The sequence below is a fragment of the Variovorax sp. 10N412 genome (assembly GCF_056394985.1).
The window spans coordinates 221,451-279,121 of the sequence record NZ_JBFTIO010000004.1; the positions used below are offsets into that span (position 1 = coordinate 221,451).

Annotated in this window: 28 protein-coding genes (2 of these 28 cut by a window edge); 19 read left to right on the forward strand and 9 right to left on the reverse strand. The window is 70.6% G+C overall.

Annotation, left to right across the window (positions count from 1 at the left end):
• The 7 genes from AC1DJH_RS13110 to AC1DJH_RS13140 form a co-directional block, all read left to right on the forward strand.
• Positions 1–641: the 3' portion of a 4'-phosphopantetheinyl transferase family protein gene (locus AC1DJH_RS13110; protein ID WP_478185975.1), read on the forward strand. Its footprint begins 46 nt before the window's first position; only the last 641 of its 687 coding nucleotides appear in the window; the start codon falls outside the window, past its left edge; the stop codon is at positions 639–641.
• Positions 642–707: 66 nt separating this feature from the next.
• A complete protein-coding gene (locus AC1DJH_RS13115; protein ID WP_478185976.1) occupies positions 708–5,993 on the forward strand; it encodes an amino acid adenylation domain-containing protein in 5,286 nt (1,761 codons plus the stop codon).
• Positions 5,993–10,651 carry a type I polyketide synthase gene (locus tag AC1DJH_RS13120; RefSeq protein WP_478185977.1) on the forward strand — a complete coding sequence of 1,553 codons (4,659 nt, stop codon included), beginning with the start codon at positions 5,993–5,995 and terminating at the stop codon, positions 10,649–10,651. Before AC1DJH_RS13115 ends, AC1DJH_RS13120 begins: the two co-directional genes overlap by 1 nt.
• Before the next feature lie 12 nt (positions 10,652–10,663).
• Positions 10,664–17,194 carry an amino acid adenylation domain-containing protein gene (locus tag AC1DJH_RS13125; RefSeq protein ID WP_478185978.1) on the forward strand — a complete coding sequence of 2,177 codons (6,531 nt, stop codon included), beginning with the start codon at positions 10,664–10,666 and terminating at the stop codon, positions 17,192–17,194.
• Positions 17,194–26,250 (forward strand): amino acid adenylation domain-containing protein, encoded by a 9,057-nt coding sequence (locus tag AC1DJH_RS13130; RefSeq protein WP_478185979.1) that lies wholly within the window; start codon positions 17,194–17,196, stop codon positions 26,248–26,250. The genes AC1DJH_RS13125 and AC1DJH_RS13130 overlap by 1 nt, the downstream gene beginning before the upstream one ends.
• A 13-nt stretch (positions 26,251–26,263) precedes the next feature.
• Positions 26,264–29,551: a non-ribosomal peptide synthetase gene (locus AC1DJH_RS13135; RefSeq protein ID WP_478185980.1), complete on the forward strand. Its 3,288-nt coding sequence runs from the start codon at positions 26,264–26,266 to the stop codon at positions 29,549–29,551.
• Positions 29,552–29,615: 64 nt separating this feature from the next.
• Entirely contained in the window at positions 29,616–33,743 is a 4,128-nt protein-coding gene (locus AC1DJH_RS13140; RefSeq protein WP_478185981.1) for an amino acid adenylation domain-containing protein, read from the forward strand.
• Positions 33,744–33,809: 66 nt separating this feature from the next.
• Here AC1DJH_RS13140 and AC1DJH_RS13145 read toward each other — a convergent pair whose 3' ends face one another.
• From AC1DJH_RS13145 to fhuF, 4 genes are all read right to left on the reverse strand, one after another.
• Positions 33,810–36,191 carry a TonB-dependent siderophore receptor gene (locus tag AC1DJH_RS13145; protein WP_478185982.1) on the reverse strand — a complete coding sequence of 794 codons (2,382 nt, stop codon included), beginning with the start codon at positions 36,189–36,191 and terminating at the stop codon, positions 33,810–33,812.
• Between the two features lie 177 nt (positions 36,192–36,368).
• On the reverse strand, positions 36,369–37,670 hold the full coding sequence (locus AC1DJH_RS13150) for a lysine N(6)-hydroxylase/L-ornithine N(5)-oxygenase family protein (RefSeq protein ID WP_478185983.1): 1,302 nt from the start codon (positions 37,668–37,670) through the stop codon (positions 36,369–36,371).
• 91 nt (positions 37,671–37,761) lie between these two features.
• The gene (locus tag AC1DJH_RS13155; RefSeq protein ID WP_478185984.1) at positions 37,762–38,607 is read right to left on the reverse strand and encodes a N(5)-hydroxyornithine transformylase PvdF; all 846 of its coding nucleotides are present in this window, start codon (positions 38,605–38,607) and stop codon (positions 37,762–37,764) included.
• A 49-nt stretch (positions 38,608–38,656) separates the two neighbouring features.
• The gene (gene fhuF / locus AC1DJH_RS13160; protein ID WP_478185985.1) at positions 38,657–39,448 is read right to left on the reverse strand and encodes a siderophore-iron reductase FhuF; all 792 of its coding nucleotides are present in this window, start codon (positions 39,446–39,448) and stop codon (positions 38,657–38,659) included.
• A 239-nt stretch (positions 39,449–39,687) separates the two neighbouring features.
• Between fhuF and AC1DJH_RS13165 the strand changes: the two genes are divergently transcribed.
• The 7 genes from AC1DJH_RS13165 to AC1DJH_RS13195 all read left to right on the forward strand — a co-directional run bounded on the left by AC1DJH_RS13165 (position 39,688) and on the right by AC1DJH_RS13195 (position 47,222).
• The gene (locus tag AC1DJH_RS13165; RefSeq protein ID WP_478185986.1) at positions 39,688–41,379 is read left to right on the forward strand and encodes a cyclic peptide export ABC transporter; all 1,692 of its coding nucleotides are present in this window, start codon (positions 39,688–39,690) and stop codon (positions 41,377–41,379) included.
• Positions 41,376–41,960: a Fur family transcriptional regulator gene (locus AC1DJH_RS13170; protein ID WP_478185987.1), complete on the forward strand. Its 585-nt coding sequence runs from the start codon at positions 41,376–41,378 to the stop codon at positions 41,958–41,960. The genes AC1DJH_RS13165 and AC1DJH_RS13170 overlap by 4 nt, the downstream gene beginning before the upstream one ends.
• Positions 41,961–41,972: 12 nt before the next feature.
• Positions 41,973–43,142: an efflux RND transporter periplasmic adaptor subunit gene (locus AC1DJH_RS13175; RefSeq protein ID WP_472118932.1), complete on the forward strand. Its 1,170-nt coding sequence runs from the start codon at positions 41,973–41,975 to the stop codon at positions 43,140–43,142.
• Entirely contained in the window at positions 43,139–45,151 is a 2,013-nt protein-coding gene (locus tag AC1DJH_RS13180; RefSeq protein WP_478185988.1) for an ABC transporter permease, read from the forward strand. Before AC1DJH_RS13175 ends, AC1DJH_RS13180 begins: the two co-directional genes overlap by 4 nt.
• 23 nt (positions 45,152–45,174) lie before the next feature.
• Entirely contained in the window at positions 45,175–46,590 is a 1,416-nt protein-coding gene (locus tag AC1DJH_RS13185) for an efflux transporter outer membrane subunit (RefSeq protein ID WP_478185989.1), read from the forward strand.
• 171 nt (positions 46,591–46,761) lie between these two features.
• Positions 46,762–46,941 carry a hypothetical protein gene (locus AC1DJH_RS13190; RefSeq protein WP_478185990.1) on the forward strand — a complete coding sequence of 60 codons (180 nt, stop codon included), beginning with the start codon at positions 46,762–46,764 and terminating at the stop codon, positions 46,939–46,941.
• Positions 46,938–47,222, forward strand: coding sequence for a hypothetical protein (locus AC1DJH_RS13195; protein ID WP_478185991.1), 285 nt, complete (start codon positions 46,938–46,940; stop codon positions 47,220–47,222). The genes AC1DJH_RS13190 and AC1DJH_RS13195 overlap by 4 nt, the downstream gene beginning before the upstream one ends.
• 11 nt (positions 47,223–47,233) lie before the next feature.
• Here AC1DJH_RS13195 and AC1DJH_RS13200 read toward each other — a convergent pair whose 3' ends face one another.
• Both AC1DJH_RS13200 and AC1DJH_RS13205 read right to left on the reverse strand, forming a co-directional pair.
• The gene (locus tag AC1DJH_RS13200; protein WP_478186102.1) at positions 47,234–48,280 is read right to left on the reverse strand and encodes a FecR family protein; all 1,047 of its coding nucleotides are present in this window, start codon (positions 48,278–48,280) and stop codon (positions 47,234–47,236) included.
• Positions 48,281–48,285: 5 nt separating this feature from the next.
• Positions 48,286–48,906, reverse strand: a complete 621-nt coding sequence (locus AC1DJH_RS13205) for an RNA polymerase sigma factor (RefSeq protein ID WP_478185992.1) — start codon at positions 48,904–48,906, stop codon at positions 48,286–48,288.
• A 283-nt stretch (positions 48,907–49,189) separates the two neighbouring features.
• On the opposite strand from AC1DJH_RS13205, the gene AC1DJH_RS13210 reads away from it, so the two are divergent.
• On the forward strand, positions 49,190–49,933 hold the full coding sequence (locus tag AC1DJH_RS13210; protein ID WP_478185993.1) for a siderophore-interacting protein: 744 nt from the start codon (positions 49,190–49,192) through the stop codon (positions 49,931–49,933).
• A 25-nt stretch (positions 49,934–49,958) separates the two neighbouring features.
• Here the strand turns inward: AC1DJH_RS13210 and AC1DJH_RS13215 are convergent, their stop codons facing one another.
• A complete protein-coding gene (locus AC1DJH_RS13215) occupies positions 49,959–50,603 on the reverse strand; it encodes a TetR/AcrR family transcriptional regulator C-terminal domain-containing protein (RefSeq protein ID WP_478185994.1) in 645 nt (214 codons plus the stop codon).
• Between the two features lie 271 nt (positions 50,604–50,874).
• On the opposite strand from AC1DJH_RS13215, the gene AC1DJH_RS13220 reads away from it, so the two are divergent.
• A complete protein-coding gene (locus AC1DJH_RS13220; protein ID WP_478186103.1) occupies positions 50,875–52,038 on the forward strand; it encodes a glutamate carboxypeptidase in 1,164 nt (387 codons plus the stop codon).
• Between the two features lie 106 nt (positions 52,039–52,144).
• Here AC1DJH_RS13220 and AC1DJH_RS13225 read toward each other — a convergent pair whose 3' ends face one another.
• Positions 52,145–52,849 (reverse strand): glutathione S-transferase N-terminal domain-containing protein, encoded by a 705-nt coding sequence (locus AC1DJH_RS13225; protein WP_478185995.1) that lies wholly within the window; start codon positions 52,847–52,849, stop codon positions 52,145–52,147.
• A gap of 19 nt (positions 52,850–52,868) precedes the next feature.
• Positions 52,869–53,861 (reverse strand): TIGR03571 family LLM class oxidoreductase, encoded by a 993-nt coding sequence (locus AC1DJH_RS13230; protein ID WP_478185996.1) that lies wholly within the window; start codon positions 53,859–53,861, stop codon positions 52,869–52,871.
• A gap of 172 nt (positions 53,862–54,033) precedes the next feature.
• On the opposite strand from AC1DJH_RS13230, the gene AC1DJH_RS13235 reads away from it, so the two are divergent.
• The 3 genes in view from AC1DJH_RS13235 to AC1DJH_RS13245 are tightly spaced (at most 59 nt apart) and all read left to right on the forward strand, a layout consistent with a single transcriptional unit that may run on beyond the window.
• Complete coding sequence (locus tag AC1DJH_RS13235; RefSeq protein ID WP_478185997.1) at positions 54,034–55,359, forward strand: MFS transporter; 1,326 nt, start codon at positions 54,034–54,036, stop codon at positions 55,357–55,359.
• Positions 55,360–55,418: 59 nt separating this feature from the next.
• Positions 55,419–56,858: an FAD-binding oxidoreductase gene (locus AC1DJH_RS13240; RefSeq protein ID WP_478185998.1), complete on the forward strand. Its 1,440-nt coding sequence runs from the start codon at positions 55,419–55,421 to the stop codon at positions 56,856–56,858.
• Positions 56,859–56,916: 58 nt separating this feature from the next.
• Positions 56,917–57,671 carry the 5' portion of a tannase/feruloyl esterase family alpha/beta hydrolase gene (locus tag AC1DJH_RS13245; protein WP_478185999.1) on the forward strand. 886 nt of this gene lie beyond the right edge of the window, so only the first 755 of its 1,641 coding nucleotides appear in the window; the start codon lies at positions 56,917–56,919; the stop codon falls past the right edge of the window.

A 57,671-nucleotide genomic window follows, 5' to 3' on the forward strand; every position in this document is an offset into this window, starting at 1 on the left:
TGCATCGCCTGGATTTCGACCTGACGCGCGACGACTGCGACGAATGGGCTGTGCTGACGCTGGCCGAGCGCGAACGCGCCTGCCGTTTCGTTCGGCGCGCCGACCGCGTGCGCTTCGCCGCCACCCGCGCCGCCGCCCGCCGGCTGCTGGCGCGCTGCATCGGTTGCGGCGCCGCCGAGGTGCCGCTGTCGCCCGGCGTGCACGGCAAGCCCTTCGTCGATGCGGCCGGCGAGATGCCGCTGTTCAACGTGTCCCATTCGGGCGGCCACGCGCTGATCGTCGTGGCCGACGGGCGCGAGGTGGCCGAGGTGGGCATCGACATCGAGCACTGCCGCGACGACGTCGACACCGAGGCCATTCTCGAAATGGCTTTCACCGCGCAGGAGTCGCGCGAAGTGCGCGACGCGCAAGACCCGCTTCGTGCGCTGTACCTGCGCTGGGTCGGCAAGGAAGCCCTGTTGAAGGCCGTGGGTGTGGGCGTGCCCGAGCACCTGCTGTGCGTGGGCATTCATCCGCAGGCGGACGGTGGCCTGGCCGTCGCGTCTGACGTGCCCGGGTGGGCCGCCTTCAGCGCCATGGCGTTGCCGGCCCCCGACGGCTATGCCGCCGCATTGGCATGGCGTGCCAGGGCACCCGGATGAGCGAAAGCGGCCGGCGCTGCGCCGGTTGCGACGTTTGCTTTTTTCAATGGACATGGAGTGAGCGAGATGGCACGCACGCCGACAACAACACCGAACGACGGGCATCCGGCGTCCGCGAACTTCGTGGCGCACCTGCAGGCGCTGGCGCAGGCCCGGCCTGACGAAGTCTGGCTCACGGTGGCGGGCGAAGCCGACGGCGCCTGCGTGGAGAAGCAGGTGACGTACGCCGCGTTCTCTGCGCGCGTGCGCGCGCTGGCGGCCCGCCTGCAGCAGCAGTTCGCCAAGGGCGAGCGCGCGCTCGTCATGCTCGACAACGACGACCACTACGCCGTGAGCATGCTCGCGTGCTTCCATGCCGGCGTGATCGCGGTGCCCGTGTTTCCGCCCGAATCCATGCGGCCCCAGCACCTGGCGCGCCTGGCAGGCATTGCGCTCGATTCGCAGGCCCGCTGCGTGCTCACCTCCGCGTCGATGCTCGCCTCGATGGCGGACGCTTCGGCGTCGTTCGCGCAGGCGTCGATGGTCGCGGTCGACACGGTGGACATCGCGCTGGCCGCGTCATGGACGCCGTTCTCGCCCGCGAACGACGACCCGGCGTTCCTGCAGTACACCTCGGGCTCGACCTCCGCGCCCAAGGGTGTGATCGTGACGCACGGCAACCTCATGGCCAACCAGCGCGCCATCCGCGACGGCATGGGCATCGGGCCCGGCGACAAGTTCGTCTCGTGGGCGCCGCTGTACCACGACATGGGCCTGATCGGCGGCCTGCTGCAGCCGCTGTACAGCGGCATTGCGCTGGTGCTCGCCTCGCCGCGCTACTTCCTCGAAAGCCCGGTGCGCTGGCTCGAGCTCATCTCGCGCCACCGCGCCACGCTGTCCGGCGGCCCCGACTTCGCCTATCGACTGTGCCTGGAGCGCGTGAAGGGCGCGCGGCTCGCGGGGCTCGACCTGTCGTCGTGGCGCGTGGCCTACACCGGCGCCGAGCCCGTGCGCGCGGACACCGAAGCCGAATTCATCGAACGCTTCGCGCCCGCGGGTTTCGATCCCGGCGCCGTGTACCCCTGCTACGGCCTGGCCGAGGCGACGCTGTTCGTCACCGGCGGGCGGCGCGGCGGCGGGCTGGTCGCGCCTGCTTTCTCCGCCGATGCGCTGGCCAGGGGGCAGGGTGTGGAAAGCACGGACGGCACGCCACTGGTGGGCTGCGGCACGGTGCCCGCCGGGCACGCGGTGCGCATCACCGACCCCGCTTCGCTCGCCGCGCTGGACGACGGCGGTGTCGGCGAAATCTGGGCCGGCGGACCGAGCATCTGCGCCGGCTACTGGGGCAAGCCCGAGGAAACGCAGCAGACCTTCGTCGCGCATGAAGGCCGCCGCTGGCTGCGCACCGGCGACCTGGGCTTCCAGCATGCGGGGCAGCTCTATGTGACGGGCCGCATCAAGGACCTGATCATCGTGCGCGGCCACAACATATATCCGCAGGACATCGAGCGCACCGTCGAGGCCGAGGTGGAAGCCGTGCGCAAGGGCCGCGTGGCCGCGTTCGCGGTGGCGGGTTTGCAGGGCGAAGGCATCGGCGTGGCGGCCGAGGTGTCGCGCAGCATGCAGAAGCTGGTGCCGCCGCACATGCTCGTCGATGCGCTGGGCGCGGCTGTGAGCGAGGTGTTCGGCGAAGCGCCGGCCGCCATCGTGCTGCTGAACCCGGGCGCGCTGCCCAAGACCTCCAGTGGCAAGCTGCAGCGCCAGGCCTGCCGCGCGGGCCTCGCGGCGCGCAGCCTGGACGCCTACGCGATCCACGAGCAGGGCAGCTTCACGCTCGGGGGCAGCGCTTCGGGCCCGTCGGAAGCGCCGGTGCTCGACGAGGTCGGGCAATCGGTCGCCGGCATCTGGAAGCAAGTGCTCAAGTGGCCCGAAGAACGTGCGCTGCTGCCCGACGCGCACTTCTTCACCTCGGGGGGGAATTCGCTGGCCGGCGTTCAGGCGTGTGTGCGCATCGCGCGGCGCTGGAACATCGCGTTCGACCTGCGCGACCTCTTCGAGCAGCCCCGGCTGAGCGCTTGCGCCGACATCGTGCGCAGCCGCAAGGACCATTCGCGCCAGGTGCTCGCGGTGGCGCCCATCGAGCCGCTGTCGGCCGAGCAGCGGCTGCGGCCCCTGCCGCTGTCGCACGCACAGGCGCGCCAGTGGTTCCTGTGGAAGCTCGCGCCGCACAGCACGGCGTACCACATGAGCGGCGCGCTGCGCCTGTCGGGTGCCCTCGATGCCGCCGCGATGCATGCGGCCTTCGAAGACCTGGCCGCGCGCCACGAGTCGCTGCGCACGGTGTTCCTGGCCGGCGCCGACGGCACGCCCGGGCAGCTGGTCAGCCCGTCGTGGGCGCCGCTGCTGAACCTCGTCGACCTGCGCCACCTCGCGCCCGAAGAGCGCGAAGCCCGCGCCGACGAAGAAGTGCAGCGCCTGCACGCCACACCCTTCGACCTCACGCAGGGGCCGCTCGTGCGCGTGGCGCTGCTGCGCCTTGCGGATACCGTGCACCTGCTGGTGGTGGTGATGCACCACATCGTGTCGGACAGCGCGTCGATGCAGCTGCTGCTCGACGAACTTGCGGCCGGCTACGCCGCGCGGCTGCGGGGCGACATGCAGCGCCATGCGGGCGCGCGCATCCAGTATGTCGACCACGCGGCATGGCAACGCGCCTGGCTGGCCGGCGGCGAGGGCGAGCGGCAGCTGGCGTGGTGGCGCACGCAACTCGGTGAAGACCATCCCGTGCTGGCGTTGGCGACCGACCACCCGCGCACCGCGCGCATCGGCCACCGCGCGGCGCGGCACAGCGTCGAGGTGCCCGCGGCCTTGCTGAACGGTTTGCGCCGGTCGGCCGCGAGCGAGGGTGCGACGCTCTTCATGGTGCTGCTGGCCGGCTTCCAGGCGCTGCTGCACCGCTGCACGGGGCAGGAAGACATTCGCGTCGGCGCACCGGTGGCGAACCGCGGCCGTGTCGAGGCCGAAAGCGTCATCGGTTTCTTCGTCAACACGCTGGTGCTGCGCAACCGGGTCGGCGCGCGCATGCGCCTGTCGGACGTCGTGAAGCAGGCCAGGGAAGCCGTGCTCGGTGCGCAGACGCACCAGGACCTGCCGTTCGAACAACTGGTCGAGGCCCTGCAGCCGCAGCGCAGCCTGGGCCAGAGCCCGCTGTTCCAGGTGATGTTCAACCACCTGGTCGAGGACTACCGGGCGCTGGCGCAACTGCCGGGGCTCGAGGTGGCGCGTCACGCAGTGCCCGATGGCGAGGCGCAGTTCGAGCTGGTGCTCGAAGCGCGCGAGACGCCGGGTGGGCAGTTGACGCTGGGCTTCGTCTATGCGGCCGAGTTGTTCGACAGGGAGACGATCGAGCGGATGGCGTGGCACTACCTGGCGGTGCTGGAGGCGTTGGCTGCTCAGCCGGAACTGGCGGTCGGCGACGTGGTGTTGATGGGGGCTGAAGAGCGTGAGCAGCTTGCGCTCTGGAGCGAGAACCATCGCTGCCATGAGGGCGCGCAGCCCGTGCACCGGCAGATCGAGGCGCATGCGAAGTCGAAGCCATTGGCGCCTGCGCTGGTCTTCGGCGACGAGGCGCTGAGTTATTCGCAGCTCAATGCGCGGGCGAACCGTCTTGCGCATCGCCTGATCGCCTTGGGCGTGGTTCCGGACGTGCTGGTCGGCCTCTGCGTGGAGCGCTCCACCGAGATGATGGTGGGCATCCTTGCGGTGTTGAAGGCGGGTGGTGCGTACGTACCCCTTGACCCTGACTACCCGGCGGACCGCCTCTCCTACATGGTCGAAGACAGCGGCATTGCGTTGCTGCTGACCCAGAGCAGCTTGCGTTCGCTGATTCCCGGCGTCGAAGCGCTTGAAGTGCTGGAGCTCGACACGCTCGATGCGTCGTCCGAGCCCGACTCGGACCCCGAAGTCAACCTGCACGGCGAACACCTCGCCTACGTCATCTACACGTCAGGCTCCACAGGCCGTCCCAAGGGCGCGGCCATCCGCCATCAGGCGCTCTTCAGCTGCATGGCCTGGATGCAGGAGTTCTATACGCTGGCAGGCACCGACACGGTTCTGCACAAGGCCCCGTTCGGCTTCGACGTGTCGGTGTGGGAGATGTTCTGGCCGTTGACCTCCGGTGCAAGGCTGGTCATTGCCAACCCCGGCGATCACCGCGACCCGGCGCGCCTGGTCGAACTGATCCGGAAGCGCCAGATCACGACGCTGAACTTCGTGCCCTCGATGCTGCAAGCCTTCCTGGCCTACGAGGGCATCGAGGCCACGACCAGGCTCAAGCACATCATCTGCGGCGGGGAGGCGATGCCTGCAGCCACGCAGAAGGAGGCGCTTCAACGTCTGAGCGGCGCGACCTTGCAGAACCTGTACGGTCCGACGGAAACCACGATCCACGTGACGCAGTGGACTTGCCGAGATGACGGCAGCACCCAGGTGCCGATCGGCCGGCCGATCAGCGACACACAAGCGCATGTCCTCGACGCGAGCTTGAACGAAGTACCGGCAGGCGTGGCTGGCGAGCTGTATTTGGGCGGCATCAACCTCGCACGGGGCTACCTGAAGCGGGCAGGCCTGACTGCCGAGCGGTTCATTGCAACGGAAAGCGGAAACAGGCTGTACCGAACGGGCGACCTCGTGCGCTGGAACAACGAAGGCCAGCTGGAGTACCTGGGCCGCATCGACCACCAGGTGAAGGTGCGGGGCTTCCGCATCGAGCTGGGCGAGATCGAAGCGCAACTGCAGGCGCAACCGGAAGTGCGTGAAGCAGTCGTCGTAGCGAGCGAAGGCCCATCCGGCGCAAGGCTCGTGGCCTACGTCTCAGGGCAAGCCATCGACACTGCGACGCTGCGCGAGCGCCTCGGAGAAGCATTGCCCGACTACATGGTCCCCAGTGTGATCATGGTGCTGGACGCACTCCCGCTCAACGCCAACGGCAAGGTAGACCGCAAGGCGCTCCCCGCCGTCACCGTCACCAGCGACAAACCCTACGCAGCCCCCCAGGGCCACATCGCGGAAACCGTCGCCGCCATCTGGGCCGAGGTCCTGCAGATGGACAAGGTCGGCATCCACGACAACTTCTTCGACCTCGGCGGGCACTCGCTGCTGGTGGTCCGCGTGCACCGCCTGCTGGAAGACAGGCTGCGCACCACGCTGCCGCTGGTGCAGCTTTTCAAGTACCCCACGGTCGGTTCGCTCGCCCAGTGGATGGCGCGTGGCGCCGCCGCGCCCGCCGTGTCGACCGCGGCCGGTGACGACCGCGCGCTGCGCCAGCGCGCCGCCTTGCTTCAACGCCGCAAAGCCGCGGAAAGAGTCAACTGATGCACACCCTCGACGCCCCCACGGAACCGTCCTCCACCAGCGCCGCCACCGGCATCGAGATCGCCATCGTCGGCATGGCCGGCCGCTTCCCCGGCGCCGACGACGTCGACGCGCTGTGGCGCAACGTCCGCGACGGCGTGGAGTCCGTGGCGGGCTTCACCGACGCGCAACTGCGCGCGCAGGGCGTGTCGCAGGAACTGCTCGACGACCCCGCGTACGTGAAGGCCGGCACGCAGTTCAAGGGATTCGACCAGTTCGACGCCGGCTTCTTCGGCTATTCGCCGCGCGAGGCCGAGTACCTCGACCCGCAGCAGCGCATCTTCCTGGAGTGCGCCTGGGCCGCGCTGGAGCACGCGGGCTGCGACGCGCACACGTGGCCGGGCAAGGTCGGCGTGTACGCGGGCGAGGGCCCCAACCTGTACCTCATGCGCCACCTGCTGCCCGCCTTCGGCCTGGGCGAGGGGCGCGGCATTGCCGACCTGCTGGGCCTCATGAGCGGCAACTCCGGCGGCTCGCTGTGCACGCGCGTGGCCTACAAGCTGAACCTGCGCGGCCCGGCCGTCACGGTGCAGACCGCCTGCTCGACCTCGCTCGCCGCGGTGCACACCGCCTGCCAGGCGCTGCTGGGCTACGACTGCGACATGGCGCTGGCCGGCGGCGTGTGGCTCAACCTGCTGCAGGACGGCGGCTACCTGCATCAGCAGGGCGCCATCCTTTCGCCCGACGGCCACTGCCGCGCCTTCGACGAGAAGGCCGCGGGCACGGTCATCGGCAGCGGCGCCGGCCTGGTGGTGCTCAAGCGGCTGGACGACGCGCTGCGCGACGGCGACACCATCCACGCCGTCATCAAGGGCAGCGCCGCCAACAACGACGGCGCCGACAAGATCGGCTTCACCGCGCCCAGCGTGAACGGGCAGGCCGAGGTGATTCGCGCGGCCCAGCTGATTGCCGGTGTGGGCGCCGAGTCCGTCGGCTACATCGAGGCGCACGGCACGGGCACGGTGCTGGGCGATCCCATCGAGCTGGCCGCGCTCACGCAGGCCTTCCAGGCCGGCTCCGGCCGCACCGGCTACTGCGCCGTCGGCTCGGTGAAGACCAACATCGGCCACCTCGACGCGGCGGCCGGCGTCGCCGGGCTCATCAAGACGGTGATGGCGCTGAAGCACCGCACGCTGCCGGCCAGCCTGCATTTCGAGCGGCCCAACCCGCAGATCGATTTCGCAGGCAGCCCGTTCTACGTCAACGCCACGACGAAGCCCTGGCCCGCCGGTGCCACGCCGCGCCGCGCCGGTGTCAGCTCGTTCGGCATCGGCGGCACGAATGTGCATGTGGTGCTCGAAGAGGCGCCGGCCGCCAGGCCCGCCGCAGCGCAGCCGTCCGGCTGGCAGGTGCTGCCGCTGTCGGCGCGCAATGCCGCCGCGCTGCAGGAGGCCGGGCAGCAACTGGGCCGCCACCTCGAAGCCTCGGCCGACCAGCCGCTGGCCGACATCGCGCACACGCTGCAAAGCGGCCGCCGCCCGATGCCGTTGCGCGCCGCGGTGGTCGCCGACAGCCATGGGCTGGCCGCGCAGGCGCTGCGCTCGCCCGAGAGCGGCTTCGAGCAGGTGCTGCGCGCGCCGGCCGCCGCCCCCGAGGTCGCCTTCCTGTTTCCCGGCGGCGGCACGCAGCACGCGAACATGGGCGCCGCGCTGTACCGCGACGACCCGGTGTTCCGCGGCGAGGTCGACCGCTGCTGCGCGCTGCTGAACGACACGGTGGGCATGGACCTGCGCCAGCTGATCTACCCCGCGGCCGGCGCGGAAGCCGCGGCCGACCAGAAGCTCTCGTGCATCGAGTACACCCAGCCCGCACTCTTCATCGTCGAGCACGCGATGGCCCGTGCGTGGATGGCGCGCGGCGTGCAGCCCGCCGTCATGCTGGGCCACAGCCTCGGCGAGTACGTGGCCGCCTGCCTGGCCGGCGTGTTCAGCCTGGAGGACGCGCTGCGCATCGTCACCGCGCGTGGCCGCCTCATGCAGTCGATGCCCGCCGGCGCCATGACGGCCATCGCGCTGACCGAAGCCGGGCTCGCGCCTTTCCTGGCCGCCGGCTGCGACATCGCCGCCATCAACGGCGAACAGCTGTGCGTGCTCGCAGGCCCGCTGCAGGCCATCGAGGCGGCCGAGCAGCAGCTGTTCGCGCGCGGCCTCATGCCGCGCCGCCTGCACGTCGCCATCGCGTCGCACTCCGCCATGACCGAATCGATCGTGGCCGAACTGCAGCAGGTGGTGGCGTCGGTTGCGCGCCATGCGCCGCGCATTGCGTTCATCTCCAATGTCACGGGCCTGCCGATCACGGCGGCGCAGGCGGTGGACCCGGTGTACTGGGGCCGGCACCTGCGCAGCACGGTGCGCTTCGCCGATGGGCTGTCCGCGCTGCTCGGCACGGCCGGGCGCGTGCTGCTCGAGGTCGGCCCCGGCGAAACGCTGGCCGGCCTGGCGCGCCAGCATCCGCTGGCCGCGTCGGCCGCGGGCATCTGGGCGAGCCAGGCGCATCCGCAGCAGCAGGCGCGCAATGCGCGGCAACTGGCCAGCGTGACCGGCGCGCTCTGGTGCGCCGGCGTCGACATCGACTGGGCCGCCTGCCGCGCGGGCCAGCCGCGCCGGCAGGTGCCGTTGCCGAGCTACCCGTTCCAGCGGCAGTCGTACTGGGTGGAGGCGGGCCGCTTCGAGCGCGCCGCGCCATTGACCCAAGGCACGGCGGCCAACGCCTTCTACGTGCCGACCTGGACGCGCACCGAGCCGCAGCGCGCGCAGCGCGGCCCGGCGCCCGCAGGCACCTGCACGCTGGTCTTCGGCGAAACGCGCAGCCTCGCCGACCGGCTGATTTCCCATCTGCACCAGGGCGCCGACGCGCACCCCGTGGTGTGGGTGGAGCAGGGCCCGGCCTTCGTCGAGATCAGCCCGCGCCACTACGCCGTGCGCCCCGGCGAGCGCGCCGACCATGCGCAGGTGCTGCGCACGGTGCAGGCCGAGCTGGGCCCCGTCTCCAGGGTCTTTCATCTGTGGGGCGTGGACGACGAACTGGCGCCGCCTGCGCAGTCCGCCGACGTGCTGGAGCGCGGCTTCTTCAGCCTGCTGGCCCTGGCGCAGGCGCTGGACGGCACCACGGCCGGCAGCGAGCGCGCGCTGGCCCTGCAGGTCGTTGCCAACCAGATGGAAGACGTCACGGGCCTGGAGTCCCTGTGCCCCGAGAAAGCCACGCTGTTCAGCCTGGCCAAGGTGATCGGGCAGGAGTACCCGCACATCGACTGCCGCGTCGTCGACGTGGTGCTGCCCGCGGCCGGCGGCGACGCCGAGGCGTGGCTGGTGCGGCAACTGGCGGCCGACCCGCCACCCCGCGGCAGCGAGCCGCTGGTGGCGTACCGCGGGCCGCACCGCTGGGTGAAGGCCTACGAGCCGCTGGCCCTGCCGGCGCGCGGCGAAGGACCGCACCAGCGCTTTCGCACGCAGGGCGTGTACCTGGTCACCGGCGGCCTCGGCGGCGTGGGCCTGTCGGTGGCGCGCCACCTGGCGCAGGCGTGGCAGGCGAAGCTGGTGCTGCTCGGTCGCACGCCGCTGCCCGAGCGCGGCGCGTGGGAGGCGATGGCCGCCGCGCCCGAGCAGCCCGCGGCCTTGCGCCAGAAGCTGCTGCAGCTGATCGAGCTCGAAGCGCTGGGCGGCGAAGTGCTCGCGCTCTGCGCCGACGTGGCCGATGCCGCGCAGATGCAGGCCGCCACCGCGCAAGCCCGCGCGCGCTTCGGCGCCATCCACGGCGTGATTCACGCGGCGGGCCATGCCAGCAGCGGCATGATCGGCCAGCGCACGCGCGCCCTGGTCGACGCCGTGTTCGCGCCCAAGCTGCGCGGCACGCAGGCGCTGCTGGCGGCCGTGCGCGACGACGCACCCGATTTCGTGCTCTTGTGTTCGTCCATCTCCAGCATGGCCGGTGGCCTTGGCAAGAGCGACTACGCCGCGGCCAACGCCTACCTCGACGCACTGGCCGCACAGGCAAGACGCGGTGCCGGCTACCCCGTCATCTCGGTCAACTGGGACGCCTGGCGCGACCTGGGCATGGCCGCGGGCATGGTGCTGCCCGAGGGCGTGGGCATGAGCGGCCCCGAGGGCGCGCTGGCGCTGGAACGCATCGTCAACGGACCGGCGCACGCACAGGTGCTGATCTCGACGACCGACCTCGCGCAGCGCCTGGGCGAGCTCGACAGCGGCATGCTCGAACTGATCGAGAACGGCCCGCTCGCCCACGCCACGCGCCTGTCGCGCGAATCGCGCCGCAACCACCCGCGCCCCGCGCTGGCCACGGCTTACGTCGCCCCCGAAGGCGAGCTGGAAGCCGGGCTGGCCGACGTGTGGCAGGACATGCTGGGCATTGCCGCCGTCGGCGTGCACGACAACCTGTTCGAGCTGGGCGGCGACTCGCTGCTGGCCATCCAGATCCTGGCGCGCGTGCGCAAGACCTACGAGATCGAACTGCACCCCGCCGCGTTTTTCAAGGCGCCCACCGTCGCCGACCTGGCCTTGCTGGTCGAGACGCGGCTGATCGAAGAGATCGAGGACGACGGCCCCGCCGACCCCACCGACCCCACTGATGCCGCACCGGACCGCATGTCCGCCACCGTCTGAAGAAAAGCCCCCATGCCCGACATCCAGGATATTTCCGCACGCCGCGCCAACCTCAGCGCGGAACAGCGTGCCCGCCTGCAGCAGCGGCTGCGCGGCGCGGGCACCGGCGCGCGCCAGGACGGGAGCGCGATCTCCCCGCGCCCCGAGCGCGATCGCGACCGCGCGCCGCTGTCCTTCGCGCAGCGCCGCCAGTGGTTCCTGTGGAAGCTGGACCCGGCGCGTACGGCCTACCACCTGAGCGGCGGGCTGGTGCTGACCGGCCCGCTAGACACCGACGCGCTGCGCGCGGGCCTGCAGGCGCTGGTGGACCGTCACGAGTCGCTGCGCACCGTCTTTCGCGAGGAAGGCGACGGCGGTGCGGCGCAAATCATCCAGCAGGGCGTGGCCGTCGAGCTGCCCCGCATCGACCTGAGCGCGCTGGACACCGCAGCACGCGAACAGGGTGTGCGCGCCGAGGTTCGGCGCATTCGCACCGAGCCCTTCGACCTCACGCGCGGCCCGCTGATGCGCGCGGTATTGCTGAAGACCGGCGAGCAGACGCACCAGCTGCTGGTGGTGATGCACCACATCGTGTCCGACGGATGGTCGGTGCAGCTCTCGCTCGACGAACTCGCCGCGCAGTACGCCGCGCGCGTGCAAGGCCGCTCCCCGGCGCTGGCGGCGCTGCCGGTCCAGTACGCCGACTACGCCGTGTGGCAGAACCAGTGGCTGGACGGCGGCGAGGGCGAACGCCAGCTGGCCTGGTGGCGCGACCACCTGGGCACGGAGCAGCCGGTGATCTCGCTGCACACGGACCGGCCGCGCAATGCCGATGGGCGCTATGGCTCGGCGCGCATCACCGCCGCCTTGCCGGCAGACACCGTTGCGCGGCTGCGCCAGCAGGCCCAGGGACAAGGCGCCACGCTGTTCATGGCGCTGCTCGCGGGCTTCAATGCGCTGCTGTTCCGGCACACCGGGCAGACCGATGCGCGCGTGGGGGTGCCCATTGCCAACCGCAACCGCGCGGAGACGGCGGGCGTGGTGGGCTTCTTCGTCAACACGCAGGTGCTGCGTTCGCGGATGGGGGCGCGCACCACGCTGGCCGAGCTGCTCGTGCAGACACGCGACACCGCCATCGGCGCCCAGACCCACCAGGACCTGCCGTTCGAACAGTTGGTCGGCGCGCTGCGGCCCGAACGCAGCCTGAGCGCGAACCCGCTGTTCCAGGTGATGTTCAACCACGTGCGGCGCGACCACCGCTCGCTGGCCAAGTGGCCGGGCGTGTCGGTGGAGCGGCTGGACTTCGAGGAGGAAGACGCGCAGTTCGAGTTGACGCTGCAGACGCTGGAGTTCGAGGATGGGCGGGTCGAGGCCAGCTTCTTGTATGCGGTGGAGCTGTTCGACAGGGAGACGATCGAGCGGATGGCGGGGCACTACCTGGCGGTGCTGGAGGCGTTGGCTGTAGAGCCTGAGGTGGCGGTGGGTGACGTGGTGTTGATGGGGGCTGCGGAGCGTGAGCAGCTTGCGCTCTGGAGCGAGAACCATCAAAGCCACGAGGGCGCGCAACCCGTGCACCGGCAGATCGAGGCGCATGCGAAGTTGCAGCCTTCTGCACCTGCGCTGGTCTTCGGTGACGAGGCGCTGAGTTATGCGGAACTCAATGCGCGTGCGAACCGTCTTGCGCATCGCTTGATCGCCTTGGGCGTGGGTCCGGACGTGCTGGTCGGCCTCTGCGTGGAGCGCTCCACCGAGATGATGGTGGGCATCCTTGCGGTGTTGAAGGCGGGTGGTGCGTACGTACCCCTTGACCCCGATTACCCGGCGGACCGGCTCTCCTACATGGTCGAAGACAGCGGCATTGCGTTGCTGTTGACCCAGAGCAGTTTGCGCTCGCTGATTCCCGGCGTCGAAGCGCTTGAAGTGCTGGAACTCGACACGCTCGATACGTCGTCCGAGTCGGATGCCAATCCGCAGGTCAACCTGCACGGCGAACACCTCGCCTACGTCATCTACACCTCGGGCTCCACAGGCCGCCCCAAGGGCGCGGCCATCAGGCAGCAAGCGTTGTTCAGCTGCATGGCCTGGATGCAGGAGTTCTACACGCTGGAAGGCGCCGACACCGTCCTGCACAAGGCGCCCTTCGGCTTCGACGTGTCGGTGTGGGAGATGTTCTGGCCGCTGACTTCCGGTGCAAGGCTGGTCATTGCCAACCCCGGCGATCACCGCGACCCGGTGCGCCTGGTCGAACTGATCCGGAAGCACCAGATCACGACGCTGAACTTCGTGCCCTCGATGCTGCAAGCCTTCCTGGCCTACGAGGGCATCGAGGCCACGACCAGGCTCAAGCACATCATCTGCGGCGGAGAGGCGATGCCTGCAGCCACGCAGAAGGAGGCGCTTCAACGCCTGAGCGGCGCGACCTTGCACAACCTGTACGGTCCGACGGAAACCACGATCCACGTCACCCAGTGGACGTGCCGAGATGACGGCAGCACCCAGGTGCCGATCGGCCGGCCGATCAGCGACACACAAGCGCATGTCCTCGACGAGAGCCTGAACGAAGTCCCTGCCGGTGTCGCTGGCGAGCTGTACCTGGGCGGCATCAACCTCGCACGCGGTTACTTGAAGCGAGCAGGCCTGACTGCCGAGCGGTTCATTGCAGCCAACGACGGAAAACGCCTGTACCGAACGGGCGACCTCGTGCGCTGGAACAACGAAGGCCAGCTGGAGTACCTGGGCCGCATCGACCACCAGGTGAAGGTGCGGGGCTTCCGCATCGAGCTGGGCGAGATCGAAGCGCAACTGCAGGCGCAACCCGAAGTGCGCGAAGCAGTCGTCGTAGCGAGCGAAGGCCCATCGGGCGCAAGGCTCGTGGCCTACGTCTCGGGCAACGACATCGACACGGCGACGCTCAGGGAACGCCTCGCCGAGACGCTACCGGACTACATGGTCCCCAGCGCAATCATGGTGCTCGACGCACTGCCCCTGAACGCCAACGGCAAGGTAGACCGCAAGGCACTGCCGGCGCCGGAGTTCACCAGCGACCGAGCGTACGAAGCCCCCGAGGGGGACGTCGAGCAAGCGCTTGCGGCGATCTGGGCCGACGTGCTGGGCTTGCCCCGCGTGGGCCGCACCGACAATTTCTTCGAGCTCGGCGGCGATTCCATCCTCAGCCTCAAGGTCACCGCGCGCGCGGCTCGGGCCGGCGTGCACCTGACGCCTCGCCAGATGTTCGAACACCAGAGCGTGGCGCGCATCGCGCATGCGCTCCAGGCCGGCCGCCCCGCGGAAACGCAGGCAATTCCCGTGCTGGGTGCGGCGCAGCGCGCCGGCAAACTGGCCTTGTCGCATGCACAGATGCGCCAGTGGTTCCTGTGGCAGCTCGATCCGTCGAGCACCGCGTACCACATCAGCGGCGCGCTGAAGATCGTGGGCCGGCTCGATGCCGCGGCCGTGCGTGCGAGCTTCGACGCGCTGGTGCAGCGCCACGCGTCGCTGCGCACCGTGTTCCGCGCCGACGCGCAGGGCCTGGCCGAGCAGGTCGTCCAGGAAGCCGGCCCGCTCGAACTGGCAACGGTCGACCTTGCCGCGTGGCGCACCGAGGCCGAACGCGAAACGCGCAGCCGCGAAGAAGCGCTGCGCCTGAGCCACACGCCTTTCGACCTGGCCGCAGGCCCGCTGCTGCGCGTCGGGCTGATCCGCCTCGCAACGGACGAACACCTGCTCGTCGTGGTGATGCACCACATCGTGTCCGACGGCTGGTCGATGCAGGTGCTCGTCGACGAATTCGTGGCGCACTACCGCGCCCATGTGCAGGGCGCCGCGGTCGTGCTGCCGCCGTTGCCGATCCAGTACACCGACTACGCCGCGTGGCAGCGCGACTGGCTCGAAGCCGGCGAACGCGACCGCCAGCTGGCGTACTGGACCCACCACATCGGCACCGGGCAGCCCGTGCTGCAGCTGCCCACCGACCACGCCAGAAAGGCCGACGGCCGCTACAGCGCCGCGCGGCACGGCTTCGAACTGCCGGGCGATCTGGTGCAGCGCCTGCAACGGCGCCTGCAGGGCCAGGGTGCCACGCTGTTCATGGGTCTGCTGGCTGGCTTCCAGGTGCTGCTGAGCCGCTACACCGGCGAGCCCGACATCCGCGTGGGCGTGCCCGTGGCCAACCGCCACCGTGCGGAGACCGAAGGCGTCATCGGCTTCTTCGTCAACACGCAGGTGCTGCGCAACGTGCTCGACGGGCGCGAGAGCCTGGCGCGCGTGCTGGCCCGCGCGAAAGACGCGGCGTTGGGCGCGCAGGCGCACCAGGACCTGCCGTTCGAGCAGCTGGTCGAAGCGTTGCAGCCCGAGCGCAGCCTGGGCGCCACCCCGCTGTTCCAGGTCATGTTCAATCACCAGCGGGGTGACCTGAAGGCACTGCACCGGCTGCCCGGGCTCACGCTGACCGAATGCGACCTGGACGCGCAGGCGGCGCAGTTCGAGCTGACGCTGGAGACCAGCGAAGGCGACGACGGCCGCGTGACGGCGAGCCTGCGCTACGCGGCGGAGCTGTTCGCGCCGCAAACCATCGCGCGCATGGCGGGCCACTACCTCGCGGTGCTGGCGGCGTTGGCCGACTGCCCCGCGCAGGCGGTGGGCGACGTGGTGCTGCTGGCACACGCCGAGCGCGCCCAGCTCGCTGCGTGGGGCGCACCCGTGCAAGCAGCCGAAGCGACCGGAGCGGCCGGAGCGACCGCGGCGGCCGGAACGGCGCAACCCATCCACCGGCTGATCGAACGCCAGGCGCAGGCGCGCCCCGATGCGGTGGCGCTGGTCTTCGGCGCGCAGACGCTGGGCTACGGCGAACTCAATGCGCAGGCCAACCGCCTTGCACACCGGTTGATCGCCCTGGGTGTGAGGCCCGAGACCCGGGTGGGCCTCGCGGTGGAGCGTTCGCTCGAGATGGTCGTGGGCATCCTGGCCATCCTGAAGGCCGGCGGCGCCTACGTGCCGCTGGACCCGGACTACCCCGCGGACCGCCTGGCCTTCATGGTGGCCGACAGCGGCATCGCACTGCTGCTCACGCAGGCCCACCTGCAGGCCCCCGCCATCGGCGCGCTGCAGGTGCTGCCGCTGGACACGCTCGACCTGTCCGCCGAGCCCGTCACCAACCCCGAGGTCGGGCTGCACGCCGACAGCCTCGCCTACGTCATCTACACCTCCGGCTCCACGGGCCGGCCCAAGGGCGCGCAGCTTTGCCATCGCAACGTGAGCCGCCTGCTCGGCGCCACCGACGCGTGGTTCGGCTTCGGCCCCGACGACGTCTGGACGCTGTTCCACTCCTACGCCTTCGACTTTTCCGTGTGGGAAATCTTCGGGGCGCTGTGCACCGGCGGCAAGCTGGTGATCGTGCCGTTCTGGGTCAGCCGCTCGCCGGAGGACTTCCTGCAGCTGCTGCGCACGCAGCGCGTGACCGTGCTCAACCAGACGCCTTCGGCCTTCGGGCAACTGGCCGGCTTGCCGCAGTCGCACGAAGGCGGCCTGGCGCTTCGCACGGTGATCTTCGGCGGCGAGGCGCTGGACCCGCAACGCCTGCGCGGCTGGATCGAGCGCCACGGCGACGACAGCCCCCGGCTGTTCAACATGTACGGCATCACCGAGACCACGGTGCACGTGACCTTCAGGCGCATCACCGCCGCCGACCTGGTGCAGGCGCGCAGCCCCGTGGGCATCGCGATTCCCGACCTCGGGTTGCGGGTGCTCGACGGGCAGCTCAACCCGATGCCGCTGGGCATCGCGGGCGAGCTGTACGTGTCGGGCGCCGGGCTGGCGCGCGGCTACCTGAACCGCGCAGGCCTGACGGCCGAGCGCTTCATCGCGGCGGAAGACGGCGCTCGCCTGTACCGCACCGGCGACCTGGTGAAGTGGAACCAGGAGGGCCAGCTGGAGTACCTGGGGCGCATCGACCACCAGTTGAAGGTGCGGGGCTTTCGCATCGAGCTGGGGGACATCGAGGCCGCCCTGCTGGCGCAGCCGGAGGTTCGCGAAGCGGTGGCACTCGCCAGCGAGGGCCAGGCGGGCACGCGGCTGGTGGGTTACGTGGCCGCGCAGGGCGGCCGGGCGATCGACGCGGCCGCGCTGCGCGAGCGCCTGGGCGAGCTGTTGCCCGAGCACATGGTCCCGGCGGTGCTGGTGGTGCTGGGCGCGCTGCCGCTGACCCCGAACGGCAAGGTCGACCGCAAGGCGCTGCCGGCGCCGGAGTTTTTGCCCGGCAACGCATACGAAGCGCCCAGGGGGGAGACCGAAGAACAGCTGGCCGCCATCTGGGCCGAGGTGCTGGGCGTGGCGCGCGTGGGCCGCGACGACAACTTCTTCGAGCTGGGCGGGCACTCGCTGCTCTCCACGCGGCTGGTGGCGCGCCTGCATGCGGCCATGCCCGGCGGGCTCACGGTGCGCGACGTCTTCCAGTACCCGACCCTGGCCGCCATGGCCGAGCGGATGGCCGCGGCCCTTCGGGACAGTCCCGCGGCCCAGGCCCTTTCAGAAATCGATTCGCTGCTGGACAGCATGGAGACCGCCTGATGGAAACCGCAGCAACCCGTCGCATCGCCGAGCGCTTTTCGCGCCTGTCGAGCGAGCAGCGCCGCGTGGTGTACGAGGGCATCCGTTCCCGGGGCCTGACGCTCGGGCAGTTCCCCATCCTGCCGCGCGAGGACGCGGCGCGGCACCGCTGCCCCGTGTCCTACGCGCAACTGCGCCAGTGGTTCCTGTGGCAGCTCGATCCGCAGAGCACGGCCTACCACATCAGCGATGCGCTCAAGCTCACGGGGCCGCTGGATGCGGACGCGGTGCACGCGAGCTTCAAGGCCTTGGTGGCCCGCCACGAATCGCTGCGCACGGTGTTTCGCGCCGATGCCGACGGACTCGCCGAGCAGCTGATTCGCGACAGCGGCGAGCTCGACTTCACGCTGCTGGACCTGGGCGATGCGGATGCCGGCGCGCGCGAGGCCATGGCCCGGGACGCGGCGCGGCGCATCTGCCACACGCCCTTCGACCTGACGCAAGGGCCGCTGATGAGGGTGGCGCTGGTTCGGCTGGCGCCTGAAACGCACCTGCTGGTGCTGGTGATGCACCACATCGTGTCCGACGGCGGCTCGCTGCAGATCGTCGTGGACGAGTTCGTGGCGCAGTACCGCGCCTGCGTGCGGCACGAAGCGGTGGCGTTGCAGGCCATGCCGGTCCAGTACGCCGACTACGCGGTGTGGCAGCGGCATTGGCTGGAAGCCGGCGAGCAGGAACGCCAGCTGGCCTACTGGAAAGCGCAGCTCGGCGACGCGCAGCCGGTGCTGCAACTGCCGCTGGACCGCGCCCGAAGGCCCGATGCCCGCTACGGCGCGGCCAGCCATCGGGTCGAACTACCGGCGTCGCTGGTGGACGGCCTGCACAAGCGGGCCCGCAGCCAGGGCGGCACGGTGTTCATGGTGCTGCTGGCCGGCTTCCAGGTGCTGCTCGGGCGCTGCAGCGGCCAGGAAGACATTCGCGTGGGCGTGCCGATTGCGAACCGCCACCGCATGGAAACCGAGGGCGTCGTCGGCTTCTTCGTCAACACGCAGGTGCTGCGCGCGGCGGTGGACAGCCGCAGCAGCCTGCTGCAGGTGCTGGCGCGCACGCAGGAGGCGGCACTGGGCGCGCAGATGCACCAGGACCTGCCGTTCGAGCAACTGGTCGAGGCCCTGCAGCCCGAGCGCATTCCGGGCGTGCAGCCGCTGTTCCAGGTGCTGTTCAATCACCAGCGCGCGGACTTCTCGGCCCTGGAAGGGCTGCCGGGGCTGGCGCTGGCGCCGTGGGACCTGGGCACCCAGGCCGCGCAGTTCGAGCTGATGCTGGTCACCGACGAAAGCCCCGACGGTCGGCTGCATGCGAAGTTCAGCTATGCGCCGGAGCTGTTCGATGCCTCGACCATCGAGCGCATGGCGGGCCACTACCTGGCGGTGCTGCAGGCCCTGGCGCAGCGCCCCGAGCAGACCGTGGGCGAGGTGGCGCTGCTGAGCGAGGCCGAAAGCGCGCAGCTGGTGGCCTGGGGCGCGAATGCGCAAGGCTTCGACCAGTCGACGCCGGTGCACCGCCTGGTCGAGCGGCAGGCCGCGGCGCATCCCGACGCCACGGCGCTGGCGCTCGGCGACCAGACGATGAGCTACGGCGAACTCAATGCCAGGGCCAACCGCCTCGCCCACCACCTGATCGGCCTGGGCGTGAAGGCGGAGACCCGGGTGGGCATCGCGGTGGAACGCTCCATGGAGATGGTGGTGGGCCTGCTGGGCATCCTGAAGGCCGGCGGCGCCTATGTGCCGCTGGACCCCGCGTACCCGCCCGAGCGGCTCGCCTACATGGTGCGCGACAGCGGCGTGGCGCTGCTGCTGACGCAAAGCCACCTGCAGTCGCTGGTGCCGGGTGCCGGGGCGCTGCGCGTGCTGGCGCTGGACGCGCTGGACCTGCACGCGCAGCCGCAGGGCAACCCGCAGGTCGCGGTGCACGGCCAGAACCTTGCCTACGTGATCTACACCTCGGGCTCCACCGGCAGGCCCAAGGGCGCGCAGATGTGCCACGGCAACGTGACGCGGCTGCTGGACGCCACCGACGCCTGGTTCGGATTCGGGCCGCAAGACACCTGGACCCTGTTCCATTCCTATGCCTTCGATTTCTCCGTCTGGGAGATCTTCGGGGCGCTGTGTACCGGCGGTACGCTGGTCATCGTGCCGTTCTGGGTCAGCCGCTCGCCGGAGGACTTCCTGCAGCTGCTGCGCACGCGCAAGGTGACGGTGCTCAACCAGACGCCGTCGGCGTTCGGCCAGTTGACCAGCCTGCCGCAGGCCTGGCGGGACGGCGGGAACGGCGGGGGCAGTGAGGGCGGTGAGGGCGACCAGGACCGCCTGTCGCTGCGCGTGGTGATCTTCGGCGGCGAGGCGCTGGACCCGCAGCGGCTGCGCCAGTGGATCGCGCACCACGGCGACGACAGCCCGCAGCTGGTCAACATGTACGGCATCACCGAGACGACGGTGCACGTGACCTACCGCCGGATCACCGTGGCGGACCTGGACCGGCAGCGCAGCCCGGTCGGCCTGGCGATTCCGGACCTCGGGCTGCGGGTGCTCGATGCGCAGCTGAACCTGGTGCCGGTGGGCGTGCCCGGCGAACTGCACGTGTCGGGTGCCGGCCTGGCGCGCGGCTACCTGCACAGGGCCGCCCTGACGTCGGAGCGCTTCGTGGCGGCGGCGAACGGAGAGCGTCTGTACCGCACGGGCGACCTGGTGCGCTGGGACGCCGAAGGGCAACTGGCGTACCTGGGGCGCATCGACCACCAGGTGAAGGTGCGAGGCTTTCGCATCGAGCTGGGAGAGATCGAGGCGCAACTGCTGGCACAGCCCGAGGTGCGCGAGGCCGTGGTGGTGGCCGACGAAGGTCCCGCCGGCACGCGCCTGGCGGGCTATGTGTCGGCGCAGGCGGGCCACGTGGCCGACGCTGCGCAGCTGAAGTCGCGGCTGGGCGAGGCCTTGCCCGACTACATGGTTCCCGCGGTGGTCATGGTGCTCGACGGGCTGCCGTTGAACGCGAACGGAAAGGTCAACCGGCAGGCGCTGCCGGCGGCGGCGTTCACGAGCGAGCGGGCGTACGAGGCGCCCGTGGGCGAGCACGAGCAGAAGCTCGCGGCCATCTGGGCCGACGTGCTCGGCGTGGAACGCGTGGGCCGCGAGGACGACTTCTTCGAGCTGGGCGGCCATTCGCTGCTGGCGCTGCGGCTGCTGGAGCGCATGCGCGCCCAAGGCCTGGCCGCGCAGGTGCGCACGCTGTTCCAGCAGCCCCGGCTCGGCGCCTTCGCGCAGGCGTTGGCGCAGGCGCCGGCGCGCGCCGAGGTGGTCGTTCCGGCCAACGGGATTCCGGCGGAGTGCCGGGCCATCGAGCCGCGGATGCTGACGCTGGTGGCGCTGGACGCGCCGCAGATCGCGCGCATCGAGGCGGCCGTGCCGGGCGGGGTCGCCAACATCCAGGACATCTACCCCCTGGTGCCCATGCAGGAGGGCATGCTCTTCCATCACCGCCTGCATGCCGAGGCGGATGCCTACGTCACGCTGAACAGCCTGAGCTTCGACAGCCGCGACGGGCTGCTGCGCTTCGTCGCCAGCTTCAACGAGGTGATCGCGCGCCACGACATCCTGCGGACCGCCGTCATGTGGGAAGAGCTCCCCGAGCCGGTGCAGGTGGTGCATCGCCGGGCCGCGCTCGAGCTCCAGTGGCTCGCCGATGCCGCGCCGGCCGCCTCGCGCATCGACGTGCGCAGGGCGCCGATGCTTGCGGCCGTCGCGGCGCATGACGCGGTGAACGCCCGCTGGCTGCTCCAGCTGTCCAGCCATCACCTGGTGGTGGACCACACCACGCTGGAACTGGTGGTCGAGGAAATCTCGCTGATCCAGCAAGGACGGCGGGCCGAACTGTCGGCGCCCGTGCCGTTCCGGCGCTTCGTCGGCCAGGCCCGTCTGGACGGCGGCCTGGCCGGGCACCAGGCCTTCTTCAGCCAGATGTTGGCCGACGTGGAAGAGCCGACGGCACCCTTCGGCCTGCTCGACGTGCAGGGCGACGGCACCCGGGTGCGGGAGGCCTCGGTGGTGCTGGACACCGGGCTCGCGGCGCAGGTCAGGCACCAGGCGCAGGCGCACGGCGTGAGCGCCGCCGCGCTGTTCCACACGGCCTGGGCGATGGTGCTGGGCAAGACCGCGGGCCGGGACGACGTGGTGTTCGGCACCGTGCTGTTCGGCCGCATGCAGGGCGGCGCGAACGTGGACCGCGCCCTGGGCATGTTCATCAACACGCTGCCCGTGCGCATCCGGCTGGGAACGCAGGGCGTGCAGGCCTGCGTTCGACACACGCATGCGGCGCTGATCGAGCTGATGCACCACGAATACGCCAGCCTGTCGCTGGCGCAGCGCTGCAGCGGACTGCCGCAGCGCATGCCGCTGTTCACGGCGCTGCTGAACTACCGCTACGGCGCGCGGCAGGGCAAGCCGGCCAAGGCCGTCGATGCGGCCCAGCCGTGGCAGGGCATGCAGATCCTGGGCAGCAGGGAGCGCACCAACTATCCGGTCGAGATGGCGGTGGACGACCTGGGCGAGGGCTTTGCGCTGGCCGCGCAGATTCACGAATCGGTGGACGCCGGGCGCGTGTGCGGCTTGATGATCGCCGCCGTCGAGACCATCGTGCAGGCCCTGGCGCAGCAGCCCGGGCGGCGGGTCTGCGAACTCGAGCTGATGTCCGGCGGCGAGCAGCGCCAGCTCGCCGCGTGGGGCGAAAACACCGTGCGATACGACGGCGACCTGCCGGTGCACCGGCTGATCGAGCGCCAGGTTGCGCGCCATCCGCAGGCGGTTGCGCTGGTCTTCGGCGACCAGGCCCTGAGCTACGCGGAACTCAATGCACGGGCCAATCGCCTGGCCCATTGCCTGATCGCGCTGGGCGTGAAGCCGGAGGCCCGGGTAGGCATCGCGCTCGAGCGCTCCATCGACATGGTGGTGGGCGTGCTGGCGGTCCTGAAGGCCGGCGGCGCCTATGTGCCGCTGGACCCGGAACATCCGGCGGACCGGCTGGCCCACATGGTGGCCGAGAGCGGCATCGGGTGGCTGCTCACGCAGAGCCACCTGGGTGCCCTGTGGCCGCGCGCCGGGGCGCTTCGGGTGCTGGCGCTGGACACGCTGGACACCCGCGGCTGCGCCGATGCCAACCCGCAGGTCGCGCTGGACGGCGAGAACCTGGCCTACGTCATCTATACCTCCGGCTCCACCGGCAAGCCGAAGGGCGTGATGGTGCGGCACCGGTCGCTCAGCCACTTCATGCGCAGCATGAAGGACGCGCCGGGCATGGCACCGGACGACGTGCTGGTGGCGGTCACCTCGCTGTCGTTCGACATCGCGGCCCTGGAGCTTTACCTGCCGCTGCTGAGCGGCGCGCGCATCGTGCTGGCGTCGAGGGATGCCGTGCGAAGCGGCGGCGCGCTCGGCGAGCTCCTGCATGCCAGCGGTGCCACGGTGCTGCAGTCGACGCCCGCGGGCTGGCGGCTCTTGCGGGCCACCGGGTGGAACGGCAGCCGGCGCGCGAACTTCAAGGGCCTGTGCGGCGGAGAAGCGCTGCAGCAGGACCTTGCCGACGACCTGCTGACGCTGGGTGTCGAGCTGTGGAACATGTACGGTCCCACCGAAACCACGATCTGGTCCACGGCCGCGCGGGTTCGCGGCACGCCGCGCATCGGCGGGCCGATCGCGGCCACGACGCTCCACGTGCTGGACGGGTTCCTGAACCCGGCGCCCGTGGGCGTGCCGGGCGAACTGTTCCTGGGCGGCATCGGCCTGGCGCGCGGCTACTTCCAGCGCGCGGCCCTGACGTCGGAGCGCTTCGTGGCGGCGGCGAACGGAGAGCGGCTGTACCGCACGGGCGACCTGGTGCGCTGGGACGCCGAAGGGCAACTGGCGTACCTGGGGCGCATCGACCACCAGGTGAAGGTGCGGGGCTTTCGCATCGAGCTGGGAGAGATCGAGGCGCAGCTGCTGGCGCAGCCCGAGGTGCGGGAGGCCGTGGTGGTGGCGCGCGAAAGTGTGGGAGGTGCGGGCGGTGCAGGTGGTGCGGGCGGTGCGTCGCTGGTCGGCTACATCGCCTTGCAGGCCGGGCAGGCGATGGACACCGGCGTGCTGCGAACGCGGCTCGCGGCGGCGTTGCCCGACTACATGGTCCCGGCCGCCGTCGTCGTGCTCGAGCGCCTGCCCTTGAACGGCAACGGCAAGGTCGATCGCAAGGCACTGCCCGCGGTGGAGTTCGCGGGCGAGCGGGCCTACGAGGCGCCCGCCGACGCGGTGGAAGCGCAGCTGGCCGCCCTCTGGGCCCAGGTGCTGGGCGTGGCGCGCGTGGGGCGGCACGACAATTTCTTCGAGCTCGGCGGGCATTCGCTGCTGGCTGCGCAACTGGCGTCGAGGGCCCGCGTCGAAGGCGGCTTCGAGCTGCCGCTGCGCCGGATCTTCGAGCACCCGGTGCTCCTCGATCTTGCAGGCGTGGCCCGGCAGGCGATGCACGAGGCACCGCCGGCCGGCCAGGAGCCGGTGCTGCAACCGATCGGCCGCGTGGCCGAGATGAAGCTTTCCCCTGCGCAACAGCGCCTGTGGCTGGTGAACCGGCTGGCCGATGCATCGGCGGGCCAGCACGCGGCCTACAACATCTCCGCGGCGCTGCGTCTGTCGGGCGCGCTCGACGTCGATCTGGTCCGGGCCACGCTCGATGCGCTCGTGCAGCGGCACGAAGTGCTGCGCACCTGGTTCCCCGAGAACGACGACGGCGATCCCGTGGCGCGCATCGCGCCGGGCGGTGGCCTTGTCGTTCCGCTGACGGACCTCTCGCACCTCGCGGGCGAACGCCAGGCGAGCGCGATGCACGACGCGCTCGCCGCGCACGCGGGCACCGCGTTCGACCTGGGCGCCCGCCCGGCCTTCGCGGCCGCCGTGCTGCGCCTGCAGCCCGAGGTGCATGTGCTGCTGCTGTGCGTGCACCACATCGTGTTCGACGGTTGGTCGGAAGCCGTCTTCGTGCAGGACTTCATGGCCTTGTACGCGGCGCTGCGGGACGGGCGGGATTCGCCGCTCGCGCCCCTCGCAATCCAGTACGCGGACTACGCCGACTGGCATCACCGAAAGATCGCGCAGCGCTTTGCGCGCGATGCCGCGTTCTGGCGCGGCTACCTGCAGGGCGCCCCCGCCGTGTCCACGCTGGGCCCCGACCGCGCGCGCCCCCGCGTGGCGTCGACGGCGGGCGACACGGTCGGCATCGACGTGGGGCACGAGCTCGCGCAGGCGTTGCACGGCCTGGCCAGGGCGCAGAAGACCTCGCTGTACGTGGTGCTGCTGTCGACCTTCCTGCTGATGCTGCACCGGCAGGCGGCCACCGACGACCTGGTGGTCGGCACCGACGTTGCCGGGCGCGACCACCCGGCGCTCGAGGACCTGATCGGTTTCTTCGTCGGCGTCGTGCCGCTGCGCTCCCGGCTCGCGCCCGCGCTGGCGTTCGTGCAGTGGCTCGCGAAGGTCAAGGAGAGCACGCTGTCGGCCTTCGAGCACCAGGACGTGCCGTTCGAGCAGATCGTCGAGCTGGCCGGCGTGCCGCGCACCCGCGAACACAGCCCGCTGGTGCAGGTGCTGTTCGTCATGCAGAACACGCCCGAAGGGCGCTTCGAGATCCCGGGCGTCGTTGTCGAGCCCATCGCGAAACCCGTGACCACCTCGAAGTTCGATCTCGCGGTCTTCGTGAGCGAGAGCGCGCGCGGCCTGCGCGCCGAGTGGACTTTTGCCTCCAGCCTGTACCGGCGCGAAACCATCGAGCGCGCGTCGCTCGCGTGGCGCGACCTGCTGCAGCAGGTGGTCGCCGCACCCGAGGGGCTGCTGGCGCATTTCGTCATTCAAGCCAACCCGGAAACAAAAAACATGTCATCCAGTTCGCCCACGCTGGGCAAGTTGCACAAGCTCAAGAAATTCGCGGACAAGGCGCGTGGGGCCCCGGCGGCGCCGCGCTCGCCCGTGCGCACCTCCTTCCTTTCGGCGCAGCGGACGTTCCCGCTGGTCATCGAGGCCGCGAGCAGCGACATCGACGCGGTGGCGTGGGCCCGGGAGCAGCGCGACTCCATCGAGGCGAGCCTCTGCACGCATGGCGGCATCCTGCTGCGCAACTTCGGCCTGCGCACGCCGCAGGAGTTCGAGGCCTTCGCGGAAGTGATCGAGCCCGAGCTCTACGGCGGCTACGGCGATCTGCCGAAGAAGGAGGGCGGGCGCAACACCTACCGCTCGACGCCGTACCCCGAGCGCCAGATGATCCTGTTTCACAACGAGAGTTCGCATCTCGAGCGCTGGCCGCGCAAGCAGTGGTTCTTCTGCGAGCAGCCTTCGCCCGTGGGGGGCGCCACGCCCATCGTCGATTGCCGGGAGATGCTGCGCCACCTGCCGCCCGACGTGGTGGCCGAGTTCGAGCGCAGGGAGCTGCTGTACGTGCGCACCTTCATGCCCCGGCTGGACGTGAGCTGGCAGGACTTCTTCAAGACCGACAGCAAGGCGCAGGTCGAGCACCGCCTCGCGCTGGCCGGCACCGTCTGGCGCTGGCTGGACGACGAGACGCTGCAGACGCGCACCCGCTGTCCCGCGGTGATCACGCACCCGGTCACGGGCGAGCGCGTGTTCTTCAACCAGGTCCAGCTGCACCACGCGAGCTGCCTGGAGGCGGACGCGCGCGAAGACCTGCTGGCCGTGGCCGGCGGCCTGGACCGGCTGCCGCGCCACGTGACCTATGGCGACGGCACGCCGATCGACGACCAGACCATGGCCGTCGTCGGCCGTGCGTATGAAGCCTGCGCCGTGCGCTTCGACTGGCGCCAAGGCGATGTGGTGATGCTCGACAACATGCTCGCGGCGCACGCGCGCGACCCGTACGAGGGGCCGCGCAAGATCGTGGTGGCGATGGGCGCGATGTGCGACCGCGCCACGCTCGCGCAAGCTGCCGGCGCGGGCGGCGCGGGGGGCAACTTGCCCGCCGCCGCAGGGCAGCCCGTGGTGTCGGAGGGCTGAAGCGATGGCTGCGATGTTCGAGACCCCGGCTTTCCTTGCCTCTTCTTCCTCCTTGCCGCTCAGCCCGGAGCAGCGTGCCGCCTGGGCCCAGCACGGGGAGCACGCCGCGACCGGCGCGCCCAGGCTCGTGCTGCTGGCCGATCTTGAAGGCGAGCTCGATGCGGCGCGCCTGGAGGCCGCGGTGCAATCGGTCGTGCGGACCCATGGCGCCTTGCACGCGGCGGTGTTGCAGGTTCCCGGCTTCCGCGGCCTGCGGCAACAGGCGCGCGATGCGGCGCCGGCGGCGCCGCATTGGCACAGGGTCGACCTTTGCGGTGGCACCGACAGCGCCGACAGCGCGGCCGCGCTGGCCGACTGGACCGCCGGCTGCACGCAGGCGCCGCTGGACGTTGCAAGCGGCGCGCTGCTGCGCGTCGGCCTCGCCCGGATCGGCGAAACGCGGCACAAGCTGCTGTTGGTGGCCAGCGTGTTCGCCGCGGACAAGGGCAGCCTGCAGTGCCTGCTGGACCAGGTGGCCACGGCCTACCTGACGGGGCAGGCCGTCGATGCGGACGAGGTCTTTCAGTACGCGCAGTTCGTCGAATGGCGCCAGGAGCTCGACGGCGCCGAAGAAGCGGACGAAGGGCGCGCCTACTGGCGTGCGTGCATCGAGCGTGCCGGCGTACTGCAGGCGCCACGGCTGAACACCCGCATGGACGGCGTGCGCGAGGCCACGCCGGCAGGCGTGCGTACATGCATCAGCCACGCGCTGCCTCTGGACGCAACCCTTGCTGCCCGCGCGCAGGAAGTGGCCGGGCAGAACGGCTGCGACACGGCGCTGCTGATGCAGGCCGTGTGGTGGCTGTTGCTGGCGCGGTTGACGGGCCACCGGCCGTTCGTTGCCGGCTGGCAGAACGATTGCCGGCGCAACTACGAAGTGATGCAGGGCGCCGTGGGTGTGTTCGAGAAGATCCTGCCGATGGTCGTGGACATCGCGCCCGAGGAGCGGTTCTCGCACTGGCTCGCGCGCCTGGGCGCAACGCTCGAGGCGCACACCGAGGCGCAGGAGTACTGGGCGATCGATGCGCCGCCGATGTCCGCGCAGCTCGACGTGGGGTTCACGTTCGACGAGGCGCCGGTGCGGCTGCAGGGCGGCATGGCGTGGCGCGTGGAGGCCGCGCCCGGCCCGTCGCCTTGCTTCGAGCTGGCGCTGCAGGTCGGGCAGGCCGGACAGCCCGGGCAGGGGCTCTCCCTGCGCTTGCATGCCGATGCAGCGCGCCACTCGCCGCAGTCGCTGGAGCGGCTGCTGTGGCAGTACGCCACCTTGCTGGCGAGTGCCCTGGCGCAGCCGCATGCGCCGGTCGGCGGTCTTGCGCTGGTCGGCGAGCGCGAGCGCGAGCTGCTGCTGCGCGCGGCCCACGGCGCGGTGGCCGACTTCGGAACCCTCACGCTGGCCGAGCAGGTCGCCGGCTGGGCGCGCACGACGCCGGACGCGCCCGCGCTCGAGGCCGGCGACCTGCGGCTGAGCTACCGCGAATTCGATGCGCGGATCGACCGCATGGCGCACGGCCTGCGGGCCCGGGGGGCCGTGGCCGGCACGCTGGTGGCGCTCGACCTTGCGCGCTCGGCCGACCTGCTGGTGGCGATGTTCGCGAGTTGGCGCATCGGAGCGGGCTACCTGCCGCTGGACCCCGAGTGGCCCGCCGCCCGGCGCCAGGCCGTGCTGGAAGATGCCAGGCCGTCGCTCGTGCTCCATGCCGCCGGGCCGCTGCCGGCCGGCCCCGTGCCGTGGCGAGAGGTTTCGCTGGATGCCATGGACGGCAAGGACCTCGACGGCGCGGCCGGCAGCGTGCCGGCACACCGGCCCGCGATGCAGGACCTGGCCTATGTGCTCTACACCTCGGGCTCGACCGGCACGCCCAAGGGCGTGGTGATCGAGCAGGGCCAGCTGCTCAACTACGTGGCCGCGGTGTCGTCGGCCATGGATCTGGGCCGGTGCCGCCGCTGGGCGCTCACCAGCTCGGTCGTCGCGGACCTGGGCAACACGGCGCTCTTCAGCGCGTTCCACCACGGCGCCTGCCTCGTCGTGGCAGGACCGGGCGACGTGAAGGACGCGCACGCTTTCGCGGGCTTCATGCGCGAGCGCCGCGTCGACGCGCTCAAGATGGTGCCCTCCCACCTGGAGGCCCTGCTGGAGGACGAGGCGCCGCAGCTGCCCGCCACGCTGGTGCTGGGCGGCGAGGCCGCACCGCGCTCGCTCATCGAGCGCATCGCCCGGCTTGCACCGCAGACCGTGGTCTACAACCACTACGGCCCCACGGAAACGACGGTGGGCGTGATGGTGCACCGGGTGTCCGCAGGCGGGGCGGCCGTGTCCGCGCTCTCGGGCCCGGCTTCGGTGTTGCCGCTGTCGCGCGTGCTGGCGAACAACCGCGTCCACGTGCTGGACGAGGCCTTGCAACCGGTGCCGGCCGGCGCGCTCGGGGCGGTGTACGTCGGCGGCGCGCAGCTGTGCCGCGGCTACCTGAACCGGGAGGTGGAGGGCGCCTTCGTCGCCGATCCGTTCCTGCCCGGGCAAAGGCTCTACCGCACGGGCGACCTGGCGTGCGTGCTGCCCGAGGGGGGCCTGCGCCTGGCGGGACGCGCCGACGACCAGGTCAAGGTGCGGGGCTTTCGCGTGGAGCCGGCCGAGGTGGAGGCGGTGTTGCTGTCGCAGCCCGGCGTGCGGCAGGCCGTGGTTGTGGTTCTGGCGCCGGCCGGCGGCGTTGCCGACGCCGAGCTCCGGGCCTTCGTCGTGCCCGACGCGGCGCTCGCGTCCGAAGCCGGACGTGCGGCGCTGACGGGGCAGCTCGCCACGCTGCTGCCGGCGCACATGGTGCCCGCGCGCTGCACCTTCGTTGCGGAGTTCGCGCGGCTGCCGAACGGAAAGATAGACCGGCAGTCGTTGCTGGCAGCGGCAAGCGCCGACGCGCGGGGCGCGGGCATGGCGGGCACGGCGGCCACGGCGGTGACGGCGCCGCCGCGTGACGCGCTCGAATCGGTGCTGGCCGGGTGCATGGCCACGCTGGTCGGGCGCGATGCCATCGGCGTGGACGACGACTTCTTCGAACTGGGCGGGCACTCGCTGCTGGTGATCAAGCTGGTGGCGCGCCTGCGCAAGCTGCTGCGCGTCGATGTGGCGCCGGGGCTGGTGTTCGACCATCCCTCGGTCGCCTCGCTGGCGGCGGCGCTTCGGGCGATGGAGGGCGCGGACGCCGAGCGAATGGAAACGAGTGCGCGCGCGCACGAAGAGGCCCGGCGCCAGGATGCGCCCGGCGCATGAGCGGCGGGTTGCACATGCACATGCTCATGCACAGGAACGGTTCGACATGCAGGATGGAACAGCGATGAACGGCACCCACGCGGCGCAGCGGATTTCGGCAATCAACGACGGGGCGCGCAGCGAAGGGTGGGAGGTCGACGACGGCATCCGGCACCGGGTTTCCGACGGCGACGAGGTGCCCTTGTCTCCCGCGCAGGAGCAGCTCTGGGTCCTGCAGCGCCTGGCGCCGGGGCTGACGGCCTACAACCTGCCGCGCAGGTTCAGCCTGCACGGCCCGCTGGACGCGAATGCGCTGGAGCGTGCGTTCCAGGCCCTGATCGATCGCCACGGCATCCTGCGCACCCGCTTCTTCGAGAAGGACGGCGTGCCCATGCAGCAGATGCTGCGCAACGCGGCATTCGTGCTGCAGCGCCTCGACCTGTCCGGGCAGGCCGAGGCCGGGCGGCAGGCGCGCGCCGACGCGCTCGCGGACGAGACGGCGCTGCACGTGTTCGACCTGGAGGCCGCCCCCGCGCTGGTGGCGCGCTTGATCAGGTTGTCCGAAGACACGCATGTGCTGGCGGTCTGCCTACACCACATCGTGTCGGACGCCTGGTCCAACCCCCTTCTGTCGGCGGACCTGGCGTCGGCCTACCGGCTGGCATCGGCGTCGGGCGCGGCCGTGCGGCTGCCGGCCTTGCCGGTGCAGTACGCCGACTACGCGCTGTGGCAGCGCGAGCGCCTGCAGGGCGATGGCCTGGCCACGCAGCTGAACTACTGGAACGCCCACCTGGGCGCCGACGTGCCGCCGCTGGAGCTGCCGCTCGATGGCACACGTGCGTCGCGGCAGACCTTCAGCGGCGCCGTGCATCGCTTTGCGCTGGAGCCCGCGCTGGCGGCGGCGCTGCAGAAGTTCTGCCGCGCCGAGAAGTGCACGCCCTTCATGGTCCTGCTCGCGACCTGGCAGATGCTGCTGGGCCGGTACAGCGGGCAGAACGACTTTGCGGTCGGCGTGGCCAACGCCGGGCGGCATCGGGAGGAGGTGCGCGACCTGGTCGGGTACTTCATCACGACGCAGGTGTTCAGGGCGCGCCTGGCGCCGCGCGCCACGCTGCGCGACATCTGCCGCGGGGTGCGGCGCGATGCGCTGGGCGCACTGGCGCATGCGGACCTTCCGCTGCAGACGCTGCTGGCCAGCCGCCACGAGAAGCGCGATGCGTCGCGCAACCCGCTGTTCCAGGTGATGTTCGGCCTGCAGATGAGCGACAGCGCGGCCGACCTCGCGTTCGGCGAGGCGCGCACGCAGCAGATCGGCGCGGACAGCGCGAGCGCCAAGTTCGACCTGTCGCTGGATTTCTTCATCGAGCCGACGAAGGCCCACGCGCAGATCGAATACAACACCGACCTGTTCGGCCAGGCCAGCGTGGCGCGGCTGGCGGGCGGGTACGTGCGCCTGCTCGGTGCGTTGACGCTCGATCCGGACCAGGTCTTCTCCGACGTCGACCTGTCGAGCCCGGCCGAGCGCTCGCAGCTGTCGGCCTGGGGCGTGAACGCGCGGCGCCACGACGACGCGCAGCCCGTGCACCGCCTGTTCGAGCGCCATGCCGCGCAAAGGCCGCTGGCGCCCGCGCTGGTGTTCGGCGAGCGCACGCTGAGCTACGGCGAACTCAACGCGAGGGCCAACCGCCTGGCGCATCGCCTGATGGCGCTGGGCGTGAAGCCCGAGGCCAAGGTGGGCATCGCGGTGGAGCGCTCCATCGACATGATGGTGGGCATCCTCGCGGTCCTGAAGGCGGGCGGCGCCTACGTGCCGCTGGACCCGGGCTATCCGGCGGACCGGCTGGCCTACATGGCCGAGGACAGCGCCATCGCGCTGCTGCTGACGCAGTCGAGCGTGGCGGCGCGCCTGCCCTTCGGCCGGGCGCTGGCGGTGCTGGAACTGGACACGCCGGACCGCGACGCGCCGGAACTCGATGCCTCGGGCCAGCCGGCCTGGCCCGCGCACGACCCGCAGGTCGCGCTGCATGGCGAGAGCCTGGCCTACCTGATCTACACCTCGGGCTCCACCGGCAAGCCCAAGGGTGTCGGCATCGCGCACCGGGCGCTGGTGCAGCACGCGCAGGAGTCCGTGCGCTTCTTCGGCCTGACGCCTGCGGACCGCATGCTGCAGTTCTCGACGCTGAACTTCGACGGCTTCATCGAGCAGACCTTCGCGCCGCTCGTCGCGGGCGCCGCGATCGTGCTGCGCGGGCCGCTGCTGTGGGACAGCGACACCTTCTACCGCGAACTCATCGACAAGCAGATCAGCGTGGCCGACCTCACCACCGCCTACTGGCTGCTGCTCGCGCAGGATTTCGCGCGGCACGGCGCGCGCTCCTATGGCGCGCTGCGGCAGGTTCATGCGGGCGGCGAAGCCATGCCGAGCGAAGGGCTCCATGCCTGGCGCACGGCGGGCCTGGGCGGGGTCACGCTGCTCAACACCTACGGGCCGACCGAGGCCACGGTCACTGCGTCGGTGCTGGACTGCGCGCCGTACCTGGAGGCCGGCCACGAACTGCCGCAGCGCATGCCGATCGGCGTGCCGCTGGCCGGGCGCGCGCTGCGCGTGGTGGGCGCCGATTTCAGCCCCGTGCCCCAAGGCGCGGCGGGCGAGCTGTGCATCGGCGGCGCGCTGCTGGCGCGCGGGTACCTGGGGCGCCCGGGCCTGAGTGCGCAACGCTTCGTGGCGGACCCGTTCGACGACGCCGGCGGCCGGCTCTACCGCACGGGCGACCTGGTGCGATGGAACGCGCAGGGCCAGCTGGAGTACCTCGGGCGCATCGACCACCAGGTGAAGATCCGCGGTTTCCGGGTCGAGCTGGGCGAGATCGAGGCCAGCCTGCTGGCGCAGCCCGGCGTGCGCGAGGCGGTGGTGGTGGCCGGCGAAGGCCCTTCGGGTGCGCGGCTGGTGGGCTATGTGTCGGGGCGCGGCCTCGACACCGCGGCACTGCGCCTCAGGCTCGGCGAGCTGCTGCCCGACTACATGGTGCCCGCGGCGCTGGTGGCGCTGGCGGCGTTGCCGCTGAACGCGAACGGCAAGGTGGACCGCAAGGCGCTCCCGGCGCCGGAGTTCGGCGTGGCGCAGGCGCCCGACGAGCCGCCGCAGGAGGGCGCGCAGGGCGCATTGGAGGCCGCGCTGGCCGCCATCTGGGCACAGGTGTTGCGCGTGCCGCGCGTGGGGCGCCACGACAACTTCTTCGAGCTGGGCGGCGATTCCCTCGTGGCGCTCAGGCTGCTGGCCAGAATCAACAAGTCGCGTGTGCTGAGCGTGCAGATTTCGCTGCAGGACCTGCTCGAGAAACAGACGATTGCCGGGCTGGTCGCGCAGCTGGACATCGGCGCGCCGCCGCAGCCGGTGCAGTTGCTCAGCGCACATGCCGGGCAGGCGCAGGCGATGCCGCTCTTTTGCGTGCCGCCCGCGCTGCGCCATCCGATCGACTATCGGCCGATGGCACGCCACCTGGAAGGCACGCGCGCCGTCTACGGCCTGAGCTACACCGACGACGTGGCCGCGCTGGATTCCATCGAGCAGATGGCGCGGTTCTACGTCGACGCCATCCGCAGGACGCGGCCGCAGGGCGCGGTCGGCATCGTCGGCTGGTCGCTGGGCGCGGTGGTCGCGGTGCATGTCGCCAGCCTGCTGGAGCAGGAGGGCGTCGATGTGGCCTTCCTCGGCATGATCGACAGCTTTCTTCTGGACGAGCGCTTCGATCCGCACGGCTGGTACCTCGACTTCCGGGATTTCGTGCAGGACACGGCCGACGCCCGCATGGGCCGCGAAGCCGTCGACGCGATGCTCGACCGCTTCGAGCCCATCCGCTCAGGCTCCGACGAGACCGTGCGCGACGCCGTCGAGCACATCGTGGCGGCGACCGGCATGGGCATGCGGCCGGCCGACATCGTCCAGGGGATCGTGGCCACCCGGCGCATGAACGCGATCACGCAGAAGATCGGCGCGTTTCCGCGCCTGAACGTGGCGCCGCATTTCTGGTGGAAGAAGGGAAGGGCCGCCGCGGAGAAGACCGCGCTGCTGTCGCAGTTCGAGGGCGAGGCGCGTGCCTCGCTCGAGGTGGACGCCGACCACCAGGGCATCGTGCGCAACCCTGCGCTGCTGGGCCAGCTGGATACGGCCCTGCGCGATGCGCAGATCAGGGGTGCAATGGCCGCGGCTTGACGGTGGGCGCCGCATACGTCCTGCGGCAGGCCCACCGCATTCGTCATGCGGCGGGCTGCCGGCAGGTCAGAACTTGTACCGCGCCGTCAGGGTCGCCGCGCGGCGCGTGCCCTGGTAGCACTCGCCGTGGTAGCAGATCGCGTTGTACTTCTTGTCCGCCAGGTTGGAGACGTTGAGCGCGAAGCGCCAAGGGCCGCGTTCGTAGTGCGCGGACGCATCGATGAGCGTCACGCCGCGTTCGAACGTGGTGTTCTGCTCGTCGTTCTGGCGCTTGCCGATGTAGCGCACGCCGCCGCCGAACCCCAGGCCGTTGCCCAGGGTGTAGTCGAGCCACACCGAGGCGGACTGCTTGGGCACCAGCGGCGGGATCTTGCCGACCTCGTCGGGGTCGAGGCTGGCGAGCACCTTCATGTCCAGCCAGGTGTAGGCGGCGGCAATGTTCAGGCCCGGCGCGATTTCGCCCTTGGCCTCCAGCTCGATGCCGCGCGAGCGCTGCTTGCCGGTCTGGCGTTCCTCGGAGGTCGCGGGGTCGGCGGTGACCACGTTGGTCTTGCGCAGGTCGAAGGCCGCGGCGGTGAACAGGGTGCGCGTGCCCACGGGCTGGAACTTGACACCCACCTCGACCTGCTTGCCGCGGCTGGGCTTGAAGGGTTCGCTGTTGACGTCCACGCCGCTGTTGGGCAGGAAGGACGTGACATAGCTGACGTAGGGCGCCCAGCCGTTGCCCAGCAGGTAGGTCAGGCCCGCGCGGCCGCTGAACGCGCTGTCCGATTTGCGGGTGCGGGTGAAGTCCAGGTAGTTGTCGGTGACCTGGCGCACGTGGTCCTGGCGCCCGCCGAGGGTGACGACCCAGTTCTCGCCGAACTTGATCTGGTCCTGGGCGTAGAAGCCGGTCTGGCGCGTCGACTGGGACAGGTTGCTCAGCGGCTCGGTGGGCAGCGTCACGGCCTGGCCGTAGACGGGGGCGAACAGGTCGAGGTCGGGGGCCGCGCCGATGAAGCGGCGCTGCTTGCCCTTCTGGTCGCTGTAGTCGACACCCAGCAGCACCGTGTGCTCGACGGAGCCGTAGCGCAGCTTGCCCTGGACGTTGGTGTCGAGCGCGGCCAGGTCCACGGGGTCGTTCCAGGTCCTGGCGATGCGCGCGAGCGTGTGCTGGTCTTCGCCGAGGGAGTCGGCCCAGACCACGCGCCGGCTCAGGTCGATCTGGCTGTAGCGGAAGTTCTGGCGCAGGGTCCAGCTGTCGTTCAGTGCCGTTTCGAAGCGGTAGCCGATGGCGCTCGACGTCTGCTTGAGCTGGCCGAAGCTGTGGTCGCCCACCTTGATCGGGTAGAGACGGTAGTTCTGGGTGAGGTAGTAGGGGTCCTCGCCCGTGTTGTTCCTGAGGAATTCGCCGAAGACGGTCAACGAGGTGGTGGCATTGGGCTGCCAGCGCACGGAAGGCGCGATGTAGCTGCGCGTGTGGTTCAGCTTGCGCCCGTCGGGGTAGCGGTCCTGGTCGTTGCTGTCCAGGCTCACGCCGACCAGGCGATAGCTCAGGTCGGTGTCGTTGCCGATCTGGTCGCCCAGGTCGAATGCCAGTTGCTTGCGCTGGAAGCTGCCGTACTGGAGCTCGAGTTCGCGGACGCGCTCGCCGTTGGCCAGCTTGCTCACGCGGTTGACGATGCCGCCCGCGTCGCCCTGGCCGAACACCATCGACGCCGGGCCGCGCAAGACCTCCACGCGCTCCAGCCCATAGGGCTCGGTCAGGTAGTAGGTGGGGCCGAACGGCGGCTGGGCGAGGCCGTCCCTGAAGACGCCGTAGGTGGTGGCGAAGCCGCGCAGCAGGATGTACTCCCAGCCGCGGTTGTCGGGGCCGTACATGCCGGTGGTGACGCCCGGCGTGTAGCGAATGGCCTCCATGACGTCCTGCGCGCCGCGCGCGTCCATTTCCTCGCGGCCGATGACGGAGATCGACTGCGGCACCTCGAGCACCGGGGTGTCGGTCTTGGTGGCCGTGGCGGTACGGCGCGCCGCATAGCCGGGGAAGGGGCCGGTCGGCGATTCGTCGGCGTTGGCCACCACCTGCACGGCGGGCAGCGTGTTCTGGGCGCCGGAAATGTCGGCGGCGCGGCGCACGGCGAAGCCGCCGTTGACGGTGCGCGTGGCTTCCAGCGAGGAGCCGGCGAGCATCTGGCGCAGGGCCTGCTCCACCGTCAGCTTGCCTGCCACGGCGCGCGAGCTCGTTCCGGCGACCACGTCGCCCGCGGCGAACACCTGCACGCCGGTCTGGCGCGAAAACTCGTTCAGCGCGGCGCCCAGGGCCTGCGACGGCACTTGCACGTCGAACACCTGCGCCGCGGCCTGGCCGGACGCCTGCGCTGAAGCCGGGAGGGCCCAGACGGTGAGAACGGAACCGAACGCCGCGGCGAGCGCGGCGTTCAGCAGATGTTGACGAGGCAGGGGACGCATAGAAGAACAACTCCAGTTTTTCGAATGACGACGTATTCACATTCAGGTGCGGATGCCGGCCCGGTTTTCGGTCCTGGTCCGGTCGCTGGCGCATCTATGAGTAAGACGTTCGAACTCATCAAACAGAGACACCCCCCGCCCAACTTTTTTCAAGCGCGGCCGCCGGCGATGGGGTCTTCAGGTCTGGAGCGCTTCGGGCTGCGGCCTCGGCTGCAGCGCCGGACCGGCCGGCGTGGCCAGCAGGGCGCTGCCGATTTCGCCAGTCCTGACCGAAGTGACGGACAGCAGCGTGTCGCTCAGCCCGTGCGAATCCTCGCAGGCGCCCTGCAGGTAGATGGCCGGCTGGAAGCCCGGCGCGGCCAGCACCCGGTAGTGCCGGTCGACCTCGTAGTCGCCCAGGTAGCCCGCCAGCGGCGCGAGCAGCGCCTTGTGGTGCTCCCGCGCGTAGCCGGTGGCGAGCACCACGGCGTCGTAGCGCACGGTGTGCTCGCGCAGCGCGTTCTGGTCCCACAACGCCAGGTGCACGCCCTGGCCGTCGGCCGTGACGTTGCGGATGTCGTGCCGGCGCAGCAGGCGCAGGCGGTTGCCGCCGGTCACGCGCTGCTGGTAGAAGGCCGCGTAGATCTGCTGGATCAGCGCCAGGTCGGCCACCGCGTAGTTGGTGTGCCAGAACTCGTCGAGCAGCGCGGCGCGCTCTTCGCCGGAGCGGCTGAAGGTGTAGTCGGTGAACTCGGCGTTGAAGATCTCGTTCACGAAGGGGCTGTCGTCGGCCGGGCGTATCGAGCGTGCGCGCGTGACGAGGTCGACCTGCGGCGCGCCGGGGCGGCCCTGCAGGTCCATGAAGATCTCGGCCGCGCTCTGCCCCGCGCCCACCACGGCGATGCGGCGCGCGTGCGGCAGTTGTGCAATGTCCTGCAGGTAGCTGCTCGAATGAAAGACGCGCGGGTCGTTCCGCAGGGCGCGAAAGCCGTCGGGAATGTTGGCCGTGCCGCCGATGCCGACCACCAGGTTGCGCGTGAGCCGCTCGACCAGCTTGCCCGCATGGTTGCGCGAGCGCACGCGCAGCAGCGCCACCTCGCCACCCCGGTCCTCGGGCAGCACCTCGAACACCTCTTCGCCATAGGCGCAGGCGTGCTCGAACTGCTCGGCCGCCCACGAGAGGTAGTCGTTGAACTCGTGCCGGCTGGGGAAGAAGCTCTTCAGGTTGACGAAATCGGTGAGCCGGCCTTTTTCATGCAGGTAGTTGATGAAGGTGAAGCGACTGGTCGGGTTGCGCAGCGTGGCAAGGTCCTTCATGAAGGAAATCTGCATGTGCGCGTGGTCCAGCAGCATGTGCGGGTGCCAGGCGAAGCTCGGCTGCTTCTCGATGAACATCGCATCGAGCGGCCGGGTGGCGAGGCGCTTTTCCTCGAGCGCGATGGCCAGGGCGATGTTGGACGGGCCGAACCCGATCCCGACCAGATCATGGACGTGTGGCATGGAAATCAACTCCTGTGATGGAGGGCGGCGCGCCGCGTGCGGCGGCCTGCCCTGGGCCGTGTGTAAGAAGACGCCCGCCGGCGCCGGATGTTCACGCGGGCACGGTCTCGGCCATCAGGGCCAGGCCCTGGTGGAGTGCGGGGAACAGGCTGCGGTTGAAGTTGTTCCAGCGCAGCTCGAGGATGGTGTCCGCGGGGTCGATGTCGGTGCCCAGCACGTCGAAGATCACCTCGCCCGAATCGATGCCGGTGTCCACGTAATGGAAGGAGGCGCCGGTCTTGAGCACCGGCTCGACCGCGACCGTCTCGCGCGTGCGCCAGTCGACCACTCGCTGGCCCTTGGCGCCGTACAGCGCGTCGAGCGTGGCCCAGGCGCCGCGCCGCTCGAAGGGCGACCCCAGCCGCGTGATGCCCGGATGGATGTTCGCGATGCGGCGGAAGAAGGGGCTCTCGGGCCGTGCCAGCTCGTCGAGGATCACCAGCAGGCCGTCGAGCACGACGATGTCGGCCTCCAGTGCGTGGAGCCGGTCGAGCAGGCGCTGCTCGAACTCCTTCTTGCCGGCGGCGCGCTCGGTCGCCGCGTCCAGCGGCAGCCGCCGGTAGGTCGAGGGCACGCCGTGGAAGATGTCGTTGACGCGGCGGCCCTGCACCTGGAGCCCGACGGGAAAGATCCACTGGCGCGAGGGATCGAAGCCGAAGCCGTAGTCCTGCAGGGCCTCGCGGTCGCGCGGCGAGCCCTCGTCGTCGTCGAACAACACCGCCTCCAATGAGCAGGCGTCGCCCAGCGGCGTGTGGTCGAGCGCTTCGGCCAGGTACTCCAGCGGCGATTTCATGTAGCGCTGGCCGCCCTTGTAGTCGATGTGCTGGCCGGCCTTGTCGGCCGCCGCATTCCTCAGGGACATGATGTAGACGAGTTTTGCCTTGGGTACGGTGGACATGGATGTGCGCCTGGTGGTGGGTGGAAGAAGGTCGGGCCGGGTGGCGGTGTCAGCGGTGCGCCGGCGACAACGGGCAGGCGCCGCAGTAGCCTTCGCGCGGCAGCAGGTGGAAGAGGCAGCATTGGCGGTGCAGCTTCACGGTGCGTTCGCCGTGCTCGCCGCCCCGCGCGTCTTCGCATGCATCGGCGCCCACGCGAATTTCGCGCTGCGGGCCCGGCAGCGGATTGGTCCATGCCGCTTCGCCCCCGGGGCTGCGGGCCGGCCAGGCGGCGGTGTGCAGCAACTGCCGCCTGTCGTCGGCGATGGGCGTCGCTGCGCCGGTCAGCGCCAGCGCCTGGTCGAGCACCGGCTCGAGGCTGCGTGCCGCATTGCCCCACAGGATCTTCACCGGCACGCCCGCCAGGCTGCACAGCGCCGAGAACAGCGGCGCCAGGTGGTGCCGCAGCAGCGCCGAGTAGCGTGCCCCGGTGGTCTCGCCGGGTTGCGGCCGGCCCAGCTCGCGGATGTGAAAGCTCAGCGGATGGGCGTGCGGGCCCAGCCGCACCCACACCTGGTGGGCGGCCATGGGAAACCCGTGTTGCAGCACGCTGGCGGCGGCCGCGACCGGCGGCAGCAGCAGGCCGAGGTAGCCCAGGCTCCAGGCCGAAGCCACGGCGCGCAGGTCCTTGCCTTCGACCCCCAGGTGCGACGCATGCAGGCGCAGCATGCGGCCCAGCAGCTCGGGCGAGTGCACCAGGTCGGCCACGCGCAGCGCGTCCGCGGGCGGTTGCGGCGCGCACTGCAACGCCTCGCCGTGCGGCGCCAGGTCGCCCCGGAACAAGGGCTCCAGCAGGGCGATCATGGCGCCGTGGGGCGAAGGAGCGCGCGGGCGGCGCTGCGATTTGCAGGAGGCATGAAGCTAGGACGGTTGGGCTGCGCCGGTGTTCATGCCGCCGTGCTTCGAACGCGGCGTGAACATTTGCGGCTGCCACCCGTCTAGTGGGTACAGGCGGCCGTTGCCGCCTCCATCCGTTTTGCTCCGGCGGCAGGCTTGCCCGCGCCGCCGGACCCCAGTCGCCTGCGGGCGGAAAGAGTTCTTGCATGACCACTGCCCCCGCTGCCGACGGCGAGTTCGCACGCCTGCTCAAGCCGTTCCTGCCGTGGATCCTGCTCTCGGCGGTCACGGGCATCGGCGCGGGTGCGGCCACGGTCGCGCTGCTGAGCACCATCAACCAGGTGCTCAACCGGCAGGGCGGCCTGTCAGGCGGCCTGCTGCTGAGCTTCATCGCGCTGTGCGCGGTGGCGCTGTTCGGGCGCATGGTGTCCGATGTCTCCACCAACTACGTCGGCCAGCGGGTGGTCGCGCAGGTTCGCAAGAGCCTGGCGCAGAAGATTTTGTCGGCGCCGATCGACGCGCTGGAGCGCTACCGCACGCACCGTCTGATGCCCGTGCTGTCCCAGGACGTGGACATGGTCAGCGACGTGGCGTTCGCGCTGGCCGCCACGCTGATCGCCTGCGTCACCGCGCTTGGCTGCCTGGGCTACCTGGCGTACCTGTCGCTGCCGCTGTTCGGGGTGCTGGTGGTGGCGCTGGCCATCGGCGCGACGGTGCAGGCCATGGCGCAGGTCCGCGGCGTGAACGGTTTCTGGAAGGCGCGCGAGCACGAGGACCAGCTGCACAAGGCCTACCGCGCGATCAGCGAAGGCGCCAAGGAGCTGCGCATGCACCGCGTGCGCCGCCAGCGCATGTTCGGCGGCCAGGTCGAGCGCATCGTCGACAACATCCGCAATGTCAACGGGCGTGCGATCAATACCTTCGTCATGGCCACGGCATTCGGCTCGGGCCTGTTCTTCCTGCTGATCGCGCTGATCCTGGGCTGGGCCTCGTTCCAAGCGACCGAGCCCGCGGTGCTCAGCGGCTTCGTGCTGGTGCTGCTGTTCCTGAAGGGGCCGATGGACCAGATCGCAGGCGCGCTGCCGGCGGTGGGCCGGGCGCGCGTGGCTTTCCGGCGCATCGCCGACCTGTCGGCGCGCTTTGCCACGCCGGAGCCGCACCTGCACGTCGGCCACGCCGGCAGCGAGCTGAAGTTCGAGCACGAGATCGCCCTGCGCGGCGTGCGCTACGCCTTCGATGCGCCCGAGGGCGGCGAGGCCTTTGCGCTGGGGCCCATCGACCTGCAGCTGCGCCGCGGCGAGATGGTGTTCGTGGTGGGCGACAACGGCTCCGGCAAGACCACGCTCGTCAAGCTGCTGCTGGGCCTGTACGCGCCGCACGAAGGCGAGGTGGCGATCGACGGCACCGGCGTGGGCCCCGAGCGCCGCGACGACTACCGCCAGCTCTTCACCACGGTGTTTTCCGACTTCTACCTGTTCGAGGACCTTGCCGCCGGCCCGGACGAAGCGCAGGGCGAGGCCAGCATGCAGGTGCTGCCGCAACGCGCCTTGCCCTACCTGGAACGGCTGGAAATTGCCCACAAGGTGAGCCTGAAGAACGGCGCCTTCACCACCACCGACCTGTCCACCGGCCAGCGCAAGCGCCTGGCCCTGGTGCACGCCTACCTCGAGGGGCGCCCGGTGCTGGTGTTCGACGAATGGGCCGCCGACCAGGACCCGACCTTCCGCCACCTGTTCTATACCGAGCTGCTGCCCGAGCTGCGCGCCAAGGGGCACCTGCTGGTCGTGATCTCGCACGACGACCGCTACTTCCACCTGGCCGACCGCGTCATCACCATGCACGCCGGGCGCATTGCGCACGACCGGCCGCGCGGTCACCTGGAGAGCCTTGCCGCATGAGCGACGACCCGCAAACCCGAGAGACGCACCGCCCGGTGTTCATGTCGCAGTTGCGCGCCGCGCGGATCCGGCCGTCCGTGGTGCGGCTGTGCGTGCTCCAGACGCTGGCGGACGCAGGCAGCGAATGGCAACGCGGCGAAGAGGTGTTTCGCCGCATGCTGCTGCGCGGCACCTCGGCCAGCCTGACCACGGTCTATCGCATCCTCAAGGAGTTCGAGCATTCCGGGCTCATCGAGCGCGAGTGGGCGCGCAGCCGTGGCGGGGCGCTGGCGGTGTTCCGCTACGTGGCGCCCGGCGCCCATGCCGACGCCACGAGCGTTCGCATGCGCTGCAGCGGATGCGGCAGTTTCACCGAGGTGCAGGACCGCGAACTCCAGGAGGCGCTGATGCGGGTGGCCCTGAGCAAGGGCCTGCCGCCGGCGGGCACTTTCGACGTGCAGATCCACGGTGCCTGTTCGTCCTGCCAGCACCCGCGCGTGGAGGCGGCACCGGGCGAGGACCGGTTGTCGCGCGAACACGGCAAGCTGCTGCCGCTGGCGGGCTTTCGGGCGCGTCCGCGCACGCAACGTCTGGCCGCTTGACGAGGAGCAGGCATGAGCGATGTGCGTCAAGGCGGCTGGGGCCGCCCGGTGGTTGCCGTGCTCCTGGCGTGCCTTTGCGCGGCGGCCGGCGCGGGGCTGCTCTGGGGACGCGGCGAGCCCGCGGACGTCGATTCCGTGCCGGTGTCGCGTGGCAGCATCGAGTCCAGCGTCACGGCCCTGGGCGTGCTGCAGCCGCGGCACTATGTGGATGTGGGTGCCCAGGTTTCGGGACAGATTCTTCGGTTGCACGTGCAGCCGGGCGACGTCGTCAAGCGGGGGCAGCTGCTGGTGGAAATCGACCCCAGCGTGCAGCAGGCCACGGTCGATGCGGGCCGCGCTTCACTCGCGGGGCTGCGCGCACAGCGCGACGACCTGCAGGCCCAGCACCTGCTGGCGCAGCAACAGCATGCGAGGCAGCGCCAGATGGCGGCGGACGGCGCCACGCGCGACGAGGACGTTCAGGCGGCGCAAGCCGCGCTGGCGTCGGCCGGCGCGCGCGTGCGACAAGTCGGGGCGCAGATGGCCCAGACGCAGGCCACGCTGAAGGCCGACGAGGCCCGCCTCGGCTATACGCGCATCTATGCGCCGATGGCAGGTACCGTGGTGTCGGTGGAGGCGCGCGAGGGCCAGACGCTGAACGCGACCTACCAGACGCCGAACGTGCTGCGCGTGGCGGATCTGTCCTCGATGACGGTGTGGTCCGAAGTGTCCGAGGCCGACGTGCGGCGCATCGGGACCGGCATGCCGGTGTACTTCACCACGCTCGGTGAGAGCCGGCGCCGTTGGCAGGGCCGTGTGCGGCAGCTGCTGCCCGCGCCGCCGGTGCCGGAGAACAAGGCGGGCGGCGACAGCGGCGCCAAGCCCTCCGGTGCGGCGAGCAAGGTGGTGGTCTACACGGCCCTGTTCGACGTCGACAACGCCGACGGCGAGCTCATGCCGCAGATGACGGCCAAGGTGGCCTTCGTCGAACACGCCGCGCAGGACGTGCTTTCGGTGCCGCTGGCCGCGCTGGTGCCGGTCGCCGGCAGCACCGACCTTTTCACCGCGCGCGTGCTGCGCCCCGACGGCAAGGTCGAGGCACGGCAGCTGCGCATCGGCGTGCGCAACCGGCTGTCCGCCCAGGTGCTGGAAGGCGCGCAGGCAGGCGAGCGCATCGTCATCGCCAAGGCCGCGAAGCCATGACGGGCGCGCCGCACGCGCCCGGCGGTGCGCCGCGGCCGCTGATCGAGCTGCAGGACATTCGCAAGTCGTACGGCGGGCGCCGCGACCGTGGCGGCAAGGAGGCCCGGGCGGGCAGCCCGGCCACGACCGTGCTGCATGGCATTTCGTTGCGCCTGCACGCGGGCGAGTTCGTGGCCATCGTCGGTGCCTCGGGCTCGGGCAAGTCGACGCTGATGCACATCCTGGGTTGCCTCGACCGGCCGAGCGCCGGGCGTTACCTGTTCGACGGCCAGGACGTGGCCGGCTTCGATGCCGATGCGCTCGCCTGGCTGCGCCGCGAGGCCTTCGGCTTCGTGTTCCAGGGCTACCACCTGGTGCCCAGCGAGTCGGCGCGCGAGAACACCGAAATCCCGGCGCTCTACGCCGGCATGCCGGAGGCCGAACGGCGCGCGCGCGCCACCGCGCTGCTCGAACGGCTGGACATGGGGACGCGGCTCGACCACCGCCCGCACCAGCTGTCGGGCGGGCAGCAGCAGCGCGTGGCGATTGCGCGGGCGCTGATGAACGGCGGGCGCATCATCCTGGCCGACGAGCCCACCGGCGCGCTCGACTCCAGGAGCGGCGCCGAAGTGATGGCGCTGCTGCACGAACTGGCGGACGCGGGCCACACCGTCATCCTCATCACGCACGACCGCGCGGTGGCCGCGCAGGCACGGCGTGTGATCGAGATCCGCGACGGGCGCATCGTGGCGGACTCGGGTGAGCACACCGGCGCGGGCGCGGGGGCTGTCCCCGCCGCGCCTGCACCGGTCTTCGCTCGCCCCTGCGCCGCCGCAGGCGCATCGTTGCCGGCCGATGTCCGCGAGGCGACACGGGCCGCCTGGCGGGTGATGTGGAGCAACAGGTTTCGCACCGGGCTCACGCTGCTGGGCATCGTGATCGGCGTGGCTTCGGTCATCGTGATGCTGGCGGTCGGCGGCGGCTCGCAGCAGAAGGTGATGGCGCAGTTCGAGACCTTCGGCACCCGCACCATGTTCGTTTCCACGCAAGCCGCCAGCCTGCGCAATCCGGTTGCGCCGCTCACGCTGGACGACGCGCTGGCCATCCGGACGTTGCCCAATGTCGAAGGCGTTGCGCCTTACATCGAGGACAAGGTGGTCGTGCGCCGCGGCAACGTCGACCACCTCACGGAAGGCGGCGGCGCCACGGTCGATTTCTCGGGCGTGCTCGGCTGGGGCGTGAGCCGGGGCGTGATGTTCGACGCCGAGGACGAGCGGCGGGTCGCCAAGGTCGCGGTCATCGGCGAGACGGTGCGCAAGCGCCTGTTTCACGACGGGCAGGACCCGCTTGGCCAGGACATCCTGGTGGACAAGGTGCCGTTCCAGGTCGTCGGCGTGCTGGCTTCCAAGGGTGCCACCAACGGCGAGGACCAGGACGACCGGGTGGTGGTGCCTCTGTCCTCGGCCGCCACGCGCGTCTATGGCCATCCCAACCCCACATGGATCGCGGTGCAGGTGCGCGACATCGACAAGGCTCAGGAAACGGCGACTGCCATCGAGGCGCAGCTCGAGCGGCAGCAGGCGGGACGCAGCGTGCTGATATGGAACCGCGTCGAGGCGCTGCGGGTGCAGACCGAGACCGCGCGGGCGATGACGATGATGCTGGGCCTGATTGCGGTCGTGTCGCTGGTGGTGGGCGGCATCGGCGTGATGAACGTGATGCTGATGACGGTGCGCGAGCGAACGCGCGAGATCGGCATTCGCATGGCGACGGGCGCTCGCCAGCGCGACATCCTGCGCCAGTTCATGACGGAGGCAGTGCTCGTGACCTCGGTCGGCGGCACGGTCGGCGTGGCCGCGGGCCTGGGCATCGTGGTGGCGCTGATGCTGGGCGGCGTGCCCGTGCGGTTCTCGCTGCCGGCGAGTGCCGGCGCGTTCGGTTGCGCGGTGCTGACGGGCCTGGTCTTCGGGTTCATGCCGGCGCGCAATGCCGCCCGGCTCGATCCCGTCGTGGCGCTGGCGGGGGAGTGAGCGTGCGGCTTCTTCGCCTTGGCATGCGCCCGGCTCTGCTGTTGTCTTGCGTGGCGCTGCTGTGCGCCTGCGCCGTGCCGCACGACCGTGCCGACCGCTCGGTGCAAGTACCGTCGGCATGGCACGAGGCTGCTGCGTCGCGGGCCGGCGCCGCGACAGTCGACGCGCAGTGGTGGCGCGGTTTCGGCAGCACCGAACTCGACGCCTTGGTCGCGCGTGCGCAGGCGCAGAGCCTCGACCTGGCCGCCGCCGTGGCCAGGGTGCGGCAGGCCGACGCGCAGGCTGTCATCGCGGGCGCGGCGCAGCGTGTGCAATGGTCCGGCGCGATCGACGTCGGCCGGGAAGGGCGGCTGGGTGGCCATGCCGAAGTCGACGGCAGCACCTATGCCGCGGGTTTTGCCGCCCGCTACGAACTCGACGTGTGGGGCCGCGCCGCCGCATTGCGCGAGCAGGCCGTGCAGGGCGTGCGTGCCAGCGCGTTCGACCGCGACACGGTGCGGCTCGGCCTTACCGCGCGGGCGGCGTCCGCATGGCTGCTGGCGCTGGCGTTGCATGAGCGCGCCTCGATCGCCGAGCGCAGTCTTGAAAATGCCCGCCGCGTGCTCGCGCTGGTGGCGTCCCGCAGCCGTGCCGGTGCGGTGTCTCCGCTGGACCTGGCACAGCAACGCGGCCTGGTGGCGCGGCAGCAGCGCTCGCTTTCTGCGTTGCGCCAGCAGGCTGCGGACGCCGAAACCGCGTTGGCGGTGCTGCTGGGCACGTCGATGCCGGCAGCGGGGCCGCGCGGGCCGCGGCTCGATGCGCTTCAGGTTCCCCCCATCGATGCCGCCAGCGCACCTTCCGATTTGCTGGCGCGGCGCCCCGACATCGCCCGTGCCGAGGCGCAACTGGCCGCTGCCGATGCCGACGTTCGGGCGGCGCGCGCGGCCTTGCTGCCTGCCGTCACGCTGAGCGCGACGCTGGGCACCGGACCGGGCCGCTACGGCCAGATCTTCGACAACCCCATCTACAGCCTCGCGGCGGGGCTGGCCGCGCCGATCTTCGACGGCGGCCGGCTGGCGGGCGCGCAAAAGCTGGCCGAGGCCCGGCGGGAGGAACTGCTCGCAGACTACTGGGGCGCAATCGTCGCGGCCTTCGGCGATGCCCGGACCGCGCTCGACGGTGTCTGGGCCATCGACGCGCAGGCGGAGGCGCAGGCCAGCGAACTGGCCGAGGCGCGCCGGGCGGCAGAGCTGTCCGAAGCGCGCTACCGCGCGGGCGCGGAGACGCTGCTGACGTTGCTCGACGCGCAGCGCACGCTGTACGGGGCGCAAGACCTGTCGGTCCAGCTGCGCATGGCACGCCTGCAGGCCAGGGTCGCGCTCTACCGGGCCATGGGTGGGGGTTGGCGCCAGGGCGCCGGTGCCTCTGCCATGGCGCAAGGCGAGCGCACACCCGGCTGAACATTCCGTGCGGTGGATCGTCTCTTTCCATGAGGCGCCGCGCAGGCGCAACCGCTGGCGCCTGGCGCCCCAAGGGCATCCACCCGAATCAACACAGCGCCTGGAGTAGCAGTGGCCCCGCAGAACCGCACGGAGGTGCCGTCCGCCGAGGAGACCGCATGGCGTCTCTACATGGAACTCAGAGAGAACCCGTGCCGCACGGTGGCGTTGAAGCTGACGCACTGGCTGCGCGAAGCGCCGGCGCATTCGCGCGCGTTCGAGCGCGCGCTGCGCCTGTGGGCGCTGGCCGGCGCCGCGCTGGTCGTCAACCGCCGCAGGAATTTCCATCCGCCCAGCGGTGGCCTCGAATGAGGCGCATCGCCGCTGCCGGACATGCCTCGGCATCCGACGCGCACATTCGATCGGCCGCTTCGCTGTTCGCGCGGATGCACGCGGCACCGACCACGGAAAACGCCGAACGGCTTGCGCAGTGGCTGGGCGAGGGCCCGGTGCATGTGCGGGCGCTCGACATCGCGCTGACCGAATGGGGGCTGATGCAATCGGGGAACCTTGCGGTCGATGCAGGCGGTGCGGGCGATGCAGGCGATGCGGGCCAGACGGGCCATGCACGACGCGGCTCGGGCGGCGCCTGAGCTGCGCGCCGTCAGCGCGTCAGCAATGTCACGCTGCCGTCCGGGCGATGCACGGCTGTCAGCGGCAGGATCGTCGGCAGCGCAGCCACGAGGCCTTCGGAATCGTTGGTGCGGAAACGCCCCGACAGCCGCATGGCGTCGATGCGGGTGTTGGTCGTGACGATGGGCTGCGCGCGGTAGCTGTTGACAGCCGCCAGAGCGTCGCCCAGTGGCGTGTTCTCGAACACCAGCCAGCCGCTGCGCCACGCGGACAGCGCCGCGGTGTCGGTCTGGCGCACGGGTGCCGCATGGCCGTCCTGGATCTCGAGCAGTTCGCCCTTGCGCAAGTCGATCACTTCCGCCTCGGTGCCCGGCGACCGCGGGCGCGGTGCAACCCGCACACGCACATGCCCGTGCTCGACGCCCACGGTGATCGGGCCGCCGCGATCGCGCACGGTGAACGCGGTGCCCACCACTTCGATGGTGGCGCCGCGCGTGCGGACCTCGAAAGGGCGCTGCGCGTTGGGTGCCACCTCGAAGCGCACTTCGCCGCGCGCCATGTCCACGAAGCGACGCTGGCGGTACAGCGTCACGTCGATCGCGCTGAGCGGGGCCAGGTCGAGCTGGCTGCCCGCCCCGCCGCCGAGGCCGTCGGTCAGCCTCACCTTCAGCATCCGGGCGGTGCGGGTTTCGTAGGCCGAGCGGAACACGGGCTGGTGCCAATACCACTGCACCCCGCGGCCCGCGACCAGGCCGGTGCCCAGCAGGGCCGCGACGGAAAACAGCATCTTGCGGCGCTGTTGCCGCTGCGCCGACGACGCGGATGCTGCCGCGGCCTGGGCCATGAGCCCGCCTTCGGGCTCGTTGAAATGCGCACGCAGGTCGTTCGCCATGCCGCCCAGGGCGTCCCAGCGCTGTCGCGCTTCCTGCGCGGCCGCCGCGTGCTCGGCCGACTTCCCGCGCCACTGGCTGAGCGCCGTGCGGGCCTGGCCCGCGGCGTCGCCGGGCGCCATCTCGCCTGCGACGATCAGCGCCAGCGCGCGTTCGACCAGCCGTTCGCGCGGCGCGCCCATGGCCATGCCGCTCACGAGAAGTCTTCGGCCAGTGCCGCGTCGAAGCCGGGTCGGTTCAGCAGGACCTGCGGCTCGATCAGTTCGCCACGCAGCTGCGCGAACACGCGGGAGCAGTCGATGGTGGCGCGCAGCAGGTGCTTGGCCACGGCCATCTCGGTGATGCCGAGCCGCTGCGCGATCTCGGCGCGCGTGTGGCCGTAGGCGCGGAACAGCAGGAACACCTCGCGCCGGCGCGGCGGCAGCTGTTCCATGGTCTCGACCACGCGCGCCAGCACGCGCTGCTGGGCGACGATGTATTCGCTGGACTGCGCGGTCTGGTGGGTGCCTGTGCCGTCGTGCGCGCCTGCCCATTCCTGGGCGACCTTGCGCCGCCGTGCGTCGTCGATGCAGAGGTTGCGCGCCACGCGAAACAGCAGGGCGCGCGGCGATTCGATGGCGCCGCCGGCGGCCTCGTGGCCGTCGGGCAGGGCATCGCCGCGCGCGCCGCCGCGTGCTTTGAGCGCCGCGGTGTAGACCCGTTCGAAGCTGGACTGCGCGATGTCGGCCGCGTAGTGCGGGTCTCGCAGGTCGCGGGTCAGCTGCCGGCGCAGGTCCGCATAGTGAGCTACCAGTTCCTGAACGAGGTCGCGCATCCGGCCGCCTTCTCGCAAGCATCGACGATGGACCCCAAGGTCTTTCGCCCACGCGCGGCGAATGCCGGGTGTCGATGGCCTTGGGAGGAGTGAATAAGAACTATTCTTATTGGAGTGTATCACCGATCGTGAGTCGAACGGATGACTGCGATGCCCCTGTCTTCGTCGTGGAATGGGTTGAAACTAACGCCGTTAGATTACCATTTGCAGTCAGCCTAACGCTGTCAGGTTGACCATCTCTTCCCCTTCCCCATCAGCTTCCCCAGCCCTCAAAGAGTTGCTCATGTCTTCTTCCAACATCGGGTCCGAGTCACCGTCCGGCCCGCTCCAGCCGGGGCTTGTCGAGCGCACGCTCACGCGCCTGTTCCTGCGCCCCGCGCGCGTCATTTCGGCGGCCACGCTGTCGCCGCGGTTCCGGCTCATCGACCTCGAGGGCGTGGCCTTCGAGGGCAACCGGTGGTCGCCCGGGCAGAAGTTGCAGATCAAGCTCGACGGCGGCTTCATGACGCGCACCTACACGCCCGTGCGCTGGGACGCCGCGCGCGGCGTGACCCGCATCTTGGCCTTTGCGCACGGCGAAGGGCCGGGCAGCGAGTGGGTGCGCCACGCGAGCCCGGGCGACGCGCGCCAGGTGTTCGGCCCGCGCCGCTCGCTCGACCTGGAACCGCTGGCGGGGCCGGTGGTGTTCTTCGGCGACGAGACCTCCTTCGGCCTCGTGGCGTCGCTGGGCGCCCGGGAGGATGTGCGGGCCGTGTTCGAGGTGGGCGCCATCGCCGAATCGCGCCAGGTGCTGGACGCGCTGGGCGTGCGGCACATGGCGCTGATGGAACGCCGCACCGACGACTCGCACCTGGCCGAACTGCAAGCTGCGATGGGGACGCCCGCGTCCGCCGATACGCACTACGTGTTGACCGGAAAGGCCTCGTCGATTCGCCAGCTGGGCCGCGCACTCAGGGCGCAGGGCGTGGAGGCCCGGCGCATCAAGGCCAAGGCCTACTGGGCGCCGGGAAAGACCGGGCTCGACTGAGCGCGCGCCGCCGCCGCCGAGGCGCTCACCGCTTCTTCTTTTTCGGCGCCTCGATCCTGCTCGCCAGCCCTGCGATGAACACATCGAGGCCGAGCGCGAAGCGCTCCTCGAGGTCGGTGTCGAACAGCGCGCCCGCGCATGCGAAGACCGAAGGAAACCGGTCCTTCGACAGTGCGAGCAGGTCCCCCTGGTGCGCGGCCAGGTCGACGCCGTTGCCGGGCCACAGCGCCTGCTCCTCCATCACGAAGCCGAGCACGTAGTACATCATGCTGAAGGAGCCCCACGCCGCGAGCTCGTGGCTGGCGCCCGCACGCAGGAGCGGCCCGAGCATCGCCTCGCCCATGCGCAGCGTGTTGTCCGAAGTCACGTAGGTGCCGGCATACACCCGGGCGCCGTCGCGGTGCGACAGCAGGCCCTGGCGCAGCTGCTCTGCGACCCGGCGGATCGCCTCCTGCCACGACAGGCCGTCGAGCGGCTCGCGCACCACGCTTTCGACCAGTGCATCGGCCATGCCGTCGATCAGCGCCTTCTTGTTGGGAAAGTGCCAGTAGAGCGAGGGCGCCTGCACCTGCAGGGCTTGCGCCAGCGCGCGCATCGTGAGGCCGTCGAGGCCGTTCTCGTCGAGCAGCACGAGGGCCGTGGCGATGATCTGGTCGCGCTGGATTCGCATCGGGGGTCCGTGTCTTCGGTGGGGTAAGGCTGACGCTGTCAGTGTAGTCAGCGGCTTGACCCGTTCGCGAAGCGGGTGATAGCCTGCCGCGGCCATCGCGGGCAGTCGCCCGCGATGGCACGCACTTTTCGGCACCTCAAAAAGAACGGACCCCATGAAGACTCACGCGCACGCATTCGCCTCGACCTCCACCCGGCAGAACGTCCGCCGCTGGGCGCGCACCGCCTGCCACGGCGCCGTGCTGGCCTGCGCGCTCATTGCCGGCCAGGCCATGGCCCAGAAGCCGCACCAGGGTGCGCTCGACGCCGCCACGCAAAGCAAGGACGAGGCGCTGAAGCTGCTGGAGCGCATGGTCAACATCGACTCGGGCTCGGCCAGCACCGAAGGCCTGGACAAGGTGCGCGAGATGGCGGTGGACGAACTGCGCAAGCTCGGCGCCCGCATCGAGACCTTTCCGGCCGATCCGCACCCGGGCACCAACGTGGTCGCCACGCTGACCGGCCAGGGCAAGAAGAAGATCCTGATCCTCGCGCACATGGACACCGTCTTCAAGGAAGGCACCGCCGCGGCCAAGCCCTTCTACATCAAGGACGGCCGCGCCTACGGCCCCGGCGTGATGGACGACAAGGGCGGCGTGGTGGCCGGCCTGTATGCGCTGAAGATCCTGCAGCAGATCGGTTTCAAGGACTACGGGCAGATCACCTTCCTGCTCGACACCAACGAGGAGGTCGGTTCGGTCGGCACCAGCGCGCTGATCGAGCGCATCTCCAAGCAGCACGACGTGGCGCTCAACCTGGAGCCGGGCCGTCCGGCCGACGGCCTGGTGGTCGAGCGCAAGGGCTCGGCCACCGCGCTGCTCGAAGTGAAGGGCGTCGCCGCTCATGCGGGCGTGGCGCCGGAAGCCGGCCGCAACGCCGCCATGGAACTGGCGCACCAGGTGCTGCAGCTGTCGAAGACGGCCGACGCCGCGAAGAAGACCACCGTCAACTTCACCGTGCTCACGGCCAATGGCCCGACCAACGTGATTCCGGCCGCCGCCAGCGCCAAGGCCGACGTGCGCGTGGCCACGCCCGACGAGTTCGACCGCGTCGAAAAGGACATGGTGCGCATCGCGCAGAACAAGCTCATTCCCGAGACCGAGGTGCGCGTGCGCCTGAGCCGAGGCCTGCCGCCCATGCCGCGCCTGCCTTCGTCGGACAAGCTGGTGAAGATGGCCGAGGGCATCTATGCGGAGATCGGCAAGAAGCTCACCATCGAGAGCAGCGGCGGCGCGGCCGATTCGAGCCTGGTGGCGGGCGTCGGCATTCCGGTGCTCGACGGCTTCGGCATCGTGGGCGGCGGCATCCACACGCCGGAGGAATACGCGGAGGTCGAGAGCGTGGTGCCGCGCCTCTACCTGCTCTCGCGCATGCTCATGGACCTGTCGGCGAACTAGGCACACCCGCAGGCTTCTCGCACTTCGTGTCGCTTCTCCTTCCCCCCCTTGCTGGGGTGGCACCCGCGGCCCGGCAACGCCGGTTCCGCGGTGCCCCTGGAAGGTGTCAGCCGCGCTTCGGAATGTGCAGGCCCCGTGCCACCGCGGGGCGCGCCACGAAGGCCTCGAGCACGCGCGCCACGTTCTTGAAGTCCTTGAAGCCCACCAGGTCGCCCGCTTCGTAGAAGCCGACCAGGTTGCGGATCCACGGGAAGGTGGCGATGTCGGCAATGCTGTAGTCGTCGCCCAGGATCCACTTGCGGCCGGCCAGGTGCTTGTCGAGCACGCCCAGCAGGCGCTTCGATTCGGCCACGTAGCGGTCGCGCGGACGCTTGTCTTCGTAGTCCTTGCCGGCGAACTTGTTGAAGAAGCCGAGCTGGCCGAACATGGGGCCGATGCCGCCCATCTGGAACATGACCCACTGCAGCGCTTCGTAGCGCCCGGCGGTGTCCTGCGGAATGAACTTGCCGGTCTTCGACGCCAGGTACACCAGGATGGCGCCCGACTCGAACAGCGGCAGCGGCTTGCCGTCGGGCCCGTTGGGGTCGAGGATGGCCGGGATCTTGTTGTTCGGGTTGAGCGACAGGAACTCCGGCGACATCTGGTCCTGTGTCTCGAAGCTCACCAGGTGCACCTCGTAGGGCAGGCCGATTTCCTCCAGCATGATCGACACCTTCACGCCGTTGGGCGTGGGCAGCGAGTACAGCTGCAGGCGGTCGGGGTGCTGCGCGGGCCATTTCTTCGTGATGGGGAAGCTCGAGAGATCGGTCATGTGGGGTCCTTGGTGAGGGTCAGGTGTCGCCAAGCGCCGGATTCTGCCCGGCTCGGCCCGCCGGCGTGCGCGCATGGCCTTGCAGGCGGGGCAGCACCTCGCGCCCGACTTCGTCGACCACGTCCTTGGCGGGCCGCGGGCCGCGCACCAGGTTCAGCAGCACGTGGGCGACGCCGGCGTCTTCCATCCGGTCGAGGTAGGCCACGAGCGCATGGCGCCCCGTGCGCAGGCCGAGCTCGATGGGTTCGGCCGGTGCATGCGCATCGTCGAGCAGATCGAGCTGCAGCGACTGAACGAAGGGCTTGGCCTCGCCGCCGGCGCGCTCCCGCAACGCGCTCTGCCACAGGCCGATGCGGCCCTGCTGGCGCGCTTCGTCGCGGTGGTAGGTGGCCCAGCCGTCGGCATGCGTGGCGGTCCATTGCAGCGACTGGCGTGCGGAGCCCACGACCAGCATGCCGATGCGCGTGGCGGGCGGCGCCATCAGGTCGAAGCCGCCGGTGGCCTCGCGCAACGCGGCGCGGCCTTGCACATCGGGCGCGAGGGCCGAACGCACGAGGTTCCAGCGCTCGCGAAAGGTGTCGCCGCGCAGCGCGATGTCTTCCTTGAAGATGGCGAACTCCGCCTCGCGGTCGCCCGAGCCCAGGCCCAGGATGAAGCGGTCGCCCGACAGGTGGTTCAGCGACAGCGCGGCCTTGGCCACATGCAGCGGATGGCGCAGCGGCAGCACCGCGGCGGCCGTGCCGAGCGCGATGCGTTGCGTGGCTGCGGCCAGCGTGGCGAGCCAGACGAAGGGCTCGTCGAGCACCGAGACCTCGTTGCCCTGCGGCACCATCACCGGCACGTCGCGCGTCCACAGCGCGGCAAAGCCGAGTTCGTCGGCGCGCTGCGCAATGCGCCGCTCCAGCCCGGGGTCGGCCATGGCGCCGTTGGCGCGGGCCAGGGGCGTCATCAGCCCCAGCGTGAGGCGGCCTGCGAGCAGGGTCTGCCGGTAGGCGATGTTGAAGGGTGTCATGTCGCTCGGCTCGGTATAGAGGGCCGCGAAATGATCGCACGGGCAATCTCGTTCGGAGATGCACCGATCTTTAATCCATATGCATCTTGCGCGTTAACCCGCTTCAGCGATGCGTGGGCGGCCACGACCATCATGGCACCGACAAGACCCACAGAAAGCGAGACAACCGCCCATGAGCTCCACCACCACCGCTGCAGGAACGCAGCCCTACAAGGGTCGCTTCGACAGCACCTCCGACGCGGTCTACCGCAAGGTCGGCTGGCGGCTGATTCCGCTGCTGTTCCTGTGCTACATCGTGGCCTACCTCGACCGCGTGAACGTGGGCTTCGCCAAGCTGCAGATGCAGGGCGACCTGCAGTTCAGCGAGGCCGTCTACGGGCTGGGCGCGGGCATCTTCTTCATCGGCTACTTTTTGTTCGAGGTGCCCAGCAACGTGGTGCTGCACCGCGTGGGCGCGCGCCGCTGGATCGCCCGCATCATGATCACCTGGGGGCTGCTGTCGGCGGCGACCATGTTCGTGAGCTCGCCGATGTCTTTCTACGTCATTCGCTTCCTGCTGGGCGCGGCCGAGGCAGGCTTCTTCCCCGGCATCATCCTGTACCTCACCTACTGGTACCCGGCCGCGCGGCGCGGCAAGGCGACCTCGCTGTTCCTCGCGGCCATTCCGTTCGCGGGCATCCTGGGCGGGCCGATCTCGGGCTGGATCCTGCAAGGCATGGGCGGCGTCAATGGCTGGGCCGGCTGGCAGTGGCTGTTTCTGCTGCAGGGCCTGCCGACGGTGGCGCTGGGCCTGGTGGTGTGGCGCTACCTCGACGACCGCGTGAAGGACGCGCAGTGGCTCACGCCCGCCGAGCGCGAACTCATCGCCCGCGACATCGCGGCCGAAGACGCGGGCAAGGCCGTGCCGCGCCTGCTCACCGTGCTCAGCAACGGCCGGGTATGGCTGCTGGCGCTGGTGTACTTTGCCTACACCTCGGGGCTGTACGGCATCTCGTTCTGGCTGCCGAGCATCATCAAGGCCATCGGCGTGAAGGGCGCGCTCGACATCGGGCTGCTCAGCGCCATTCCGTGGAGCTTCGGCGTGGTGGCGATGTACCTCATGGCGCGCAGCGCCGACCGCCGGCTCGAGTACCGCTGGCACAGCGCGCTGGCCGCCATCGTCGGTGCCGTCGGGCTGGTGCTCAGCGTGGCGTTCCATGGCAACGCGACGCTCGCGATGGCCAGCCTCACGCTGGCCACCATGGGCATCATGTCGACGCTGCCGATCTTCTGGGGCATGCCCACGGCCTTCCTGGGCGGCGCGGCCGCCGCGGCCGGCATTGCGCTCATCAATTCGTTCGGCAACCTGTCGGGCTTCAGCGCGCCGTTTCTCATCGGCCTGATCAAGGACGCCACGCAAAGCACCGACGCCGGGCTGCACATGCTGGCTGCGCTGCTGGTCATCGGTGCGGTGCTGGTGCTGTTCGTCAAGCCCGAGCGCGCTTCGCCGAAGCGCTGATCCGGTCCCCGCGCTGCGGCTTTCATCCGCGGCGCTTTCCCCTCTTCTGAAAGAACCCCATGGATGCGGTTGTGAGTACCCCTGCGCGTTCGAACGCGCCCGCCGTGGCCCGGCGCTCCCCCTCGCCCGAACTGGTCGCGCTGCTGCAGCGCAAGTTCGCCGAGCGCTTTTCCACCAGCCAGGCGGTGCTGCTGCAGCACGGCACCGACGAGTCGGCCTACCTGCCGCAGCCGCCCGACGCGGTGGTGTTCGTGCAGAGCACGGACGAAGTCGCTTTCGTGGTGCGGGCTTGCGCGCGGGAGCGCGTGCCGATCATCGGCTTCGGCGTCGGTTCGTCGGTGGAGGGGCATCTGCTGGCGGTGCAGGGCGGCGTCTGCATCGACTTCTCTCGGATGAACAAGGTGCTGTCAATTCGCCCCGGCGACCTCACGGCCACGGTCGAGGCCGGCGTGACGCGCGGGCAGTTGAACGCGGCGCTGCTGGAGACCGGCTTCTTCTTCTCGGTCGACCCCGGCGCCGATGCATCCATCGGCGGCATGGTGGCCACGGCCGCGTCGGGGACCAACACCGTGCGCTACGGCACCATGCGCGACAACCTGGTGAGCCTCACCGTGGTCACGGCCAACGGCGAGGTGGTGCGCACCGCCTCGCAGGCGCGCAAGAGCTCGGCGGGGTACAACCTCACGCAGCTCTACTGCGGCTCCGAAGGCACGCTGGGGCTCATCGCCGAGGCCACGGTGCGGCTGCATCCGCACCCCGAGGCGTATGCGGCGGCGGTGGTGCACTTTCCATCGGTGCGCGCGGCGGTCGACTGCGTGACCGAGGCGATCCAGATGGGCGTGCCGCTGGCGCGCGCCGAGATGCTGGACGCGCTGACCATCCACGCCGTGAACGCGCACAGCCGCACCACGCTCAGCGAGCACCCCACGCTGTTCCTGGAGTTCGGCGCGAGCCGCGCGCAGATCGACGAGCAGGCCGGCGTGGTGCGCGAGATCGTGGCCAACCACGGTGGCGGCGCCTTCCAGTGGGCCATTCGCCAGGAGGAGCGCTCGCGCCTGTGGACGCCGCGGCATCACGCCTACTTCGCATGCCTTCAATTGAAGGCGGGCAGCCGCAGCCTGACGACCGATGCGTGCGTGCCGCTGTCGGCGCTGGCGCAGTGCATCGACGAGACACAGGCCGACATCGCCGAACACGGCTTGCTCGCGCCGGTGTTCGGCCACGTCGGCGACGGCAACTTCCATTGCCTGGTGCTCGTCGACCCGAACAGCGCCGAGGAGAACGAAGCGGCCGAGGCCTTCAGCCACCGGCTGGTGCAGCGCGCGCTGCGCCATGGCGGCACGTCGACCGGCGAGCACGGCGTGGGCCTGCACAAGATGAAGTACCTGGTGGAGGAGCACGGCGAGCACACCGTGGCGCTGATGCGCGCCATCAAGCAGGCGCTGGACCCGCACGACATCTTCAACCCCGGAAAGATCGTCGGGCCCGCCACGGCCTGAGTGCATCCGCACATCACGCAACAACAACACTGGAGACGCAACGATGAAGAGTTCGACCATGTCTGCAACCGCACGCCGCGCGCTCGTTTCAGTGGCCGTGGCCACGTTGGCGGCGGGTTGCGGTGGCGGGGGCAGCAGTGCGAGCGGCTTCTGGCCGCTGCTGCCGCCGGCACCCGCGCCCGCCAGCCCCCCGCCGGCCGCGCCACCGCCACCGGCCGTTTCGCTCACCGACAAGTGCCCGACGCTCAAGGGCCAGGCATTCGGCGCAGGTGCGGTCGTGGTCGACGATGCCAAGGTGGTGGCCGCGTCAGGACCGCAACCCGCGTACTGCGTGGTCACCGCCAGCTTCAAGAGCTCCGGCCTGCGCTTCGAGGCGCGCCTGCCCACCGAAGGCTGGAACGGCAAGCTGGCCTTCATCGGCGGCGGTGGCTTCGACGGGCAGCTGCCCAAGGCCAGCGACCCGCAGTTCAGCGAATCGATTCTCAGCGAGCGCTACGCCACCCTCGGCACCAACGGCGGCTACGACTACGGCGGGCCGGTCGACGCGGGCTACTTTGCGGCGGGCTTCGCGGCCGATCCGGCCAAGCTGCTCGACTTCACGCAGCAGTCCGAGCACCGCGCGTTGCCGCCGGGCAAGGAAGTGATTGCCGCTTTCTTCGGCAACGGCCCCACGCGCAGCTACTTCGAAGGCTGCTACATGGGCGGCCACGACGCTCTGATGGAGGCGCAGCGCTTTCCCGACGATTTCGACGGCATCGTGGCGCGCGCACCCGCGGGCAACATCATGGGCCTGTTCATGCAGTTCAATCGCAT

Excerpts from the sequence above, each read along its gene's own strand:
- AC1DJH_RS13115 (WP_478185976.1), top strand. The coding sequence starts at position 708 with ATGGCACGCACGCCGACAACAACACCGAACGACGGGCATCCGGCGTCC.
- AC1DJH_RS13120 (WP_478185977.1), top strand. The coding sequence starts at position 5,993 with ATGCACACCCTCGACGCCCCCACGGAACCGTCCTCCACCAGCGCCGCC.
- AC1DJH_RS13125 (WP_478185978.1), top strand. The coding sequence starts at position 10,664 with ATGCCCGACATCCAGGATATTTCCGCACGCCGCGCCAACCTCAGCGCG.
- AC1DJH_RS13130 (WP_478185979.1), top strand. The coding sequence starts at position 17,194 with ATGGAAACCGCAGCAACCCGTCGCATCGCCGAGCGCTTTTCGCGCCTG.
- AC1DJH_RS13135 (WP_478185980.1), top strand. The coding sequence starts at position 26,264 with ATGTTCGAGACCCCGGCTTTCCTTGCCTCTTCTTCCTCCTTGCCGCTC.
- AC1DJH_RS13140 (WP_478185981.1), top strand. The coding sequence starts at position 29,616 with ATGAACGGCACCCACGCGGCGCAGCGGATTTCGGCAATCAACGACGGG.
- AC1DJH_RS13145 (WP_478185982.1), bottom strand. The coding sequence starts at position 36,191 with ATGCGTCCCCTGCCTCGTCAACATCTGCTGAACGCCGCGCTCGCCGCG.
- AC1DJH_RS13150 (WP_478185983.1), bottom strand. The coding sequence starts at position 37,670 with ATGCCACACGTCCATGATCTGGTCGGGATCGGGTTCGGCCCGTCCAAC.
- AC1DJH_RS13155 (WP_478185984.1), bottom strand. The coding sequence starts at position 38,607 with ATGTCCACCGTACCCAAGGCAAAACTCGTCTACATCATGTCCCTGAGG.
- fhuF (WP_478185985.1), bottom strand. The coding sequence starts at position 39,448 with ATGATCGCCCTGCTGGAGCCCTTGTTCCGGGGCGACCTGGCGCCGCAC.
- AC1DJH_RS13165 (WP_478185986.1), top strand. The coding sequence starts at position 39,688 with ATGACCACTGCCCCCGCTGCCGACGGCGAGTTCGCACGCCTGCTCAAG.
- AC1DJH_RS13170 (WP_478185987.1), top strand. The coding sequence starts at position 41,376 with ATGAGCGACGACCCGCAAACCCGAGAGACGCACCGCCCGGTGTTCATG.
- AC1DJH_RS13175 (WP_472118932.1), top strand. The coding sequence starts at position 41,973 with ATGAGCGATGTGCGTCAAGGCGGCTGGGGCCGCCCGGTGGTTGCCGTG.
- AC1DJH_RS13180 (WP_478185988.1), top strand. The coding sequence starts at position 43,139 with ATGACGGGCGCGCCGCACGCGCCCGGCGGTGCGCCGCGGCCGCTGATC.
- AC1DJH_RS13185 (WP_478185989.1), top strand. The coding sequence starts at position 45,175 with ATGCGCCCGGCTCTGCTGTTGTCTTGCGTGGCGCTGCTGTGCGCCTGC.
- AC1DJH_RS13190 (WP_478185990.1), top strand. The coding sequence starts at position 46,762 with ATGGAACTCAGAGAGAACCCGTGCCGCACGGTGGCGTTGAAGCTGACG.
- AC1DJH_RS13195 (WP_478185991.1), top strand. The coding sequence starts at position 46,938 with ATGAGGCGCATCGCCGCTGCCGGACATGCCTCGGCATCCGACGCGCAC.
- AC1DJH_RS13200 (WP_478186102.1), bottom strand. The coding sequence starts at position 48,280 with ATGGCCATGGGCGCGCCGCGCGAACGGCTGGTCGAACGCGCGCTGGCG.
- AC1DJH_RS13205 (WP_478185992.1), bottom strand. The coding sequence starts at position 48,906 with ATGCGCGACCTCGTTCAGGAACTGGTAGCTCACTATGCGGACCTGCGC.
- AC1DJH_RS13210 (WP_478185993.1), top strand. The coding sequence starts at position 49,190 with ATGTCTTCTTCCAACATCGGGTCCGAGTCACCGTCCGGCCCGCTCCAG.
- AC1DJH_RS13215 (WP_478185994.1), bottom strand. The coding sequence starts at position 50,603 with ATGCGAATCCAGCGCGACCAGATCATCGCCACGGCCCTCGTGCTGCTC.
- AC1DJH_RS13220 (WP_478186103.1), top strand. The coding sequence starts at position 50,875 with ATGGCCCAGAAGCCGCACCAGGGTGCGCTCGACGCCGCCACGCAAAGC.
- AC1DJH_RS13225 (WP_478185995.1), bottom strand. The coding sequence starts at position 52,849 with ATGACCGATCTCTCGAGCTTCCCCATCACGAAGAAATGGCCCGCGCAG.
- AC1DJH_RS13230 (WP_478185996.1), bottom strand. The coding sequence starts at position 53,861 with ATGACACCCTTCAACATCGCCTACCGGCAGACCCTGCTCGCAGGCCGC.
- AC1DJH_RS13235 (WP_478185997.1), top strand. The coding sequence starts at position 54,034 with ATGAGCTCCACCACCACCGCTGCAGGAACGCAGCCCTACAAGGGTCGC.
- AC1DJH_RS13240 (WP_478185998.1), top strand. The coding sequence starts at position 55,419 with ATGGATGCGGTTGTGAGTACCCCTGCGCGTTCGAACGCGCCCGCCGTG.